General features: G+C 61.2%; 51 protein-coding genes and 1 pseudogene (1 of these 52 running past the window's edge). 22 read left to right on the top strand and 30 right to left on the bottom strand.

Features of this window, described 5'->3' with window-relative positions; translation table 11 throughout:
• Together A6U98_RS17910 and A6U98_RS17915 are read left to right on the top strand one after the other, a co-directional pair.
• Positions 1–1,022, top strand: the 3' portion of a protein-coding gene (locus A6U98_RS17910) for a lytic murein transglycosylase (protein ID WP_064652263.1). 196 nt of this gene lie to the left of the window's left edge; only the last 1,022 of its 1,218 coding nucleotides appear in the window; the start codon falls outside the window, past its left edge; its stop codon occupies positions 1,020–1,022.
• Positions 1,023–1,258: 236 nt separating this feature from the next.
• Positions 1,259–2,164 carry a DMT family transporter gene (locus A6U98_RS17915; RefSeq protein WP_064651818.1) on the top strand — a complete coding sequence of 302 codons (906 nt, stop codon included), beginning with the start codon at positions 1,259–1,261 and terminating at the stop codon, positions 2,162–2,164.
• 480 nt (positions 2,165–2,644) lie between these two features.
• Here the strand turns inward: A6U98_RS17915 and metF are convergent, their stop codons facing one another.
• From metF to A6U98_RS17935, 4 genes are all read right to left on the bottom strand, one after another.
• Positions 2,645–3,547, bottom strand: coding sequence for a methylenetetrahydrofolate reductase [NAD(P)H] (metF, locus tag A6U98_RS17920; RefSeq protein ID WP_064651819.1), 903 nt, complete (start codon positions 3,545–3,547; stop codon positions 2,645–2,647).
• 1 nt (position 3,548) lies between these two features.
• Complete coding sequence (locus A6U98_RS17925) at positions 3,549–4,574, bottom strand: metalloregulator ArsR/SmtB family transcription factor (RefSeq protein ID WP_064651820.1); 1,026 nt, start codon at positions 4,572–4,574, stop codon at positions 3,549–3,551.
• 162 nt (positions 4,575–4,736) lie between these two features.
• Positions 4,737–6,386 (bottom strand): energy-dependent translational throttle protein EttA, encoded by a 1,650-nt coding sequence (gene ettA, locus A6U98_RS17930; RefSeq protein ID WP_064651821.1) that lies wholly within the window; start codon positions 6,384–6,386, stop codon positions 4,737–4,739.
• A gap of 98 nt (positions 6,387–6,484) precedes the next feature.
• The gene (locus tag A6U98_RS17935) at positions 6,485–7,225 is read right to left on the bottom strand and encodes a ribonuclease (RefSeq protein ID WP_064651822.1); all 741 of its coding nucleotides are present in this window, start codon (positions 7,223–7,225) and stop codon (positions 6,485–6,487) included.
• Positions 7,226–7,382: 157 nt separating this feature from the next.
• Between A6U98_RS17935 and A6U98_RS17940 the strand changes: the two genes are divergently transcribed.
• From A6U98_RS17940 to A6U98_RS17955, 4 genes are all read left to right on the top strand, one after another.
• Positions 7,383–8,312 carry an alpha/beta hydrolase gene (locus A6U98_RS17940; protein WP_064651823.1) on the top strand — a complete coding sequence of 310 codons (930 nt, stop codon included), beginning with the start codon at positions 7,383–7,385 and terminating at the stop codon, positions 8,310–8,312.
• 33 nt (positions 8,313–8,345) lie between these two features.
• Positions 8,346–9,302 carry a DMT family transporter gene (locus A6U98_RS17945; RefSeq protein WP_064651824.1) on the top strand — a complete coding sequence of 319 codons (957 nt, stop codon included), beginning with the start codon at positions 8,346–8,348 and terminating at the stop codon, positions 9,300–9,302.
• Between the two features lie 77 nt (positions 9,303–9,379).
• A complete protein-coding gene (locus tag A6U98_RS17950; RefSeq protein WP_064651825.1) occupies positions 9,380–10,582 on the top strand; it encodes a CaiB/BaiF CoA-transferase family protein in 1,203 nt (400 codons plus the stop codon).
• Between the two features lie 13 nt (positions 10,583–10,595).
• Complete coding sequence (locus tag A6U98_RS17955; protein WP_064651826.1) at positions 10,596–12,254, top strand: thiamine pyrophosphate-binding protein; 1,659 nt, start codon at positions 10,596–10,598, stop codon at positions 12,252–12,254.
• Positions 12,255–12,293: 39 nt separating this feature from the next.
• Here the strand turns inward: A6U98_RS17955 and A6U98_RS17960 are convergent, their stop codons facing one another.
• The 3 genes from A6U98_RS17960 to A6U98_RS17970 form a co-directional block, all read right to left on the bottom strand.
• The gene (locus A6U98_RS17960) at positions 12,294–12,638 is read right to left on the bottom strand and encodes a RidA family protein (protein WP_003541466.1); all 345 of its coding nucleotides are present in this window, start codon (positions 12,636–12,638) and stop codon (positions 12,294–12,296) included.
• Between the two features lie 72 nt (positions 12,639–12,710).
• Entirely contained in the window at positions 12,711–13,049 is a 339-nt protein-coding gene (locus A6U98_RS17965; RefSeq protein ID WP_064651827.1) for a TIGR01244 family sulfur transferase, read from the bottom strand.
• A gap of 71 nt (positions 13,050–13,120) precedes the next feature.
• Positions 13,121–13,960, bottom strand: coding sequence for an aldose 1-epimerase family protein (locus tag A6U98_RS17970; protein ID WP_064651828.1), 840 nt, complete (start codon positions 13,958–13,960; stop codon positions 13,121–13,123).
• Positions 13,961–14,320: 360 nt separating this feature from the next.
• On the opposite strand from A6U98_RS17970, the gene A6U98_RS17975 reads away from it, so the two are divergent.
• From A6U98_RS17975 to A6U98_RS17990, 4 genes are all read left to right on the top strand, one after another.
• Positions 14,321–15,721: a L,D-transpeptidase gene (locus A6U98_RS17975; RefSeq protein ID WP_064651829.1), complete on the top strand. Its 1,401-nt coding sequence runs from the start codon at positions 14,321–14,323 to the stop codon at positions 15,719–15,721.
• Between the two features lie 236 nt (positions 15,722–15,957).
• Complete coding sequence (locus A6U98_RS17980) at positions 15,958–16,926, top strand: aliphatic sulfonate ABC transporter substrate-binding protein (RefSeq protein ID WP_064651830.1); 969 nt, start codon at positions 15,958–15,960, stop codon at positions 16,924–16,926.
• Positions 16,927–16,947: 21 nt separating this feature from the next.
• Entirely contained in the window at positions 16,948–17,787 is an 840-nt protein-coding gene (locus A6U98_RS17985; protein WP_064651831.1) for an ABC transporter permease, read from the top strand.
• Between the two features lies 1 nt (position 17,788).
• Entirely contained in the window at positions 17,789–18,544 is a 756-nt protein-coding gene (locus tag A6U98_RS17990) for an ABC transporter ATP-binding protein (protein WP_064651832.1), read from the top strand.
• 56 nt (positions 18,545–18,600) lie between these two features.
• Here the strand turns inward: A6U98_RS17990 and A6U98_RS17995 are convergent, their stop codons facing one another.
• From A6U98_RS17995 to A6U98_RS18020, 6 genes are all read right to left on the bottom strand, one after another.
• The gene (locus tag A6U98_RS17995) at positions 18,601–19,299 is read right to left on the bottom strand and encodes a ParA family protein (RefSeq protein ID WP_064651833.1); all 699 of its coding nucleotides are present in this window, start codon (positions 19,297–19,299) and stop codon (positions 18,601–18,603) included.
• A gap of 230 nt (positions 19,300–19,529) precedes the next feature.
• Positions 19,530–20,681 (bottom strand): iron-containing alcohol dehydrogenase, encoded by a 1,152-nt coding sequence (locus A6U98_RS18000; RefSeq protein ID WP_064651834.1) that lies wholly within the window; start codon positions 20,679–20,681, stop codon positions 19,530–19,532.
• Positions 20,678–22,063, bottom strand: a complete 1,386-nt coding sequence (locus A6U98_RS18005; protein WP_064651835.1) for an aldehyde dehydrogenase family protein — start codon at positions 22,061–22,063, stop codon at positions 20,678–20,680. Before A6U98_RS18005 ends, A6U98_RS18000 begins: the two co-directional genes overlap by 4 nt.
• A 238-nt stretch (positions 22,064–22,301) precedes the next feature.
• The gene (locus A6U98_RS18010; protein WP_064651836.1) at positions 22,302–23,666 is read right to left on the bottom strand and encodes a glutamine synthetase family protein; all 1,365 of its coding nucleotides are present in this window, start codon (positions 23,664–23,666) and stop codon (positions 22,302–22,304) included.
• A gap of 147 nt (positions 23,667–23,813) precedes the next feature.
• Positions 23,814–25,370, bottom strand: coding sequence for an amino acid permease (locus A6U98_RS18015; RefSeq protein WP_064651837.1), 1,557 nt, complete (start codon positions 25,368–25,370; stop codon positions 23,814–23,816).
• 120 nt (positions 25,371–25,490) lie between these two features.
• The gene (locus tag A6U98_RS18020) at positions 25,491–26,261 is read right to left on the bottom strand and encodes an N-formylglutamate amidohydrolase (RefSeq protein WP_064651838.1); all 771 of its coding nucleotides are present in this window, start codon (positions 26,259–26,261) and stop codon (positions 25,491–25,493) included.
• A gap of 179 nt (positions 26,262–26,440) precedes the next feature.
• Here A6U98_RS18020 and A6U98_RS18025 point away from each other — a divergent pair, with 179 nt between their 5' ends.
• The 6 genes from A6U98_RS18025 to A6U98_RS18050 all read left to right on the top strand — a co-directional run bounded on the left by A6U98_RS18025 (position 26,441) and on the right by A6U98_RS18050 (position 31,933).
• Positions 26,441–27,313: a MurR/RpiR family transcriptional regulator gene (locus tag A6U98_RS18025; protein WP_017961343.1), complete on the top strand. Its 873-nt coding sequence runs from the start codon at positions 26,441–26,443 to the stop codon at positions 27,311–27,313.
• A 191-nt stretch (positions 27,314–27,504) separates the two neighbouring features.
• Positions 27,505–28,608 carry an ABC transporter substrate-binding protein gene (locus A6U98_RS18030; protein WP_064651839.1) on the top strand — a complete coding sequence of 368 codons (1,104 nt, stop codon included), beginning with the start codon at positions 27,505–27,507 and terminating at the stop codon, positions 28,606–28,608.
• A 71-nt stretch (positions 28,609–28,679) separates the two neighbouring features.
• Positions 28,680–29,573 carry an ABC transporter permease subunit gene (locus A6U98_RS18035; RefSeq protein ID WP_064652265.1) on the top strand — a complete coding sequence of 298 codons (894 nt, stop codon included), beginning with the start codon at positions 28,680–28,682 and terminating at the stop codon, positions 29,571–29,573.
• The gene (locus tag A6U98_RS18040; RefSeq protein WP_064651840.1) at positions 29,570–30,358 is read left to right on the top strand and encodes an ABC transporter permease; all 789 of its coding nucleotides are present in this window, start codon (positions 29,570–29,572) and stop codon (positions 30,356–30,358) included. The genes A6U98_RS18035 and A6U98_RS18040 overlap by 4 nt, the downstream gene beginning before the upstream one ends.
• Positions 30,359–30,370: 12 nt before the next feature.
• Positions 30,371–31,432, top strand: a complete 1,062-nt coding sequence (locus A6U98_RS18045; protein ID WP_064651841.1) for an ABC transporter ATP-binding protein — start codon at positions 30,371–30,373, stop codon at positions 31,430–31,432.
• Positions 31,433–31,627: 195 nt separating this feature from the next.
• Positions 31,628–31,933, top strand: a complete 306-nt coding sequence (locus A6U98_RS18050; protein WP_064651842.1) for an NIPSNAP family protein — start codon at positions 31,628–31,630, stop codon at positions 31,931–31,933.
• 72 nt (positions 31,934–32,005) lie between these two features.
• Here A6U98_RS18050 and A6U98_RS18055 read toward each other — a convergent pair whose 3' ends face one another.
• From A6U98_RS18055 to A6U98_RS18075, 5 genes are all read right to left on the bottom strand, one after another.
• A complete protein-coding gene (locus tag A6U98_RS18055; RefSeq protein WP_064651843.1) occupies positions 32,006–33,007 on the bottom strand; it encodes an ABC transporter ATP-binding protein in 1,002 nt (333 codons plus the stop codon).
• Positions 33,008–33,017: 10 nt separating this feature from the next.
• Positions 33,018–34,076 (bottom strand): Gfo/Idh/MocA family oxidoreductase, encoded by a 1,059-nt coding sequence (locus A6U98_RS18060; RefSeq protein WP_082933928.1) that lies wholly within the window; start codon positions 34,074–34,076, stop codon positions 33,018–33,020.
• Positions 34,073–34,912: a carbohydrate ABC transporter permease gene (locus A6U98_RS18065; RefSeq protein ID WP_064651844.1), complete on the bottom strand. Its 840-nt coding sequence runs from the start codon at positions 34,910–34,912 to the stop codon at positions 34,073–34,075. Before A6U98_RS18065 ends, A6U98_RS18060 begins: the two co-directional genes overlap by 4 nt.
• Positions 34,913–34,921: 9 nt before the next feature.
• On the bottom strand, positions 34,922–35,869 hold the full coding sequence (locus A6U98_RS18070) for a sugar ABC transporter permease (protein WP_064651845.1): 948 nt from the start codon (positions 35,867–35,869) through the stop codon (positions 34,922–34,924).
• 218 nt (positions 35,870–36,087) lie between these two features.
• Positions 36,088–37,347 (bottom strand): ABC transporter substrate-binding protein, encoded by a 1,260-nt coding sequence (locus tag A6U98_RS18075; RefSeq protein WP_064651846.1) that lies wholly within the window; start codon positions 37,345–37,347, stop codon positions 36,088–36,090.
• Between the two features lie 525 nt (positions 37,348–37,872).
• Between A6U98_RS18075 and A6U98_RS18080 the strand changes: the two genes are divergently transcribed.
• Complete coding sequence (locus A6U98_RS18080) at positions 37,873–38,757, top strand: N-acetylglucosamine kinase (protein WP_064651847.1); 885 nt, start codon at positions 37,873–37,875, stop codon at positions 38,755–38,757.
• Positions 38,754–39,518, top strand: a complete 765-nt coding sequence (locus A6U98_RS18085) for a GntR family transcriptional regulator (RefSeq protein ID WP_018242914.1) — start codon at positions 38,754–38,756, stop codon at positions 39,516–39,518. Before A6U98_RS18080 ends, A6U98_RS18085 begins: the two co-directional genes overlap by 4 nt.
• A 135-nt stretch (positions 39,519–39,653) precedes the next feature.
• Here the strand turns inward: A6U98_RS18085 and metH are convergent, their stop codons facing one another.
• Complete coding sequence (metH, locus tag A6U98_RS18090) at positions 39,654–43,427, bottom strand: methionine synthase (RefSeq protein WP_064651848.1); 3,774 nt, start codon at positions 43,425–43,427, stop codon at positions 39,654–39,656.
• Positions 43,428–43,699: 272 nt separating this feature from the next.
• Between metH and A6U98_RS18095 the strand changes: the two genes are divergently transcribed.
• A complete protein-coding gene (locus A6U98_RS18095) occupies positions 43,700–44,959 on the top strand; it encodes an AGE family epimerase/isomerase (protein ID WP_064651849.1) in 1,260 nt (419 codons plus the stop codon).
• 72 nt (positions 44,960–45,031) lie between these two features.
• Here A6U98_RS18095 and A6U98_RS18100 read toward each other — a convergent pair whose 3' ends face one another.
• The 8 genes and pseudogenes from A6U98_RS18100 to A6U98_RS18135 all read right to left on the bottom strand — a co-directional run bounded on the left by A6U98_RS18100 (position 45,032) and on the right by A6U98_RS18135 (position 51,516).
• Complete coding sequence (locus tag A6U98_RS18100) at positions 45,032–45,418, bottom strand: hypothetical protein (RefSeq protein WP_064651850.1); 387 nt, start codon at positions 45,416–45,418, stop codon at positions 45,032–45,034.
• A gap of 1 nt (position 45,419) precedes the next feature.
• Positions 45,420–45,908: a heme-degrading domain-containing protein gene (locus A6U98_RS18105; RefSeq protein ID WP_064651851.1), complete on the bottom strand. Its 489-nt coding sequence runs from the start codon at positions 45,906–45,908 to the stop codon at positions 45,420–45,422.
• A gap of 312 nt (positions 45,909–46,220) precedes the next feature.
• Positions 46,221–46,319, bottom strand: a pseudogene (locus A6U98_RS38130) (flavin reductase family protein); the annotation flags it as partial.
• Positions 46,320–46,323: 4 nt separating this feature from the next.
• The gene (locus A6U98_RS18115; protein ID WP_064651853.1) at positions 46,324–47,067 is read right to left on the bottom strand and encodes an aspartate/glutamate racemase family protein; all 744 of its coding nucleotides are present in this window, start codon (positions 47,065–47,067) and stop codon (positions 46,324–46,326) included.
• 1 nt (position 47,068) lies between these two features.
• Positions 47,069–47,890: an ABC transporter permease gene (locus A6U98_RS18120; protein ID WP_064651854.1), complete on the bottom strand. Its 822-nt coding sequence runs from the start codon at positions 47,888–47,890 to the stop codon at positions 47,069–47,071.
• A 1-nt stretch (position 47,891) separates the two neighbouring features.
• A complete protein-coding gene (locus A6U98_RS18125; RefSeq protein ID WP_027664196.1) occupies positions 47,892–48,806 on the bottom strand; it encodes an ABC transporter permease in 915 nt (304 codons plus the stop codon).
• A gap of 270 nt (positions 48,807–49,076) precedes the next feature.
• Entirely contained in the window at positions 49,077–50,375 is a 1,299-nt protein-coding gene (locus A6U98_RS18130; RefSeq protein ID WP_064651855.1) for a PotD/PotF family extracellular solute-binding protein, read from the bottom strand.
• A 52-nt stretch (positions 50,376–50,427) separates the two neighbouring features.
• Positions 50,428–51,516, bottom strand: coding sequence for an ABC transporter ATP-binding protein (locus tag A6U98_RS18135; RefSeq protein WP_064651856.1), 1,089 nt, complete (start codon positions 51,514–51,516; stop codon positions 50,428–50,430).
• A gap of 266 nt (positions 51,517–51,782) precedes the next feature.
• Between A6U98_RS18135 and A6U98_RS18140 the strand changes: the two genes are divergently transcribed.
• The gene (locus tag A6U98_RS18140) at positions 51,783–52,493 is read left to right on the top strand and encodes a GntR family transcriptional regulator (protein WP_064651857.1); all 711 of its coding nucleotides are present in this window, start codon (positions 51,783–51,785) and stop codon (positions 52,491–52,493) included.
• Positions 52,494–52,556: 63 nt separating this feature from the next.
• On the opposite strand, the gene A6U98_RS18145 is transcribed toward A6U98_RS18140, so the two are convergent.
• Together A6U98_RS18145 and A6U98_RS18150 are read right to left on the bottom strand one after the other, a co-directional pair.
• Entirely contained in the window at positions 52,557–52,970 is a 414-nt protein-coding gene (locus tag A6U98_RS18145; RefSeq protein WP_064651858.1) for a DUF4174 domain-containing protein, read from the bottom strand.
• A 171-nt stretch (positions 52,971–53,141) separates the two neighbouring features.
• The gene (locus tag A6U98_RS18150; protein WP_025395374.1) at positions 53,142–53,525 is read right to left on the bottom strand and encodes a hypothetical protein; all 384 of its coding nucleotides are present in this window, start codon (positions 53,523–53,525) and stop codon (positions 53,142–53,144) included.
• Positions 53,526–53,885: 360 nt separating this feature from the next.
• On the opposite strand from A6U98_RS18150, the gene A6U98_RS18155 reads away from it, so the two are divergent.
• Entirely contained in the window at positions 53,886–54,092 is a 207-nt protein-coding gene (locus tag A6U98_RS18155) for a hypothetical protein (protein ID WP_003541544.1), read from the top strand.
• Between the two features lie 21 nt (positions 54,093–54,113).
• On the top strand, positions 54,114–54,353 hold the full coding sequence (locus A6U98_RS18160) for a DUF2934 domain-containing protein (protein ID WP_064651859.1): 240 nt from the start codon (positions 54,114–54,116) through the stop codon (positions 54,351–54,353).
• 125 nt (positions 54,354–54,478) lie between these two features.
• On the opposite strand, the gene A6U98_RS18165 is transcribed toward A6U98_RS18160, so the two are convergent.
• Entirely contained in the window at positions 54,479–56,404 is a 1,926-nt protein-coding gene (locus A6U98_RS18165) for a DUF5054 domain-containing protein (protein ID WP_064652268.1), read from the bottom strand.
• Positions 56,405–56,509 lie beyond the last annotated feature (105 nt).

Below are 56,509 nucleotides of genomic sequence, written 5' to 3' on the forward strand. Positions count from 1 at the left end.
TCGCCGGTGCCGATATCGACCCCAAGGTCCTGAGCCGGGATCGCGCCCAAGGCGTCTTCAAGCAGACCTTCCTCGAATTCTCCCAGCGCACCGTCAGCCAGGCCCGCCTCGACATCGGCCGGCAGAAGATGAAGCAATATGCCGACGTCTTTGCCCGCGCCGAGCAGGAATTCGGCGTCCCCCCGGGCGTCATCACCGCCTTCTGGGCGATGGAAACCGATTTCGGCGCCGTCCAGGGCGATTTCAACACCCGCAACGCCCTGGTGACACTGTCGCATGATTGCCGCCGCCCGGAACTCTTCCGTCCTCAGCTCATCGCCCTTATCGAGATGGTCCAGCATGGCGACCTCGACCCCGCCACCAATACCGGCGCCTGGGCCGGCGAGATCGGCCAGGTGCAGATGTTGCCGCGCGACATCATCGCCTATGGCATGGATGGTGACGGCGACGGCCACATCCGCCTGAAACAGAGCAGCCCGGACGCGATCCTGACGGCGGCGAAATTCATCCAGCACCTCGGCTTCGAGCGCGGCCAGCCCTGGCTGCAGGAAGTGACCGTGCCCGACAACCTGCCCTTTGAGAAATCCGGCCTTGGCGGCACGATGAAGGCCGCCGAATGGTTCGCACTCGGCGTCAAGCCGCGCGACGGCAATACAGCTTTCGGCGATCTCGAAGGCGACCTCGTGCTGCCGCAGGGCCGCATGGGGCCGGCTTTCATCGCCTATCCCAATTTCAAGATCTATCTCGAATGGAACAAGTCGTTCATCTACACGACCTCGGCCGCCTATTTCGGGACGCGCCTTTCGGGAGCCGAACCCTATCTCAAGGGCGTGCCGGAACAGGGGCTTGCCAGCGACCAGATGAAGGCGCTGCAAACCAAACTGCAGTCGCTCGGCCATGATGTCGGCGAGATCGATGGCATCCTCGGCTCCGGCACGCGTGTCGCGATCCAGAAGGAACAGCAGCGCCTCGGCATGCCGGCCGACGGCTGGGCGACGCCTGCCCTTCTCAACGCCCTCTGATCCTAAAGCATGTCGCGCAAAAGTGTGCTGCGGTTTTGCGACGACGGCATGCGTAAAAACAAGCAGCTAAAGCGCGACGAGCGAATCCGAAAGATCGCGACGCGCTTTAGCTGACACCCTGCTGCCGCCCGCTTCGCAAGAAACGGGTGGCGCCGTTCGCCGCCTGCGCTAAAGCATCAAGCCGAAAACCGTTGACGGCTTTCGGCAAACAAACAGCTTGCGGTGGAGGAATCGACGTGGACAGCAGGATGAATGCCTGGACCTGGGGCTTGCTGGTCCTGCTCGGCCTGATCTGGGGCGGCTCCTTCTTCTTTGCCCGCATCGCCGTCCAGCACGTGCCGCCGCTGACCCTCGTCTTCCTCAGACTGCTGCTCGCAGCGTTGGCGTTGCATGTCTATATCGCCGGCCGTTTCGATTTCTATGCGATCTTCAAGGCCCGCTGGCGCGAATTCCTGATCCTCGGGCTCATCAATAATGCCCTGCCGCATGCGCTGATCTTCTTCGGCCAGACCCGCATCGGCGCCGGTCTTGCGGCGATCCTGAATGCGACGACACCGATCTGGACCGTGCTCATCGCCAACTACTTCACCTCAGACGAAAAACTGTCGCCGGCAAAGATCGCCGGCTGCCTTGTCGGACTGGCCGGAACGATCGTGCTGATCGGCCCCGGGATGTCGGCCGGTGGCGAAGCCCCACTCTGGGCGCTGCTTCTTCCCGTGCTTGCCGCGATCTCCTATGGTTTCGCCGCCACTTATGGAAAGCGCTTCAAGAATGTTCCCGCCCCTGTCACCGCAGCCGGACAATTGACCGCCTCTTCGCTGATTGCGCTGCCGCTGTCGCTGCTGGCCGATCGTCCCTGGGCGCTTGCCGCACCGCCGCTCGATGCCCTACTCGCCATCCTGGCACTGGCGCTGCTGTCGACCGCCTTCGGCTACATCCTCTATTTCCGGATCATGGCGGCGGCCGGCGCCACCAATGCCTCGCTCGTCACCCTGCTGGTACCGCCGAGCGCCATCGTTCTCGGCGTACTCTTCCTCGGGGAAAGGCTCGCAGTGAGCGAGTTTGCCGGCATGGCGCTAATCGGTTTCGGCCTCGTCATTCTCGACGGCCGCGCCTATCGCCTGCTGGCCAAGACCGCCTGAAACCGGTTGCGAATTCCACATGTTTTCAACCGGTTGCGATCCCGCCATGTTTTGGGCGCATAGGTAAATGCGCAATCGCCCGATTTAACGGCATGTTAAAATCTGTGAACAAAAATTTGTTGGAAATTAATAAATAATTTCAAACGCTTGTCGAAACCCTATTCGACTTATCCACTGAACCCTTCTGCAGCGCAGCATAAGATCTGCTTCCCAACCGACATATTTCAGACATATTATTGGCCGGTTAACGCGAGGAGACAGACATGGGACTCACGCAATCCTTGAATGTTCTGTTGGTCAGTGCAGCGTTTGCTTTCGTCTTGTCCATGCTCTTCATCTGAGCTGGCCGACGAAAGTGTAATGACTGATAGTGCCTACACTCCTGAATAGCTGATCAATCCGCCAACGAAAAAGCGCATGTCCCGCCCGACATGCGCTTTTCACTTTTACAGCGCCGCGCGTCTTTCAGACGCGCAAAGATCAGGCGGCTGCGCCCGCACTTTTTGTTTGCTGGCGGGAGAGGCCGAGATTGTCGAGCACGGCGGAAACCAGCGGCGCGCGGTTCATCGTATAGAGATGGAAGTCGTGGATGCCGCGCCTGACGAGATCTTCGATCTGTTCGGCAGCGACTTCGGCGGCGACCTTCGCCCGCTCCTCGGGCTTGTCGTCGAAGCCCGCAAAGCGCTCGTCGAGGAAGGCGGGGATAACAGTGCCGCAAGCCCCGGCGAAACGCTTCAGCTGCGTCAGGTTCTGGATCGGCATGATGCCGGGCACCACAGGGATCGAGATACCGGCACCGCGCACCCGTTCCAGGTAGCGCTCGAAATTGTCGTTGTCGAAGAAGAACTGCGTCAGTGCCCGGTCGGCGCCATTGTGGGCCTTGCGCTTCAGCATGTCGATATCGGCGGCCGTATCGCGGCTTTCCGGGTGTTTTTCCGGATAGGCGGAGACCGAAATCTCGAAATCGCCGATTTCCTTCAGGCCAGCCACCAGCTCTGCCGCATTGGCATATCCCCCGGGATGCGGCTGGTAGGGCGCGCCGGCACCACCGGGCGCATCGCCGCGCAGCGCCACGAAATGCGTCACGCCAGCTTCGCGGAACGTGTCGACCACCTGATGCGTCTCTTCCTTCGTCGCGCCGACGCAGGTGAGATGCGAGGCGGTGGCAAGCGGCGTCTGCGACAGGAACCGCGTGACCGTGGTCAGCGTCGGCGCTCTAGTGGTGCCGCCGGCGCCATAAGTCACCGAGACGAAGTCCGGGTCCCAGTCCTGCAGTTCGCTGACTGTATGCCAGAGCTGCCCTTCCATCTCCTCCGATTTCGGCGGGAAGAATTCGAAGGAGACCCTGATGTTGCGGCCGCGCGCATCGCTTTTCAAAACCATGTCATACCCTCCCGGCAAATGTAGGTTCGGCGCCTTCGCTCGTCTGCGAAGCCATGAGGCGCCTCGGATCACGCGCGAGCCAGACGGTGACCGTCAACCCCTGCCCGCTTTGCTGACCCGGATGAAGATCGACGACCTGCTCGACGTCGAGCCCGGTCTTGCGCAACCAGTCGGACATCGCCTGGTGCGAAAAACCGAGACGGACATGCGCATGCTCGTCGCGGAGATATTCGAGCGTGTGCGGCGCAAGGTCGATGACCACGAGCCGGCCGCCCGGCCGGAGCATGCGCGCCGCTTCCGCGATCGCAACCTCCGGCTGATCGAAGAAATGCAGCACCTGATGGATCGTCACCAGATCGAAATCCTGTCCCTCGAAAGGCAGGTTCAGGATATCGGCGTGGCGCACGGTGGCCTTGGTGATGCGGGACTTGTCGAGATTGGCGCGTGCCACGCTCAGCATGTCGCGGCTGGCATCAACGCCGGTCGCCCGTCGGTAGAGCCCGGACAGGAGTTCGAGGATGCGGCCGGTGCCGGTACCGAGATCGAGCAGCGAGTCGATCGGTTGGCTGCCGAGCAGCCGGATGACGGCGGCGTCGACCTCCTCATCGGCCGCATGCAGGCGGCGAAGCTCGTCCCACTCGGCCGCGTTGCGGCTGAAATAGGCCTGTGCCCGCTCGGCGCGCTGGCGCTTGACCTGCGAGAGCCGCTCGCCGTCACGAAGGATGGTCGGATCGTTCTCGGAAACATGCTTCAGCAACGCCCGCACCAGCATGGCTGCCTTACCGTCCTGCTTGAGGCGGAAATAGGCCCAGGCGCCCTCCTGGTAGCGTTCGATCAGTTCGGCCTCGCCAAGCAGCTTCAGGTGGCGCGAGATGCGGGGCTGGGATTGGCCGAGAATTTCGGTAAGATCGGTCACCGTCAGATCGCCGCCGTCAAGAAGGGCCAGAAGACGCAGGCGCGTGGGCTCGCCAGCCGCCTTCAAGACGTCCACCAGCGCATCCAGTCCAAGCTTCAAGGGTTCGCTCATCTTCGATCCAATCAAGATATAAAGATATCTTTATGTGATTTGAAAAGCGGTGGCAAGCGAGAATTCGCTCTCTCCACGAAATTGCCTGCTCAAATTGCGACAGAGCCAGACATGAAAAAGCCCCGGCCGAACCGGGGCTTCCGCAAGTAAAAATGAGTGAAATCAGCGTGTCAGGCGCTTGTGAGCCTGGCTGCCCGGGTTGAGGGCGTCGGGGCCGAGACGGCGAACCTTGTCCTGTTCATAATCCTCGAAGTTGCCTTCGAACCATTCGACATGGCCGTCGCCTTCGAAAGCGAGGATATGCGTCGCCAGACGGTCGAGGAACATGCGATCATGGCTGATGATGATGGCGCAGCCAGCGAAGTTCTCCAGCGCGTTTTCCAAGGCGCCCAGCGTTTCCGTATCGAGGTCGTTGGTCGGTTCGTCGAGCAGCAGAACGTTGCCGCCGGCCTTCAGCATCTTGGCAAGGTGAACGCGGTTGCGCTGACCACCAGAGAGATTGCCGACCTTCTGCTGCTGATCGCCGCCCTTGAAGTTGAAGGCGCCGCAATAGGCACGGGAGTTCATGTCGAACTTGCCGAGCTTGATGATTTCGGCGCCACCGGAGATTTCCTCCCAGACCGTCTTGTCGGCCGCAAGGGTGTCACGGCTCTGGTCGACATAACCGAGATGCACGGTCTCGCCGACGCGGATCGAACCGCCATCCGGCGTTTCCTGGCCGGTGATCATCCTGAATAGCGTCGTCTTACCGGCGCCGTTCGGGCCGATGATGCCGACGATGCCGCCCGGCGGCAGCTTGATCGACAGGTCGTTGATCAGCGTGCGGCCCTCGAAGCCCTTGGTGATGCCGTCCATCTCGATGACCACCTGGCCGAGGCGCTCGCTGACCGGGATGATGATCTGCGCGTCGCCGGGACGCTGCTTCTCGGCGGCATCCACCAGTTGCTCGTAGGACTTGATGCGCGCCTTGGATTTGGCCTGACGGGCCTTCGGGCTGGACGCGATCCATTCCTGTTCACGGCTGATCGCCTTCTGGCGCGATGCGTCTTCGCGGCTTTCCTGCAGCATGCGCTTGGCTTTCGCTTGCAGGTAGGCCGAATAGTTGCCTTCGTAGGGAATGCCACGGCCGCGGTCGAGTTCGAGGATCCATCCGGTGACGTTGTCCAGGAAGTAGCGATCGTGGGTAATCATCATCACGGCGCCCGGATAGTCGCGTAGATGTTTTTCGAGCCAGGCGATGGTTTCGGCGTCCAGGTGGTTGGTCGGTTCGTCGAGCAGCAGCAGATCCGGCTGCGAAAGCAGCAGGCGGCAGAGCGCGACACGGCGGCGCTCACCGCCGGAAAGACTGGTGACGTCGGCGTCGCGCGGCGGGCAGCGCAAGGCTTCCATCGCCATCTCGACCTGGCTTTCCAGATCCCACAGGTTCTGGCTGTCGATGACGTCCTGAAGCTTGGCGCCCTCTTCCGCCGTCTCGTCGGAATAGTTCATCATCAATTCATTGTAGCGATCGAGGACAGCCGTCTTCGAGGCAACGCCTTCCATGACGTTCTCGAACACCGTCTTGTTGGGATCGAGATGCGGCTCCTGCTCCAGATAGCCGACCGTCGCACCTTCGGCGAGCCAGGCCTCGCCGGTATACTCCTTGTCCTGGCCTGCGATGATGCGCAGCACGGTGGATTTACCCGCACCGTTCGGACCAAGAATACCGATCTTGGCATCCGGGTAGAACGAAAGGTGGATATTCTCCAGGATCTTCTTGTTGCCATAGGCCTTGTTGAGGCCGGACATATGATAGATGAACTGACGTGCCATGCTGCGCTGCTCCGGGCGGGAAACTTCGATTGTGCCGCTATGTAGGCGAAACAGCGCCTGCGGGCAACGTCGAAACCCGGTTTACTCAGGATTTCCGGTCAAAAGCCCGCAGCATCGACGACGCCCTCGTCACAACCGAACGACGTTTTTCCAGCACCCTGGATCAGATCGGCGAGGCCGGCACTTTTCGCCGATGCCGTCCCGGCGGCTTCCGAAAGCCCGATCGTCAGCTCGCTGATCATCCTGACATTGCCGGCCCGCCGGCAGCTCATCTTGACGCGGTCGCCGGCACCCGGCCCGAAGCTCTTGTCGAAAGCCGCCTTGATCGCTTCGGCCTTGACCGGCTTGCCGATATTGGCAGCGAAAAGATCGCGCACGGCCGACGCGTTGAGTGCGCCGACGAGATGCATACCGACGCCGAAATAGTCGTCGGCGCTCATCTTCGTGCAGGTGCCATGCTTCACCCATTCATGCCGTTCCAGGCCGGATTGCGTGCCGGGCATCGCCTTGGCAAGCGCCGTCTTCGTCTCGGCCGCCAGCGTGACCTCCGGCAGCTTGTTCCAGTCGCCATCCTTGTCGGCGGCCTTCTGCTCGGCGCTCACGCCGCAATAATCCTGCCGCATCGGCCAAAGTCCGTGCAACGAAAAGTTCGTCGCGTCAGGGCGCTCGCCGGTCTGGCTCGCGCATTCAGCCTTCTTCTGGTTTGTCTGGCAAAAAGCCGGCTGCCAGCTTGCCGCCAGAATGAAGCGGGTGCGCCCGCCGGCCTCCTGCGCCACGCCGGCGCCGGCAACAACCATCGACACGGCAAACGTCAAGGTACGCAACTGCATGCTGCTCATTTCAACCCCCAAAAAGAACAATACAGGAACAAATAAGCATCAAAATCAAAAGGCCGCAACCCTGAATCGCAACAAGACCGCAAATTGTTATCAGATAATCAAATGCCCATGTTGCAATTACCCGGCGATCTGGTCTGTTGCCGCCGGGAGGACCCACATGTTTTCTGAAACGCAAAGGCTCGCCGTGCCGGGGGCGTCGCTGGCCTATCACCACGCTGAGGCCATCACCCTTCCACGCGGCATCCTGTTGATATCCCATGGCTTGGCCGAACATTCGAAACGATACCGCGTCTTTGCCGAGACGATGGCGGCACGCGGTTATCATGTCTATGCCCATGATCATCGAGGCCACGGCGAGACGACGGCACCCGATGCGCCGATCGGCCGCTTTGCCCGGCGCGGTGGGGTCGAAAGGGTGATCGGCGACGTCATCGCCATGCGCGGCCATGCGGCCTCTCGCCATCCCGGCCTGCCGGTGATCCTCTTCGGCCATTCGATGGGCGGCCTCATCGCCCTCAATGCAGCCGTCACGGCTCCGGCCGACTTCGATGCCGTCGCCGTCTGGAATTCGAATTTCGCCGTCGGCCTTGCCGGCCGCGCCGCCCAGGCGATCCTGCTTGCCGAGCGCATGCTGAAGGGCTCCGACGTGCCGAGCGGCCTGTTGCCGAAGCTCACCTTCGGCACCTGGGGCAAATCCATTCCCGGCCGCCGCACCGAGTTCGATTGGCTGTCGCATCGTCCTGATGAAGTCGACAAGTATGTCGCCGATCCACTCTGCGGCTTCGACGCCTCAGTCTCTCTCTGGCTCGATCTCTTCGAGCTGACCTTCCGCGCGCCGCAGAAAATTCATCTTGATCGGCTGCCGCGGGATATGCCGATCCATCTGGTCGGCGGTGGAGAGGACCCGGCGACGGAGCGGGGAAAAGCCGTGCTCTGGCTGTCAAACCATTTGAAAGGTCGGGGCTTCTCCCGTATCAGCACTCAGATATATCAGGACATGCGACACGAAACGCTGAATGAGACCGGCGCGGATGCGGCGATCGCAGCCTTCGCCGAGTGGTGCGACAGGGCCGTCGCAAGATCCTGAGCGAGCAATATCCTGAGTGACAGGGATTTCATCATGAACAGCACCTCCACCCGCCCGGCTTCGTCCGCCTCCGATGTGACGATGGGGCTTGTGCTGATGGTTCTCTCGGTGCTGGTCTCGCCGCTCATCGATATCTTCGCCAAGCTTGCGATCACGACCGTTCCATCCGGGGAGATCACCGCCGGTCGCTTCTTCGTACAGGCGCTCTGCATGCTGCCGATCGTCGTATGGCGGCGCAGCTTCGCCAGCTTCTCCTGGCGACAGAGCCTGTTCCATGCCATCCGCGGTGCGATCATCACCGTCTCGATGATCTCCTTCGTCACGACACTGAAATATATGGCGGTCGCCGACGCGATCGCGATCTTCTTCGTCGAGCCGATCATGGTGACGATCCTCGGTGGCATCTTCCTCAAGGAGACGATCGGCTGGCGGCGCTACACCGCCTGCTGCGTCGGCTTCTTCGGGGCGATGCTGATCATCCAGCCGAGTTTCGAAGAGGTCGGCTACATCGCGCTTCTACCTGTCGTCAGCGCTCTTTGCATCGCCATCTTCGTGCTGATGACTCGCGCCCTCTCGCACAGGGAAGACCCCTGGTCGATGCAGTTCCAGATGAGCATCTGGGGCTTGCTCTTCTGTGCCCTCCTGCTTCTACTGGGTCAGGGAACCGGCTCCGACCTCTTCGATCCGGTCATGCCGGAAGGCCGCGCCTGGTTCTATGTCGCCGGCGTCGGCGCCATGGCCGCAATCACCGGCATCCTCGGCGTCTACGCCTATCGCGCAGCACCGGCCTCGACGCTGGCGCCGCTGCAATATTTCGAGATCGTCTCGGCGACAATCTTCGCCTGGCTGGTCTTCGGCGACTTTCCGGATGCGGTCAAATGGCTCGGCATTGCCATCATCGTGGCATCAGGCGTCTACATCCTCTGGCGCGAGCGCCGCTTTGCTTCAAAGCCTGTATCCGATACATCTGAGGTGACGCTGGCGCCTTAAAACTAGAATGCGAGCATAATGTCATCCGAAAACCGCTCACACTTTTCGGCATCATGCTCTGAACCTGCCGGAGGAACATGACGGAGACCGTGACGAAAAAACCGCCGCTGGCCGGCATCCGGGTGATCGAGCTTGCCCGCGTGCTCGCCGGCCCTTGGGCGGGACAGATGCTCGCCGATCTCGGTGCCGACGTCATCAAGGTCGAAAATCCCGACGGCGGCGACGATACGCGTCAATGGGGGCCACCCTTCGTCGAGGGCACCGACGGCGAAAATCTCTCGGCCGCCTATTACCACGCCGCCAATCGCGGCAAGCGCTCCGTCACCGCCGATCTGAAGAGCGCCGAAGGCCAGGATCTCGTCCGCCGCCTCGTGTCCACCGCCGATGTGGTGATCGAGAATTTCAAGCTCGGCGGCCTCGTCAAATACGGGCTCGATTATGACAGCCTGCGCAAGGTCAATCCGAAGCTCGTCTATTGCTCGATCACCGGCTTCGGCCAAAACGGCCCTTATGCCAGCCTCGCCGGTTACGATTACATCGTCCAAGGCATGTCCGGCTTCATGTCGATTACCGGGGAGCCGGGCGGCCAACCGATGAAGGCAGGCGTCGCCATCGCCGATATCTTCACCGGCATCTATGCCGTCTCGGCGATCGAAGCCGCTCTGATCCATGCCCTGAAGACCGGCGAAGGCCAGTTGGTCGACATGGCCCTGCTCGATGTGCAATCGGCCGTGCTCGCCAATCAGAACATGAATTACCTGGTCTCCGGCGAGGCGCCGACCCGCCTCGGCAATGCCCATCCCAATATCTCGCCCTATGAGGTCGTGCCGACGGCGGATGGTTATCTCATTCTCGCGGTTGGAAACGACGGCCAGTTCCGCCGCCTCTGCGCCATCCTCGGCCTGGAGACCATCGCCGGCGACGAGCGTTTCGCCACCAACAAGGCCCGCGTCGGCAATCGCGGCGAAGTGCGGCGCCTCGTCTCCACCGAAACGTTGAAATGGCAGAAAGCGGATCTGCTGAAGGCCTGTGAAGAGAACGCAGTTCCATCAGGCGCCATCAACACGATCGAGGAAATGTTCGCCCATCCGCAGATACAGGCCCGCGGCCTGCGCATCGACCTTGCGGATGCCGCCGGAACGGTGATCCCGGGGGTCAGAACGCCCGTGGTGCTGTCGGAGACGCCGCTGCATTATATCAGGCCGAGCCCCCGTCTCGGCGAACACCAGGCAGAAATTCTGGCGGAACTCGCCGAGTGTGAGAGGAAGGCATCGTCATGAAGAAGGCATCGTCATGAAGAAGACGGGCGGGGAACTGATCGTCGAGGCGCTGAAGGCGAACGGCGTCAAGCGTCTCTCCTGTGTGCCCGGCGAGAGCTTCCTCGCCGTGCTCGACGCATTGCGCGACAGCGATATCGACGTCCTCGTCTGCCGCCAGGAGGGCGGAGCGGCGATGATGGCGGATTGCTGGGGCAGGCTGACCGGCGAACCCGGCATCTGCATGGTGACCCGTGGCCCCGGGGCCACCAACGCCTCCGCCGGCCTGCATATCGCCAAGCAGGACTCGATCCCGATGATCCTGTTCATCGGCCAGGTACAGCGGGAAGCGCGTGAGCGCGAGGCTTTCCAGGAGGTCGAGTTCCGCCGCGCCTTCACCGAATTCGCCAAATGGGTGGGCGAGATCGACGATGCTGCCCGTATTCCCGAGTTCGTCACCCGCGCCTTTGCGGTCGCAACCTCCGGCCGGCCTGGCCCTGTCGTGCTGACGCTGCCGGAGGACATGCTGCGCGATGAGGTCGAGGCACCCCGCGCCAGGCACTATGCCAACGTCGAGGCCCATCCTGGCCGCCGCCAGATCGACGATTTCTATCTCCGCTTGCTGAAGGCCGAGCGGCCAATGGTAATCCTTGGCGGCACACGCTGGGATGACGACGCCGTCGCCGATTTTCAGAGCTTCGCCGAGCGTTTCCAGCTCCCCGTCGGATGCTCCTTCCGCCGGCAGATGCTGTTTGATCATCTCCATCCCTCTTATGCCGGCGATGTCGGCATCGGCATCAATCCGGCATTGGCAAAAGAGATCAAGGAGAGCGACCTGCTGATCTTGCTCGGCAGTCGCATGTCGGAAATGCCGTCCTCGTCCTATACGCTGATCGATATCCCCTACCCCCAGCAATCGCTGGTGCACATCTATCCCGACCCTTCCGAGCTCGGCCGCGTCTATCGCCCGGATCTTGCCATCTGCGCCGCACCTGCCGATTTCGTCGCCGCGCTCGCCGACCTGGAAGCGCCGGGCGAACCGCACTGGACCGAGCGCACCGCACGCCTGCACCAGGCCTATCTCGCCTGGTCGACGCCGCCATCGACAGGTCCGGGCGCCGTCCATATGGGGCCGATCATGGAATGGCTGGAGGCCAATACCGGGCCGGAGACGATCTTCACCAATGGTGCGGGCAACTATGCCACCTGGGTGCATCGCTTCCATCGTTTCCGCCGCTTCAACACCCAGGCCGCCCCCACCTCCGGCTCGATGGGTTACGGCCTGCCGGCGGCGGTGGCCGCCAAGCGGCTCTTTCCCGAGCGCGAGGTTATCTGCTTTGCCGGCGACGGTTGCTTCCTGATGCACGGACAGGAATTCGCCACCGCCATCCGCTACGGCCTGCCGATCATCGCAGTCGTCGTCAACAATGGCATCTACGGCACGATCCGCATGCATCAGGAGCGGGAGTATCCCGGCCGCGTCAGCAGCACCGATCTGACCAATCCCGACTTCGCAGCCCTTGCCCGCGCCTATGGCGGCCACGGCGAGACGGTGGAGACGACGGCGGATTTCGCCCCGGCCTTCGAGCGGGCACGCGCCAGCGGCAAACCCTCAATCATTGAAATCAAGCTCGATCCCGAAGCGATTACGCCGACGCGCACGCTCTCGGAAATCGCGCAAACAAAAAGCCGGTGAGAAAACTCACCGGCCTTGAAGGATAGGGACGCTGCGACTTCAGTCGAGTGCGGCCGTGATGATGAACTCGACCTTGTATTTCGGCGCAGCGAGCTTGGCTTCGCTGGTGGCGCGGGCCGGCGGATTGGCCGGATCGATCCAGCCTTCCCAGACGGCGTTCATCTCGGCGAAATCGGCGATGTCGGCGAGGTAGATGATCGTCTGCAGGATCTTCGACTTGCTGCTGCCTGATGCAGCCAGCAGGCGGTCGACTTCGGCAAGCGAGGACTTGCATTGATCGGTGACGCTTTCGCCCTCGCCGACCTGGCCTGCGAGATAGACTGTATTGCCGTGAATGACGGCGCCGCTCATGCGCGAGCCGACGTCGATACGCTTGATGCTCATCATAGTCTCCTGAGTGAATGGAAGGTGGTGGCGCTGAGGTTCAACGCCGGAAATGGCGCCCGGAGCGGGCGCTCAATTGCGAATATGGTGGGTCTTCTGGTAGATCGCCGTCGAGCGCGCGCCGGAACGGCAATAGCCGAGCATCGGCCGCGGGAATTCGTCGAGTGCGTCGACCATGCCCTGCACGGCTTCCTCGGTCACGCCCATCGGCCCAACAGGCACATGGGCGATATTCAGGCCGAGCTCCTTGGCGCGCGCCTCGATGACGGAGAACGACGTCTGGTCGGGACTTTCGTGGTCGGGGCGGTGGCAGACGATCGATTTGAACCCCAGCGCCTTTATCTCGTCGAGCTCCTCGAGCGTGATTTGGCCCGAAACCGAATATTCATTGTCAATCTGGCGAATATCCATCGTCTTGTCTCCTCAAAAATCGTGGGCTGAAGGTCTACGACGGAGGTCTGCCAGCGTCAACAACACTTCGCTCACAGGAAGGCAAAGGTCAGCGCATAGCTGCGGCTCTCGCCGGGCGCCAGCATGTTGAACTCACCAGCTGCCTCAAGCTCGTCGCGCGATATCCAGCGATGCGAAACCGGCTCGATGCCGATGATGTGGGCCGGCGCCTTCTGGTTCCGCCAGACCTGTAGATGGGGCAGTGTGTCGGCGCGGAAACGCACCCGCAGTGTCCTGCCGCCAATCGCGGCGATCGGTCCGAGGCGGATCTCCGCGAACCCCTCCTCCGTCGCCGGCGCCGCGACGCAGAAGATGCCGCCCGGCTCCTCACCGAACGTCCAGGGCAAACCACCATTTTCCAACATCCGGCCTTCGAGCCGCGTGCCGTCGTCCAACCATTTGCCGCCGGTGTTCATGTGGTACATGAGGAAGGTCGGCACCATCCGATCGCTTGTATTGACGACCCGGTCCTCAAGCCGCACCTCGCCGGTCGCCCCATCGATCCGCCACAGCCGCTCGATGCGCTGCGGCAGTCCCTCGACGGTGGTAATGTCGATATCGGCGCGGCATTCCGCATTGCCGTTCTCGAACTTCGTCCACAGCACCTTTGCCGCATGGCCGGAGGCCGATCCGTGGAGCGGATAGACCTTGCCGTCGTCGCGGCCGGGGATCGGTTGGCGGTGGCGGATATGATCCGGCCCGCAGGTGAACAGGAAGCCCTCGAGCGAGTGATCGATTCGCGGATCGCCGTCATCGGGAATGGCGCGTTTCGGCGCGATGTCGACGCCTTCGACGATGCACCCGCCGATATCCAGCACCGATGTTTCGTCCAGCATCAGGCGCGGCCCGCTTGCGGCGGCAAATTCGATCATCACGGTCTCCTTGGGGAATTGTCGGCCCCTTAGAGCGCCGAGCGTCCTTTCGGACACACAAAGGACGCTCTAACACTTTGAATTAACGCATCATGCTTTCCGAAAATCGGAATCGATTTTCGCAAAGAAGGATGCGCTAGCGTTAGGTTTCGGGCCGCCATTCGTCAATCGGCGTCGCCCGCATCTTGCGTTTTTGCGGCAACCGTGGATTTTGCGGAACTCACACAAGGACGCAAACGTTTATGAGCAAAAGGAAATCTTAGTGATTTTCATATTTTGTTCAGCACGCTTTCATAAATTCCACACTAGCGTCAAAATTCGCAGGTGTGTGTCTGCCAGTCACTGTTCGAGGTATGATACGTGAATCGCTTTTTGAAGTCGGCATTTTGCCTCGCGGCCGTCCTGGCTGCTCTTACGGCTACAGCGCCGGAGGCAGGCGCGCAGCAGTTCCGCGATCGCCGCCAGAGCGATATCGTGCTTGTGACGCCGAGCGGCGAAATCCTCGACTATGTTCCAGCTGGCTACATTTACGCCCGCGACCGTAGCGGCAATCGCGTGTTGATCGACGACTATGGCAACGTCGTCGCCACCGAGATGCGCGCCCGCGGCTACTATCCGCCGCGGCCCGGCCCCCGCGAGGTCTATAACGACCAGTATGGCAACGACCCCTATTATTCCGACAACAATCCCGATGGCGATACACGTTATTCCGAGCGCGGCGCCGTCACCGGCGGCATACCGCGCGATGCCGCGATCGAGCGCCGGCCGCTCGGCGACCAGCCCTATGCCGAGGATAACAGCATCGGCAATCCGCAGCCCAGCGACGACTATGCCTCGATCGACCCCGACCAGCAGATTCCGCCCGCCGACCAACCGAAGGCCGCGCCCGATGAGCCCGTCATTACGCTGAAGAACAAGTCGAAGCCCGAGATCGTCGCGTTGCAGGTCTTCCTCGATCGCGCCGGCATCTCTCCGGGGGTCATCGACGGCCATATGGGCTCGAACGTCACCAAGGGGATCTATGCCTATGACCAGATGACCGGGTCGAAGCTCGATCCGAACGACACCGATGCCATTCTGGAAGAGCTGCGCATGAACGGCGGCCTGCCCGTCGTCAGTTACACGATCACGCCGGCCGATGCCGCTGGCCCCTTCGTTGCTGAGATCCCGGAGGATTATTCGCACAAGGCCCTGTTGCCGTCGCTCGCCTATACCTCGACCACCGAAATGCTGGCCGAACGCTTCCACATGGATGAGGCCTTTCTCAAGGAGATGAATCCCGGCGCCGATTTCAGCGTTCCCGGCACCGTCATCAAGGTCGTCAATCCGGGTGAGCCGAAAAGCGGTGAAGTCGCCCGCATCATCGCCGACAAGGGCCGCAAGCAGGTCTTCGCCTATGACGGCGCCGGCAATCTCCTCGCCGCCTATCCGGCATCGATCGGCTCCTCCGACACCCCCTCTCCGTCGGGCTTGGTCAATGTCGAGCGTGTCGCCCTCAACCCCGGCTACACCTACAATCCGAAGATCAATTTCCAGCAGGGCGCCAACGACAAGATCCTCAACATCCCGCCCGGCCCGAACGGCCCCGTCGGTACCGTCTGGATGGCGCTTTCCAAGCCGACCTACGGTATTCACGGCACGCCCGAGCCCTCGAAGATCGGCCGCACCCAGAGCCACGGCTGCATCCGCCTGACCAACTGGGATGCGACAGAGCTTGCCAAGATGGTCAAGCCGGGAGTGACGGTCGAATTCGTCGACTGAACATACCATAGCATCTTCAGGCGGAATGACCGCAAAACGAACGGACAATAATGGCACGCGACTGGATCGACCAACACGCGGCGGGATCGGTGCTGCCCCGCACCTTGACACAACAATCTAGCGCGGGCCGCGACGGCAGTTCAAAATTGCTCTCCCATACCAAAGTTTGGAACCCGAAAGCGCGCCAAAAGCTATTAAATCTGTAGATTTCAACTCCTAACATTTTTGGAGGTCGTATGAAATCGCTTGTTCGATTGGCTTTAAGCGTTTTGGCGGGTTTGGTCGCAGTCGGCGCCGCGCAGGCTGCCGACGTCTCGGAAATTCGCGTGGACTGGGCGACCTACAACCCGGTCAGCCTCATTCTGAAGGATGAAGGCATCCTGGAAAAGGAATTCGAAAAAGATGGGATCAAGATAACCTGGGTCCAGTCCGCAGGCTCCAACAAAGCCCTGGAATTCCTGAATGCCGGCTCCCTCGACTTTGGCTCGACGGCGGGTGCGGCTGCATTGATCGGCCGCGTCAACGGCAACCCGATCAAATCCATCTATGTGTATTCGCGTCCAGAATGGACTGCGCTCGTAACACGCAAGGATACCGGCATCACCAAGGTCCAGGACCTCAAGGGCAAGTCCATCGCCGTGACGCGCGGCACCGACCCGCACATTTTCCTGGTGCGCGCCCTCGCCGATGCTGGCCTGACTGAAAAGGACGTTTCGCTTGTTCTGCTACAGCACGCGGACGGCCGCCTTGCCCTGAAGCGGGGCGACGTCGACGCTTGGGCCGGCCTCGATCCGATCATGGCCTCCGCCGAGATTGAAGATGGCGATGTGCTGTTCTATCGCAAGCCGGAAAACAACAGCTGGGGCGTGCTTAACGTGCGCGAAGAGTTTGCTATCGCGCATCCTGATCTCGTCAAACGCGTGCTTGCTTCCTACGAGAAGGCGCGCATTGAAGCTCTGAAAGATCCGACCAAGCTCAAAGCCGCCCTCGTTGCCGCCACCAAGCTGCCCGACACGGTGATAGAGCGCCAGCTGGAGCGCACGAACCTCACCTATTCCGTGATCGGCGATGCACAGCGCGAGACGATCGAGGCAGCGGGTATCGCTTTGCAAAAGGCCGACGTCATCAAGGCGGATGTCGATGTCGTCAAGACCGTATCGTCGCTGGTCGATCCCAGCTACGCCTCGGCCGCTCTCGGCCAGTGAAGCGGTAGAAAGAACGTTTCCATGTCCTTGGTGCACATCGCGCTGTCATGGCACAATGCGGAAACAGGAAGGGAGACCCGGCAGCGCCGGGTTTCGCCTTTCGATCGCCCGATTGTCGGAATCGTGTTTCCAGTTGTGTTGTTTGCCGCCTGGGAAATCCTTGTTCGTGCGGGAATAGTCGGAGGTCGTTTGATGCCCCCGCCCTCGAAAATTCTCTATACGGTCTATGCGCTGGCGGCCTCCGGCGACCTGGCAACGCATGTCGGCGCGACGTTGCGCAGAGTGGCGATCGGCTTCGCCTTCGGGTCACTGGCGGGGACCGCTCTTGGGGCGCTGACCGGGTACTCCAAACCGCTCGCACGTCTGCTGGATCCGACCCTGCAGGCTCTGAGAGCCATTCCCTCCATTGCCTGGGTGCCGCTGTTCATCCTGTGGTTCGGTATTTTCGAGGCCTCCAAAGTCGCTCTGATTGCCGTTGGCGTCTTCTTCCCGGTCTATCTAGGAGTCTATGGCGCCGTCGTCGGCGTCGACAGGCGCATCGTAGAGGTCGGTCGCGTCTTTCGGCTTTCGGGCTTCGAGCTCATTCGCCTGATCCTGCTGCCGGCGGTCCTACCGGACTTTATCCTTGCCCTGCGCGCAGGCCTGGGCCTCGGTTGGATGTTCGTCGTTGCGGCGGAATTCATGGGCGCATCCGAAGGCCTGGGATATCTTCTGGTGGATGGTCAGCAACTCGGAAAGCCGGATCAGATCCTGGCGGCTATTTTGATCTTCGCCGTTGTCGGCAAGGCGACCGATAGCCTGCTTCTAATTGCGAGCGCGCCGTTCCTGCGCTGGCGCGACACCCACGCGAGCGGGATTTGACATGCTTGACATCCGCTCCCTATCGAAGATCTATCCCAACGGAACACATGCTCTGCAAGACTTCTCCCTCAGTATCGGCAAGGGAGAGTTGGTCGCGGTCATCGGAGGATCGGGTTGCGGCAAAAGCACCCTTCTGAGACTGTTGTCGGGCCTCGAAGCCCCTACACAGGGCGAAATCAGCTTGGAGGGGCGGCTGCTGACAGAGCCGGACTCGCTCGTGAATATCGTCTTCCAGGAGCCCCGGCTCTTTCCATGGCTGACAGTCGCGGACAATATCGGTTTCGGCCTGCGCCATCTGGCAAGCAGCGAACGGGATGAGCAGGTATCGTCGGCCCTGGAGAAGATTGGCCTTCGCGGCCACGAGAAGCGCTGGATAAAGGAGCTGTCCGGCGGGCAGGCGCAACGCGTGGCCTTGGCGCGAGCACTCGTGACGAAGCCGGCCGTTCTCCTCTTGGACGAGCCCTTCTCCGCACTCGATGCGATGACGCGTGTCGAACTCCAGGATCATCTGATCGATCTATGGCGCGTGAATGCCACGACGATGCTGCTCGTCACGCACGATATCGAAGAGGCAGCCCTTTTGGCGGATCGCGTCGTCGTGATGCGCCCCTGGCCGGGACGCATTCTAGAGGTGGTCGATATAGGCCTGCCGCGACAACGCAATCGCATGTCGGACGAATTGGCCGAAGTCAAAAGGCGTCTTTCCGACCTTCTGGCTCATTCTCTCAATGATGGCAGCCGCACGGCAAGCGCCTGAAAAACGAAATGCGTCGCGGACCGAACCGGACGCACTTCGTTCGAGGATGCGGGAACTCAGGCTGCCGTCGCCATGCGGGCGGAGGCCACCAGCCTCACCGGCAGCTTGCGCATTATTTCCTCGGCAAAACAGGTAGCGTTTTCCCGCGCCTTGTCGAGATTGCTGACGCGCGTGGGATCGATCGTGTGCAGCGTGCCGCCACAGTCGAAAATGTCGCGGAAGGCGGAGCGTTCGATAATAGCCGTATCGAGCACTGGCACATGCCGCTCGCTGAGCAGCGACTTGACGACTTGCAGCGCCCGCGTCGTCACCATCGAGTTGACGCGGGTGAGCACCACCGAATGGCCGATCTTGATACCCGCCTTCTCATCCAGATACTGCAGCAGTTCGAGCACCTGCGCGCCACCGCGCGCATCCATCGCACAGCCCTGAATGGGGATCAGCACATGGTCGGAAAGGCCGACGGCGGTGGCAAGCAGCGGATTGCGCGCACCCGGCAGGTCGACGATGAAATAGTCGGTATTGTGCTTGTTCTCGCTGATATGCACCGGCAGCGACGCAGTTGTGACGAAATCGATCACCGAAAGATTGGCCACATGACCTGATATTTCGTGCCAGCGCGAAATCCAGTGCTGCGGATCAGCGTCGAGAATGGTGACGCGATAGCCTTTGCGGGCAAGCTCGGTCGCGAGCAGCAGAACAGCGGTCGTTTTGCCGGCGCCGCCCTTGGTATTTGCGAATGTGATGACAGGCATGTTCGGTCCTCGGAAGGAAATGGTGCGAGCCGATATCGCTCTTTTACGCACCCTCGGAGCATCGTGCGGTTAATCCATCCTTTCTAATCATGGTTAACAAATTGGAAACACGCGCGGCGAAATTGCAGCCGGTATTTTTCACATCCCTAAAACTTGGGATATCGCGGCAACGAAAAAAGCCCGGAAAACCGAGGTTTTCCAGGCCAGTCAGAAGGTCCGCTCTTATATTGTCAGAAGCAATCCCTGAAAAGGACCTTGGTATTTTCGAGCGTCATTGCAACCGGGTTGCCGCCTGCACTCGGATCTTCGATCGCCATGGCCGACAATTCGTCGATGCGGTCGGCGGCGATTCCCATCGCCGACAGCGTCTCCGGCACACCGAGTTCGGAGCGGAGCTTCAGCACGTAATCGTAGAACCCGTCGAAACCGCCTGAAATGCCGAGGTAGGCCGCGGCACGGCCGATCTTCTCCTCGATCGCCTTGCGGTTGAAGCGCAGCACCGCCGGCATCACCACCGCATTGGTCATGCCGTGATGGGTGTTGTAGACGGCTCCGATCGGATGCGAGAGCGCATGGATGGCGCCAAGCCCCTTCTGGAAGGCGACGGCGCCCATGGCGGCGGCGGCCATCATGTTGGCGCGGGCTTCGAGATCGGTGCCTTCCCTGTAGGCGCGTGGCAGGAATTCCTTGACGAGACGCATGCCTTCCAGCGCGATGCCGGCCGACATCGGGTGATAGAAGGGCGAGGAATAGGCCTCCAGGCAATGAGCGAAGGCATCCATGCCGGTGCCGGCCGTAATGATCTTCGGCATGCCGACCGTCAGTTCCGGATCTGAAATGACGACGCCAGGCAGGAACTTCGGATGAAAGATGATCTTCTTCACATGGGTTTCGGAATTGGTGATGACGCTGGCGCGCCCGACTTCCGAACCAGTGCCTGCCGTCGTCGGCACCGCGACAATCGGGGCGATGCCCTCGAGGCTCGCACGCGTCCACCAGTCGCCGATGTCTTCAAAGTCCCAGACCGGCCGCGTCTGGCCGGCCATGAAGGCGACGCACTTGCCGAGATCGAGGCCGGAGCCGCCACCGAAAGCAACGACGCCGTCATGGCCGCCGTCCTTGAAGGCCCTGACGCCGGCGTCGAGGTTCTTCTCGTTCGGGTTCGGATCGACATCGGCAAAGATCGCCCGGCCGAGACCGGCATCTTCGAGGATATCGAGCGCAGTCTTGGTGATCGCCATCGAGGCAAGGCCGCGGTCGGTGACGAGCAGCGGCTTCTTGATGCCGAGGCTCTTGCAGGCGTCGGCCAGTTCGGTGATGCGGCCCCGGCCGAGCTTGACCGATGTCGGGTAGCTCCAGTTTGCGGTGATGTTGCTGCTCATGCTGTGACTTTCTTCAGATGGAAGGATTTCGGACGCGTCAGATTTTGGAAGCCGATGATCGACAGCGAGCCGCCGCGGCCGGTCTCCTTGACGCCGGTCCAGCAAAGTGCCGGGTCGAGATAGTCCGCGCGGTTCATGAAAACGGTGCCGGTTTCGATCTCGCGGCCGAGCCGCCCTGCCCGCTCGACATCCCTGGTCCAGAGCGAGGCCGTCAGCCCGTAGTGGCTGTCGTTCATTAAAGCGAGTGCCTCCTCATCGCTCTTCACCTTCATGATGCCGACCGCCGGACCGAAAGTCTCTTCGCGCATGAAGGCCATGGAGTGGTCGACGTCGACGAGAATCTGCGGTGCAAGATAGGCGCCGCCGTCATCCTGGGGGAAAAGCTTGGGATCGACAAGCGCTTTGGCGCCCTTGGAAACCGCATCGGCGATCTGCTCGCGCACCACCTTGGCGAAGCGCTTATGCGCCATCGGCCCGAGCGAGGTATCGGGATCGAGAGGATTGCCGAGCTTGTAGTTCGACACCCAGGCAACCGACTTCTCGACGAAGGCGTCATAGAGCGATTCATGGACGTAGATGCGCTCGATGCCGCAGCAGCACTGGCCGGAATTGTAGGTCGCGCCGTCCATCAGCGTGTCGACGGCCGCCTCGAGATCGGCGTCCTCCATGACATAACCCGGATCCTTGCCGCCGAGTTCGAGGCCAAGTCCGGTGAAGGTGCCGGCAGCCGCCCGCTCCATCGACCGCCCGCCTTCGACCGATCCGGTGAAGTTGACGAAATTGAAGCTGCCGGCGGCAATCAGCGCTGATGTCGTTTCATGGTCGAGGAAGACGTTCTGGAACACATCCTCGGGAACGCCGGCCTCGATGAAGGCCTGCACCAGCCGCTCACCGACCAGCAGTGTCTGCGACGCATGTTTCAGCACCACGGTATTGCCGGCCATCAGCGCCGGCGCGATCGTATTGATCGCCGTCATATAGGGATAGTTCCACGGCGCGACGACGAAGACAACGCCATGTGCCTCGCGCTCGATGCGCCGTTCGAAACGCTCGCTCTCCTCGACCACGACAGGCGCCAGCGCATCCGCCGCGATCGAAGCGACATAGTTGGAGCGCTCGTTGAAACCCTTGTATTCGCCGCCATACTTGACCGGCCGGCCCATCTGCCAGGCAAGCTCCGGCACGACGACGTCGGACATCTCGTTCAGCCGCGCAGCACCCTTCAACACCAGTTGCACACGCTCTTCGAGCGGCCGTTTCGCCCAGGCTTTCTGCGCCTTGCGGGCGCGCGCCACCACGTCCTTGGCGGCATCGAGAGAAAGGGCTACGCGTTCGGCATAGACCGACCCGTCAACCGGTGAAATGCATTGGATCATTGCCATGATCTATTCCTGTCCTCTTACTATTCAAAATTTGGGTGGGCGACAGCCCCGCATCCGCCTGCCGGCGCCTTCTCCCCGTAAACGGGGCGAAGGGGATATGCCGCACCGGCTTTCCCCAACATCGACGCTGCGTTTGGCACGTCCCCTCTCCCCATTTTTACGGGGGTCCGTAGGACGGGTCGAGACCAGTGGCTCGACCCCGGCAAGGTTAGGGTGAGGGCAACCCGCAAAACGCCTATTAAGCTCTTTCGAAACCGCGCGCCACTTCCCAGTCGGTGATGCGGCGATCGTATTCTTCCTGCTCCCATTCGGCAGCGCGGGTGTAATGGTCGATCACGTCATCGCCGAAGGCTTTGCGCAGCATTGCCGATTCCGTCATTTCCGTCGTGGCCGCGCGCAGCGTGCGCGGGATCTCACGAACGCCCTTGCCGCCATAGGCGTCGCCGACGAAGGGGGCTTCGAGTTCCAACTTGTTCTCGATGCCGTCAATGCCCGCGGCAAGCAGCGCGGCGAAGGCAAGATAGGGGTTGAGATCGGAGCCGCCGACGCGGCACTCGATACGGATTCCCTTGGTCTCCTCGCCGCAGAGCCGGTAGCCGGCGGTGCGGTTGTCCTTGCTCCAGATCGCCTTGGTCGGCGCAAACGTGCCGGCCATGAAGCGCTTGTAGGAGTTGATGTAGGGCGCCAGGAAATAGGTGATCTCGCTCGCATGGGCGAGAAGCCCGGCGACGTAATTGTGCATCAGCGGCGACATGCCGTATTTGCCGGTATGGTCGAAGAACAGCGGCTTTTCCTCCAGGCTCCAAAGCGACTGATGGATATGCGAAGAACTTCCGGCTGCATTGTAATTCCACTTGGCCAGGAATGTGATGGCCTTGCCCTTCGACCAGGCGATCTCCTTGCAGCCGTTCTTGATGATCGCGTGCCGGTCGGCCATAGCAAGCGCATCGGCGTAGCGCACGTTGATCTCCTCCTGGCCGGCCGAAGCTTCGCCCTTGGAGTTCTCGACCGGAATGCCGGCGCCCTGCAGCCCGGTGCGGATCGCCCGCATCACCTCTTCTTCCTTGGTGGTCTGGAAGATGTGGTAATCCTCGTTATAGGCGCTGACGAGCTTGAGATTGCGGTAGCCCGAAGCCTGCGCCGCCTCGTAGGTCTGGTCGAACAGGAAGAATTCGAGCTCGGAGGCCATATACGCCTTCATGCCCATATCCTCGAGCCGCTTTACCTGCTTCTTCAGGATCGCGCGCGGCGAGTGGGCGACCTCCTCGTGCGTATGATGGTCAAGCATATCGCAGAGCACCAGCGCGGTACCTTCCAGCCAGGGAATGCGACGCAGCGTCGCAAGATCCGGCTTCATCGTGTAGTCACCGTATCCCTTCTCCCAGCTCGTCGCCTTGTAGCCGGAGACGGTCTCCATCTCCATGTCGGTGGCGATCAGGTAGTTGCAGCTGTGCGTTTCCTTCCAGGCGCTCTCGACGAAATATTCCGCCTGGAAACGCTTGCCCATCAGCCGGCCCTGCATATCCACCTGGCAGGCCAGAACCGTGTCGATGCGCCCTTCGGCAACATCCTTCCTGAGGTCGTCGATTGTGTAGCTGCTCATGATTGATCCGCCTGAATTGGGATTGAAAAAATCGGGGCAACGAAATCGCATGCGCTCGGCCGGGCTTTGCAGCCTGATGCCTTTTCGTTGAACCGGTGATGGGGCCGCAGGATGCGGCCCCGCCATTTGAGAGGGAAGCCTCGATGCTTACTTTTCGCCGCTCTCGCCGACGGCTGCTTCGGCGGCCGCGATATCGGCCTGGCGCTTTGCCACTTCGGCGCCGATCGGTGGCCCCTTGAAGCGCCGGCTTTCGAAACCGAACCAAACGATTGCCGTCAGAACCAGGAAACCAACGGTGATGTAGAGCGCCCATTCGTTCGGCGGCTGAATGCCGAGAATGAAGATCAGGATCATCGCGATGACGGTCAGCACGGCAAAGAGCTTGAAGACGCCTTCGCCGAGGTTCCACGGCCCCATCTTGTCCCACTTCGACGTGCCCCAGGCGAACAGGCCGAGCGTGATCGGGATCGCGAAGGAGAAGAACAGGAAGATGACGGTGCACGAGACGACGATCGTATAGACTGGCGTGTCGCCGATCGAAACGAGCGAGGAACCCCAGACGAACAGAACCGACAGAATCGAGCCGGTCCAGATCGCAGCCACCGGCGTGCGGTATTGCGGGCTGACCTTCGACAAGGCCTTCGATGCCGGCAGACCACCATCACGCGAGAAGGCGAAGATCATGCGCGAGACCGAGGTGACGGTGGCAAGACCGCACAGCCACTGGCTGACCAGGATCGCGAGGTAGAGAATATCCTTGACGATCGGGTTGACCTGGCTGTCCATCGCCCAGAAGAACACGTTCCAGCCCTGCTTTGCCGCATCGTCCATGTTCGGCAGCATCAGAACGAAGGCGCACAGCATGATGTAGCCGAAAAGAGCCGACCACAGGACGGAGGAGACCATGCCGCGCGGAACCGATTCGGCAGCCTTGACAGTCTCTTCCGATGTATGCGCCGAGGCGTCATAGCCGGTGATGGTGTAGATCGGCAGCAGCAAGCCGAGAAGGAAGACCCAGGCGCCCGAGGTGGAAGGCCAGACGTTGCCCCCGACTTCGCCGGAATAGTTGGCAAAAGTGAAGAGACGGCCGATCTCGTAGGAGGGCGCTGCGATGAGGCAGACGGCCGACAGCGCGATAGCGGTCGCGAAGATGAGATAACCCGAGAAATCGGTCAGCTTCGCGGTCAGTCCGATGCCCATGTGGTTCACGAGCGCCTGCGCGCCGGTGATGACCACGAGGAAGATGATGCGCACCGCTATCGTGTCGGTCAGTCCGAAATAGCTGGTGCCGAACGACCCCATGAAGAAATAATAGGTGCCGACATTGATGGCGCCGAGCACTGTGACGAGACCGAGCAGGTTGAACCAGGCGGTCACCCAGCCGGTGAAACGGTTTCCGAGGATCGAGCTCCAGTGATAGAGGCCGCCGGCCGTCGGATAGGCCGAGCTGATCTGCGCCATGCCGATGGCGAAGACGAGCGAGATGAAGCAGCCGACCGGCCAGCCGATGCCGATGGCGGCGCCGCCGGCGCCCGAGGTCGCCTGCGCCAGCGAGTTGATGCCACCGGAGAGAATGCAGATGATGGAGAATGATACGGCGAAGTTCGAGAACGAACTCATGCGTCGTTCGAGTTCCTGGGCATAACCCATGGAATGCAGGATGTGCACATCCTGCTTCTTGTCCAGTTCGGTATAATCCGACATGACTTCCCCCTGTTCACGACCGGCCGCGGGATTGCGGGCCGGTTCAGTGCCAATTGTCCGCGGCATTTTCGCCGTGCGGACGTCCGCAGTTAAACTGCTCCCTCGGGTCTTCTTGTTATGTCAGGCGTCCAGGCTTTGCTGGAGCAGCCCTTTCAGATAGTCGGCCATGACCCCTTGGCCGGTATCGTCTGCGATGAGGTCGTTACGGACCTCGATCATCACGTTGCGCAAGCCGTTCGAAAGCCCGTGCAGGATCAGCGTGTGGGTCACGCCGTCCTCAGGGCCGTAAGGCTCGTTGCGTTCCGTTCTGTAAAGCGGCGCCTCGGCCGCAACCTCCAGCATGCGGTCGGCGAGCCGGCTGTCCTCATCATGCAATATGCCGAGTTCGACGGCGCGTTCGCGACCGTGATAGATAGGCGTGAAGCTGTGCATCGTCACGATGATGCTGTCCTGCCCCCTCGCCCGGCGATCGCGGATCAGCCCGCGAATGGCGTCGTGGAAAGGCACGTAGAGCGAGTCGGTTCGCGCGAGCCGTTCTTCGGGGCTCAAATCCTTGTTGCCTGGAATGGCGTAGATCTCGCTGGTCTCCGGCATGGCGCCGGGTGAACTGGGCGGCCGGTTGCAGTCGTAGATAAGCCGGGAGAACCGCTGGTAAACGAGCGTCGCGTCAAGCCCTGCCGATAGGATGCGGGCGACCGCCAGCGCGCCCGGGTCCCAGGCAATGTGGCTGGAGAGCGCTTCGTTGGGCAGGCCGAGATCGCCGAAAACGACCGGAAGCGCATTCGAAGCGTGCTCGCAGACCAGAAGCACCGGACTCCGGCCGTGGATGCGCTCGATCCCGACGCAGTCACCGTCCGCTTCACTGAGGATTTTCGGCCGGGCCAGCACCAAAGGCGCCACTCCTTATCCCTTAACAAATTCTTGATGAAGAAAAGAATTCTTCAGGTTTCAACTGGTGTCAAGCATCCACTGAAAATTTCTTTTCATGACAGTGGTTGACATGGATTATGACAGCGTTGTTAACTTTGAGTGGGAAAGTGGCGCCAGACCATCCCGGGGAGCATAGTTACGTGACAGTTGCGTCGAAGACGGTTTCGGACGTCATACACTCGCATTTGGGGGTGTTGACGCGCGCCGAGAAGCAGTTGGCCGAAAGCCTTCTCGACAATTATCCGGTATCCGGCCTCGGCAGCATTACCACGATTGCCGAGAATGCCGGCGTCTCGACGCCGACCGTCGTGCGTATGGTGCAGAAACTCGGCTTCAAGGGTTATCCGGACTTTCAAGCGCATCTGCATCAGGAAGTCGAGGCGACGATCTCGAACCCGATCGCCAAGCACGACCGCTGGGCGCAGAACGCACCAGGCACCCATATTCTCAACCGTTTCGCCGATGCCATCATGGGCAATCTGCGCCAGACGCTGACCGATCTCGACACCGCGACGTTCGACAGCGTTGCCGCGCTGCTGTCCGACCGCAAGCGCGGCCTTTATTTCGTTGGCGGCCGCATCACCGGCGCGCTTGCCGAATATTTCTTCACCCATATGCAGGTGATCCGGCCGGCAACGACGCTGCTATCGTCGAATTCCAGCAGCTGGCCGCAATATGTCCTCAACATGAATGCCGGCGACATCCTGATCATCTTCGACATCCGCCGCTATGAGCAGGAGATGGTGAGCCTTGCGACCGCCGCCCGCAAACGCGGCGCCGAAATCATCGTCTTCACCGACCAGTGGGGTTCGCCGGCCGCCAAGCTCGCCAGGCATGCCTTCCGCGTCCGGATCGAGGCGCCGTCGGCTTGGGATTCCTCCGTCGTCACCCTTTTCATCGTCGAAGCGCTGATCGAGGCCGTTCAGAATTCGACCTGGGACGAGACGAAGGAGCGCATGAAGACACTGGAAGGCCTGTTCGAGCAGACCAGGCTTTTCCGTAAACCGGGTTAGGAGGACAAGACTAAAACAGAAGAAAAACAATGGCGGATTTTTCGCGGAAACAGACGGCGTTGTCGCAAATAAAACATTTGTCGCAACCCCCGCTATTCACAGCAGAATTAACGTCATCGAACTGTCACACAAGCTTCATGTAATCTCATTAACAGCATCGCCAGACACTGAAAACCCGAAGGAGAACAACAGTGATCTCTAACATTTCTCGACTTCTGTCGCTTTCTACTGCGATGATCGTGGCCTCGACCGCGATTGCCTCCGCCGAGCCGAGCGCTGAACTTATCGCCGCCGCCAAAAAAGAAGGCAGCCTGACGACGATCGCTCTGCCGCACAGCTGGTGCGGCTATGGCGACGTTATTGCCGGCTTCAAGGCCAAGTACGGCCTCGAGGTCAACGAACTGAACCCGGACGCAAGTTCGGGCGACGAAATCGAAGCCATCAAGGCCAACAAGGGCAACACCGGCCCGCAGGCTCCTGACGTCATCGACGTCGGCCTCTCTTTCGGCCCGTCCGCCAAGAAAGACGGCCTGATCCAGCCTTATAAGGTCTCCACCTGGGATTCCATTCCTGACAGCGCCAAGGATGCTGAAGGCTATTGGTTTGGCGACTATTACGGCGTTCTCGCGCTCCTGGTGAACAAGGATCTCGTGAAGGAATCGCCGGCTGACTGGGCCGACCTGAAGAAGAGCGATTATGCAAACAGCGTCGCCCTTGCAGGCGATCCGCGCAGCGCCAACCAGGCTGTCCAGGGCGTCTATGCCGCTGGTCTTTCCGCATCCGGCGGCGACGCGGCCAAGGCAGGCGAAGAAGGCCTGAAGTTCTTCGCCGAACTGAACAAGAGCGGCAATTTCGTGCCGGTCGTCGGCAAGGCTGCTCCCTTCGCGCAGGGCTCCACGCCGATCGTCATCGCCTGGGACTACAACGCCCTCTCGTGGGGCGAAGGCCTGAAGGGCAATCCTCCGTTCGAGGTCGTCGTTCCGAAGACCGGCGTCGTTGCCGGCGTCTACGTTCAGGCGATTTCCGCCTTCGCTCCGCACCCGAACGCTGCCAAGCTCTGGATGGAATACCTCTACTCCGACGAAGGTCAGCTCGGCTGGCTGAAGGGCTATTGCCACCCGATCCGCTTCAACGATCTTGCCAAGAACAACAAGATCCCGAAGGAACTGCTCGACAAGCTGCCGCCGGCGGCAGCCTACGAAAAGGCTGTCTTCCCGACGCTGGAAGAGCAGGCCGCCGGCAAGGAAACCATCACCAAGAACTGGGATTCCGTCGTCGGCGCCAACGTTCAGTAAACTTTGATCCTGCCTCCCCGCCGCAAGGCGGGGAGGTTTTCTCACTCCGACGCCCCAGGATGAGCTTTTCCATGAGCACCGTTTCAACGCCGATGGCGAGCAGTGCCCCCTTGATCAACAAAGACCGCGTGATCGACTGGCTGGGCATCGCACCCTTCATTATTTTCTCCCTGCTATTCCTGATCATCCCCACGCTTTATCTCGTGGTGGGCGCGTTCCTAACGCCCGAGGGCGATTTCACGCTGAAGAATATCGGCGATCTTTTTACGCCATCGATCATGAGCGCTTACTGGATCAGTATCCGCGTCTCGGTCGCCTCCGCCCTCGGCGGCGCATTGATCGGGTTTTTCCTTGCCTGGGCCGTCGTGCTCGGCGGCCTGCCCGCCTCCGTACGCTCGACACTGCTGACCTTCTCCGGCGTCGCCTCGAATTTCGCCGGCGTGCCGCTCGCCTTCGCCTTCCTCGCAACGCTCGGCCGCACCGGTCTTGTGACGATCTTCCTGCGCGAATGGTTCGGCTTCAATCTCTACGGCACCGGTTTCAACCTGCTGTCCTTCTTCGGCCTCACCATCACCTATATGTATTTCCAGATCCCACTGATGGTGCTGATCCTGACGCCCGCCCTCGACGGCATGAAGAAGGAATGGCGCGAAGCCTCGCAGATTCTCGGCGCCACCAACCGCCAATACTGGACGATGGTCGCGCTGCCGATCCTCTGGCCGAGCCTGCTCGGCACCACGCTGCTGCTCTTCGCCAATGCCTTCGGCGCCATCGCCACAGCCTTTGCGCTGACCGGCAGCTCGCTGAACATCGTGCCGATCCTGCTTTATGCGCAGATCCGCGGCGACGTTCTGCATAATGCCAACCTCGGTTACGCCATCGCGCTCGGCATGATCGTCATCACCGGCGTCTCCAACGTCCTTTATCTCCTGCTGCGCATGCGCGCCGAACGGTGGCAGAAATGAAAGCTCAACGTCTCGGAGCCTGGATCGCGATCATTCTCGGCGCGTCCTACTTTATCATCCCGCTGATCGGCACAATCGAGTTTTCGCTGCGCATGCGCCGCGGCGAATACAGCTTCGACGCCTATCAATCGGTCTTCTCAGACATTCAGTTCCGCGAGACCTTCGGCTATTCCATGCTGATGGCGCTACTCACCATCGTCTTCGGCATGCTGCTCGTCGTGCCAACGGCCTATTGGGTGCGGCTGCGGCTGCCGCAGATGCGCCCCGTCGTCGAATTCATCACGCTGCTGCCGCTTGTCATTCCGGCAATCGTGATCGTCTTTGGTTACCTCAGGATGTACAATTCGTCGTCCTACCTGCCGCTGACGGGTTCGACGACCGGCACCAACATCCTGCTGGTCTTCTCCTATATCACCCTGTCCCTGCCCTACATGTACCGCGCCGTCGATACCGCCATGCGCGCCATCGATGTCCGCACGCTGACGGAAGCGGCCGAAAGCCTCGGCGCCCGATGGACGACCATCATGTTCAAGTGCATTTTCCCGAACGTCATGAGCGGCGTGCTCTCAGGCGCTTTCATCACGCTCGCAATCGTCATGGGCGAATTCACCTTTGCCGCACTGCTTAACCGTCCGGCCTTCGGTCCCTACCTGCAGCTCGTCGGCGCCAACAAGGCCTATGAGCCTTCGGCGCTCGCCGTCATCGCCTTCTCGATCACCTGGCTCAGCATGGGCCTACTCAACCTCGTTTCCCGCGTCGGCAAAGCCCGCCCGGCAAAGGCTTAAGGTATCTGGTTCATGTCCTTTCTCACACTGACCAACATTCAGAAATCCTTCGGCCCGGTGCAGGTCGTCAAGAACTTCAACATGACGATCGAAAAGGGTGAGTTTATCTCCTTTCTCGGCCCGTCAGGCTGCGGCAAGACGACCGTCCTGCGCATGATCGCCGGCTTCGAAACGCCGACCGGCGGCACGCTGACCATCAATGGCAAGGATCAGAGCTCGCTGAAGCCGAACCAGCGGAATATCGGCATGGTCTTCCAGGCCTACGCGCTGTTCCCCAACATGACCGTGCACGACAATGTCGCCTTCGGCCTCAAGGTCGCCGGCGCGCCGAAGCCTGAGATCGACGCCCGCGTCAAGGAAATGCTCGGCCTGATCAAGCTCGATCATCTGGCCGACCGCTTCCCCTATCAACTATCGGGCGGCCAGCAGCAGCGTGTCGCCCTTGCCCGCGCGCTTGCCGTCAAGCCGCAGGTGCTGTTGCTCGACGAGCCGCTCTCCGCGCTCGACGCCAAGATCCGCGTATCGCTGCGCGAGGAAATCCGCCAGATCCAGCAGCAGCTCGGCATCACCACGGTCTTCGTCACTCATGATCAGGAAGAAGCCCTGTCGATCTCCGACCGCATCGTCGTCATGAATGCCGGCAAGGCCGACCAGATCGGTTCGCCCTTCGAGATCTACAACACGCCGGCGACGCGCTTCGTCGCCTCCTTCGTCGGCACGCTGAACCTCATCGAAGCCACGGTCGTCGATCCCGACACCAACCGCATCCAGATCGGCGATCAGGGTATCACGCTGAAGCAGTCGGTCGCCGCTCACAAGGCTGGCGAAACCATCTCGCTGGCGCTGCGTCCGGAAGCTGGCTCGCTCTCCGACAGCGTCAAGAGCGACACGGCGCTGACCGGTCAGGTCGTTTCGGCGCACTTCCTGGGATCAGTCATCCGCACCCGCATGAATGTTGGCGGCAACGTCATCTCCTTCGACATGTTCAACAGCCCGGGCACCACCCCGCCGCAGGCCGGCGAAACGGTAACCCTGCGCTTCATGGCAGCCGACCTGCTGATCATCCGCGACTGATTTCGACAATACTGCTGAGGCAAAAGGCGCCGCGAAACGGCGCCTTTTTCATTTCAGCTCGTCCGACCCGTCAGCAATCGTGATGCAGCCATCACCACAAGGCACTTGAACTCTCAGAGGTCGGTGCCAGAAGTTAAGCAAGCAACAGAGCCGGGTAGCCCTCCGCCTGGCATTTTAAGAAAATGGGATATGTCAATGATTACCTGCCACCTGCGTTATGTGATCGATCCGTACAAGCTTGCCGAATTCGAGGAATATGCCCGGCTCTGGATTCCGATCGTCAACAGGATGGGTGGCATCCATCACGGTTATTTCCTGCCGTCCGAAGGCGCCAACAATATTGCCGTTGCCTTGTTTTCTTTCCCGAGCCTTGCCGCCTACGAGGATTATCGCACACGCATGGCAAGCGATCCGGAATGTCAGGCGGCTTTCGATCTCGACAAACGCAACCGCAGTATCGTCAGCTATGAACGCAGCTTCATGCGGCCTGTGCTCGGCTGATCAACCCGCGCACGCAGACTGGACATGAAAAAGCCCCGCACACTGGCGGGGCTTTTGCATTCTGTCATCCGCTCAGCGGATCGCCTGGTCATCCACATCGAAGCGGTGCACATGCGCCTGGTCCGGGGTCGCATAGACGATCTCGTCCGGCTCATACTGGTGCTCGCCGAAAAGACGCGCCGTCAACAGGCCGCATTGATCAGATTCCAGATAGATGATCGTGTCGGCGCCGAGATGCTCGACATGCACGACCTTCGCAGCCCAAGTCCCCTGTTCGCGCGACAACGTCAGGTGTTCGGGACGCACGCCGATCGTCTTGGCGCTGTGATCGCCGACCTTCTCGGCCGCGATAAAATTCATCTGCGGCGAGCCGATGAAGCCGGCAACGAAGACATTGGCCGGTCGTTTGTAGAGTTCCATCGGCGAACCGATCTGCTCGATCGCCCCGGCATTCAAGACGACGATCTTGTCGGCAAGCGTCATCGCCTCGACCTGGTCGTGGGTGACATAGATCATCGTCGCCTTCAGGCTGCGGTGCAGCCGGGCAATTTCGAGGCGGGTCTGGACGCGTAGCGCCGCATCGAGGTTCGACAGCGGTTCGTCGAACAGGAAGAGCTCCGGTTCGCGCACGATGGCACGGCCGATGGCGACGCGCTGGCGTTGGCCGCCGGAGAGCTCGGCCGGCCGCCGCGCCAGATAGGGTTCCAGCGAGAGCATGCCGGATGCCTTGCCGACACGCTTGTCGATCTCGTCCTTGGCGGTGCCGGCCTGCTTGAGACCGAGCCCCATATTGTCCTTGACCGTCAGATGCGGATAAAGCGCGTAGGATTGGAACACCATGGCGATGCCGCGCTTGGCCGGCGGCGTCAGCGTCTCATCGCGGCCATTGATGATGACGGCGCCTGACGTGACATCTTCGAGGCCAGCGATGCTGCGCAGCAGCGTCGACTTCCCACAGCCCGACGGCCCGACGAAGATGACGAATTCGCCGTCCTTGACCTCGAGGTCGATGCCTTTCAGCACTTCATGCGTGCCATAGGTCTTGCGGATGGATTTGAGTTGAAGCGATCCCACGGGTCTTTCCTTATAATCTGACCGGCTGGCCGGTGCGCACGCTCTCGTCGGCGGCAAGGCAGATGCGCAGCGATGCCACCGCATCCGCCATATGGCGGTCGAGGTCCAGATCCTCGCGGATCGCCCTCAGCATGAAGGCCTGTTCCAGGTCGCAGAGCGCCTGATGACCCGGCTCGCCTTCCATTGTCATGTCCTGGTCAGGCCGGATGAACTTGCCGTCCGGGCCGGTTTCGGCCGTGTGCAAGCGGATCACCGAGGTCTTTGTGTGCGTATCGATATCGTCGGACTTGGCGTTCGGATCCATGACGATCGACACCGCGCCTTTTGGCGACATCACATCCTTCACGAAGAAGGCGGTCTCCGAGATCATCGGCCCCCAGCCGGCCTCGTACCAGCCGACCGAACCATCCTCAAACAGCACCTGCAGGTGACCGTAATTATACATGTCGGCGGCGATCTCTTCCGACATGCGCAGCCCCATGCCACGCACCTCGACGGCCTTGGCGTCGGTGATCTGGCACATGACGTCGACATAATGCACGCCGCAATCGACGATCGGCGACGTCGTGCGCATCAGCGACTTGTGCGTCGCCCAGGTCGGGCCGCTGGACTGCTGATTGAGGTTCATGCGGAAGACATAAGGCGGACCGAGCTTGCGCGCCTCCTCGATCAGCTTCATCCAGGAGGGGTGATGGCGCAGGATGTAACCGATCACCAGCTTGCGCCCCGCCTTCCTGGCGGCCGCGACGACGCGCTCGGCGTCTGCGACGGTGGTTGCCAGCGGCTTTTCCACGAAAACATCGCAGCCCGCCTCGAAGGCGGCGACCGCATAATCGGCATGGCTGTCGGAATAGGTGTTGATCGAGCAGAGGTCCGGCTTCAGCTCGGCCAGCGCCGTAGTGAAATCGGGATGGATCGTGTAGCCCTGCAGCTCGGCCGCCAGCTCCGGCGTCGAGCGGTTGACGAGACCGACGATCTCGAAGCCGGGATTGTTGTGATAGGCGAGCGCATGGCTGCGGCCCATATTGCCGAGGCCGGCAACGAGGACGCGGATCGGTTTTTCGGTCACTTGACGGCTCCTGACGTGATGCCGCGGATCAGCTGCCGCGAGAAGATGACGTAGAGGACGAGGATCGGCAGGATCGCCAGTGACAGCGCCGCCAGCACCGCATTCCAATTGGTGACGAACTGGCCGATGAAGATCTGCGAGCCGAGCGTCACCGTCTTGGTGGCCTCGGAGGGTGCGAGGATTAGCGGGAACCAGAGATCGTTCCAGATCGGGATCATCGTGAATACCGCGACCGTTGCCATCGCCGGGCGCACCAGCGGCAGCACCAGGCGGAAGAAGATCGCATATTCGGAAAGCCCGTCGATGCGCCCGGCATTCTTCAGATCGTCCGAAACCGTGCGCATGAATTCCGACAGGATGAAGATCGCCAGAGGTATGCCCTGCGCGGTATAGACGAGGATCAGCGCCGTCAGCGTATTGACGAGGCCGGCCGCCACCATGCCCTGCAGGATCGCCACCGTGCCGAGACGGATCGGGATCATGATGCCGATCGCCATGTAGAGCCCGAGCAGCATATTGCCGCGGAAACGGTACTCGGAAAGCGCAAAGGCGGCCATGGCGCCGAAGAGCAACACCAGCAGGATCGAGACGATCGTGATGATGAAGCTGTTCTGGAAATAGGTGGCGAAATCGCCCTGCCCGAGCACCGTCTGATAGCCGACCAGACTGAAGGTCGATGGTGTCGGGATCATCAGCGGCTCGCGGAAGATCGAAGCACGATCCTTGAACGAGTTGATGATGGTCAGAAACACCGGAAACAGCGCGACCAGCGTATAGGCGCTCAGCGCCAGGTGCACGAGGCCGGTGCGGATGGGAGATGTGCGTGCCTTGGACATGCGCGCTCCTCAGAACTGGTAGCGACGCATGCGCCGCTGGATGACGAAGAGATAAAGCGAGACGCCGGCGAGGATGATGAGGAACATCACCGTGGCGATCGTCGCGCCCATCGAGCGGTCGCCGAGCTGCAGCTGGAAACCGAAGAAGGTGCGGTAAAGCAGCGTGCCGAGAATGTCGGTCGACATATCAGGCCCGGCGAGCGCCCCCTGCACGGTATAGATCAGATCGAAGGCGTTGAAATTGCCGACGAAGGTCAGGATCGAGATGATGCCGATCGCCGGCAGGATGAGCGGCAGCTTGATTTTCCAGAATTGCGCCCAGCCGGTGATGCCGTCGCATTCGGCCGCCTCGATCACTTCCTCCGGAATGCTCAGAAGGGCCGCATAGATCAGCATCATCGGAATGCCGATATATTGCCAGTTGGAGATCAGCGATACCGCAATCAGCGCCGGGCCGGACTGCCCCAGCCAGGGCGCGAACAGGAATTTCAAACCAATGAGATCGAGCATCCATGGGGCGACACCCCAGATCGGCGAAAGGATCAGCTTCCAGATGAAGCCGACGATGACGAAGGATAAGAGCGTCGGCAGGAACATCGCCGTGCGGTAAAAGGCGACGCCGCGCAGCTTCGGCACCGAAAGCAGGGCGGCAAGCGCCACGCCGATCGGGTTCTGCACGCACATGTGGATGGCAAAGAAGATCAGGTTGTTGACCAGCGCATTCCAGAAATCGCGCGCCCAGCGCGGATCGCCGAACAGCACCTTGAAATTTGCCAGTCCAACGAAGGCCGGCTGTCCGTCGACCGTATTGTAAAGCGAAAGCCTGAGCGTTTCGATGAGCGGCAGCACCATGACGGCGGAATAGACGATCAGGGCCGGCAGCATGAAGACGAAGATGTGCCAGCGCACCGGGCGCTTGATCGGGACGATATCGACCGTGTTGTCGGTTTCGCTCATGGCTTTTGCCTGTTCTTGTCGACTGGCCACAAGGCGTAGCGCAGATGGAAAACATTGCGCCTCACCCCTACCCTCTCTCCGGCTGCGAGGAGAAGGAACTGCCCTGCCTTGATGCCATGTCGGGCTGGGAGGTCGCTGCGAGTCTCCTTCTCCCTGAAGCGGGGAGAAGTTGGCCGGCTGGCCGAATGAGGGGCGGCCGACGCCGCCCCTCGATCACATCACTTGGCCGGCTTGAACCAGCTGTCGAGGCCCCTCTGGAGCTTTTCGGCAGCAACCGCAGGCGTATCCGTGCCGTTGATCACATTGGCCGATTCGACCCAGGTCTCGTTTTCGAGGTTCGGCGTGCCGCGCGACAGAATCTGATAAGTCGAGCGCACCGTCGACTTGTACGGGCCGCGCCAGGAAACGAATTCCTGAGCGAGCGGATCGGACATCTTGACCGGGTTGGAGTTCAGGCTGAAGAAGCCCGGCAGCGCGTTGGCGTAGATATCGGCGAACTCCGGCGAAGCCACCCAGCTGAGGAACTTCTTGGCTTCCTCGGCATGTGTGCTCTTCGCGTTCAGGGCGACACCGATATCCGGATGGTCGGAGATGTAGCCCGTGTCGCCGGCCTTCGGAACCGGCGGCGGGAAGGCGCCCATCTTGAACTGTGCCTGGCTGTTGAACAGCGAGATTTCCCACGAGCCGGCCGGATAGATCGCGGCGCGACCGAGCGTGAACAGGTTCTGGCTGTCGGAGTAGGTCTGGGCTTCGAAGCCGTCGCCGAGATAGGGCTTCCACTTGGCAAGCTCTTCATAGGGCTTGACCCAGTCTGCATCCGTCAGCTTCTGCTTGCCGGCGATCAGAGCGGCGCGGCCGTCCTCACCCTTCCAGTAGTTCGGGCCGATATTCTGGTAGCCCATGGTAGCGGCTTCCCAGAGGTCCTTCGTGCCCATGGCGAGCGGAATGTAGGTGCCGTCGGCCTTAATCTTGTCGAGCGCTGCGTAGAACTCGTCCTGGGTCTTCGGCACCGAAATGCCGAGCTTGTCGAAGGCATCCTTGTTGTAGATGAAGCCGTGGATGACGGAAGCCATCGGCACGCAGAAGGTCGACTTGCCGTCGTCGGTGCTCCAGGCAGCCTTGGCGACCGGCGAGAAGTTCTCCATGCCAGGCAGGCTGGTGATATCGACGAGCTGCTTCTTGTTGAAGAGTTCGAGCGAGGCGTCGAACGGACGGCAGGTGATGATATCGCCTGCGGAGCCGGCATCGAGCTTGGCGTTCAGCGAGGCGTTGTATTCGGTCGGCGCGGTCGGCGAGAAGACGATCTTGATGCCCGGGTTCTTGGCTTCGAAAGCCGGGATGATCTTTTCCTGCCAGATCTGCAGGTCGTCGTTACGCCAGCTTTCGACCGTCAGGGTGACGTCGGCGGCGTGGACGAAACCCGCTGAACTCAGCAGACTGGAGGCAAGCAGCAGGCTTTTCAGAGCAGTGTTTTTCATTTCCCTCTCCTGTTTTAAGCGCCGCGAGGCGCTGTTTTCGATCTGAAACAAGCAATTGCGTGTTTGAGGCAACACCCAACGCCCCTTGGAGGACCGCCAGCAATGCCGGTCCCGAAAGCTCGACGGACACGAAGGCGGATCGCCCGCGGCCGGACTGCGCGCCTTCCCGGCGGCTGCACGGGGGGCGGCGAAATGATGGGAAAAGCCGATGGATGCCCGAATTCGCCACCAGCTTGATGGGCCGGGGGTCGTTCTCTCGATCATCCTCGAAGCGGTTCCGGCTTGGTTTAACTGCCGGTTTTCGTGGGCTTCGAAGTGCTGTTCCCTTTTGCCGAATTAATGCCAAAAAAATACCAATTGTCCAGCCGAATTTAACTTTTCGGTCGGAGAAAATTCATTAAAAAATTTAATATAGTAAAATCAACAAGATAAAAAGATTGATTTTCCCCCTCATTCCCACTTGGTAAATGGTATTTTTTTGGTATTGTATTAAAAAACATGGGGAACGGCATATTCGGAGGCCCGATGACGGAGCTTGCAATCGGCATAGACGGCGGCGGAACGAGCTGCCGAGCCGCGGTCGCGGACAGGAACGGCAATATCATCGGCCGCGGCAAATCAGGCCCTGCCAACATCCTGTCGGATCTCGAAAACTCGCGTCTTAATATCGTTGAATCCGCCCGGCAGGCGCTGCGCGATGCCGGGCTTGCTGCCGAAACCATTTCCTCCGTCGCAGCCGTCGTCGGCGTCGCCGGCGCCAATGTCGGGGATTACGGCAGGCGAATCGAAACGGCCCTGCCCTTCGCCGAAGGCCGCGTCGTCACCGATGCGCTGATCGCCCTGCAGGGTGCACTCGGCGATGCCGACGGCGTCGTTGGCGCCTTTGGCACTGGTTCGGTCTATAATGCCCGCAAGGACGGCCGGATGAACGGCATCGGCGGCTGGGGCTTCGTTGTCGGCGACCAGGCAAGCGGCGCTCGCCTCGGCCGCGATCTCCTCGAACGATCGCTGCTCGCCCATGACAGAGTGCGCCCGGCATCGCCGATCACCGAAGCGATCATGGCCGAATACGGCAATGATCCCGAGCGCATCGTCGAATTCGCCCATACGGCAAGACCGAAGGATTTTGCCCGCTACGCGCCGATCGTCTTCGAACATGCGGCCGGAGGCGATGCGGTGGCGGTCGGCATCGTCACGGATGCGGCAACGGCAATCGGCGAAAGTCTCGAAGCGCTGCTCTGGCCCGAATGCCCGTCGATCTGCCTGCTCGGCGGTCTCGCCGAAGCCTATGAACCCTGGCTTTCCGAACGCCACAAGCCCCTGCTTGCCAGACCGAAGGGCGATGCCCTGCAGGGCGCGGTGGAACTTGCGGTGAAGCTCCTGAACAACAGGCAGAGAGGTGCGGCATGAGCGACGACCTCGCGACCATCCTGTCCCTGGAGCGCCTGCAGGCAGCCGGCACCGGCCCGCTCTACGTCAAGCTGCGCCGCATGCTCGAAGAGGCCGTGCGCACCGGCACGCTCGGCCACGGCGATGCGCTGCCGCCGGAACGCGACATCGCCGAATTCGCCGCCGTCAGCCGCGTCACCGTGCGCAAGGCGATCGACGATCTTGTCGCCGACGGCCTGCTGGTGCGCCGCCACGGTTCCGGCACCTTCGTAGCCAAACCGGTCTCCAAGGTCGAGCAACGCCTGTCGCAGCTCACCTCCTTCACTGAGGATATGGCGCGCCGCGGCATGTCCTCCCGCTCCGAATGGCTGCACAAGGGCATCCACACGCCCTCGCCCGACGAGATGATGATTCTTGGCCTCGGCACCGACGTCAAGGTTTCCCGCCTTTCCCGCCTGCGCATTGCCGACGACCAGCCACTGGCGATCGAAAATGCCAGCGTTTCCGGCGAATTCCTGCCCGATCCCTCAGCCGTCACCAATTCACTCTATGCTGAACTCGAACGCCTCCAGGTCCGCCCGGTGCGCGCGGTGCAGCGCATCTCCGCGACCAATATGAAGGAAGCCGACGCCCAGCTTCTCGGCGTCTCCGTCGGTGCGGCCGGCCTGTCGATCGAGCGTATCTCCTATCTCGGCTCCGGCCGCGCGGTGGAATTCACCCGCTCGCTCTATCGCGGCGACGCCTATGATTTCGTCGCGGAACTGACGATCGCGGTGACTTGAATCGCAAAGCCGACATCATCGGCTCAAAAAACGTAATCTTCTTGATTTTCAAAAGCATGAAGCCGGAAAGTGAATCACTTTCCGGCTTCATCGTTTCTTGAATCACTTTATCAGCGGACGACGCCAAACGGCTGACTACGCCGCATCCTCGATCTCGGTTTCGGTCTTGCGCGGCACGTAGTTCAGCACCGGTCCGAGCCAGCGCTCGACTTCGGAAACCTGCATGCCCTTGCGGGCCGCATAGTCTTCCACCTGATCGCGTTCCACCTTGGCGACGCCGAAATAATAGGAGCCGGGATGGCCGATATAGAGGCCGGAGACCGAGGAGCCCGGCCACATCGCATAGCTTTCCGTCAGCTTCACGCCGGCCGCCTTTTCAGCATCCAGCAGCTTGAACAGCGTTGCCTTTTCGGTGTGGTCAGGCTGGGCGGGATAACCGGGCGCCGGGCGAATGCCGGCATAGGCTTCGGTGATGAGATCCTCCTTGCTGAGCGTCTCGTCCTTGGCATAGCCCCAGTATTCGCGTCGCACCTGCTCATGCATGCGCTCGGCAAAAGCTTCGGCGAAGCGGTCGGCCAGCGCCTTGACGAGGATCGAGGAATAATCGTCGTTCGCCCGCTCGAAACGTTCGGCGATGGCGATTTCCTCGATACCAGCAGTCACCACGAACCCGCCGACATAATCCTGAACACCGCTCGAAACCGGCGCCACGAAATCGGAAAGCGCCACGTTCGGCCGCCCGTCCCGCTTCGAAAGCTGCTGGCGCAGCGTGTAGAAAGTCTCAAGCTCGTGCTTCCGGCTCTCGTCCGTGAACAGCCGGATATCGTCGCCGACGGCGCCGGCCGGCCAGAAGCCGATGACGGCGCGCGGGCGGAACCACTTCTCGTCGATGATCTTCTTCAGCATCGCCTGCGCATCGGCCCAGAGCGCGCGGGCTGCCTCGCCCTGCTTCTCGTCTTCGAGAATGGCAGGATAACGGCCGCGCAATTCCCAGGTCTGGAAGAACGGCGTCCAGTCGATGTATTTGGCAAGCTCGGCCAGATCGTAATCCTCGAACACCCGCGTGCCGAAGAATTGCGGCTTCACCGGCTGGTGGGCAGACCAGTCGATCTTGTGGGCATTCTCGCGAGCCCGGGGCAACGGCAGGCGCACCTTTTCGGCCTCGCTGCGCGCATGGGCGGCCGCCACCTTGGCATATTCGGCTCTTATATCATCGACATAGCTCTGCCGCGTTTCCGGCGAAAGCAGTGCGGAGACGACGCCGACGGCGCGGCTCGCATCGGTGACGTAGACCGTCTGCCCCTTGTTGTAGCCCGGATGGATCTTCACGGCCGTATGCACGCGGCTGGTCGTCGCCCCGCCGATCAACAGCGGGATCTCGAAGCCCTGGCGTTCCATCTCGGCTGCAACATGCACCATCTCGTCGAGCGACGGTGTGATCAAGCCGGAGAGGCCGATGACGTCGACCTTCTCAGCAATGGCCGTCTCGAGAATCTTCGTCGCCGGCACCATGACGCCGAGGTCGACGATCTCGTAATTGTTGCAGGCAAGCACGACGCCGACGATGTTCTTGCCGATATCGTGCACGTCGCCCTTGACCGTCGCCATCAGGATTTTGCCGGCCGTCTTGCGCTGATCGCCGCCGTTGAGGCGCTTTTCCTCTTCCATGTAGGGCAGCAGCACGGCAACCGCCTGTTTCATCACGCGCGCCGACTTCACCACCTGCGGCAGGAACATCTTGCCCGAGCCGAACAGATCGCCGACGACGTTCATGCCGGCCATCAGCGGCCCTTCGATGACGTGCAGCGGCCGCGCCGCCTGCAGGCGCGCCTCTTCGGTATCGGCCTCGATATATTCGGTGATGCCGTTGACCAGCGCATGCTCGAGACGTTTCTCGACGCTCCATTCGCGCCAGGAAAGATCCTGGACCCGGCCTTCGCGTGCAGCGCCGCCACGGAAACGCTCGGCCACTTCGAGCAGCCGCTCGGTGCCGTCAGGACGGCGGTTCAGCACCACGTCCTCGCAGGCTTCGCGCAGCTCGGGATCGATATTGTCGTAGACGGCAAGCTGGCCGGCATTGACGATGCCCATGTCCATGCCCGCCTGGATGGCGTGGTAGAGGAACACGGCGTGCATCGCTTCGCGCACCGGCTCATTGCCGCGGAAAGAGAAGGACAGGTTGGAGACACCGCCCGAAATATGCACGAGTGGCATGCGCTCGCGGATCGTCCGCGTCGCTTCGATGAAGTCGACGCCGTAATTATTGTGCTCTTCGATGCCGGTCGCGACCGCGAAGATGTTCGGGTCGAAGATGATGTCCTCGGGCGGGTAGCCGATCTTCTCGGTCAGCAGCTTGTAGGCCCGCGTGCAGATATCCACCTTGCGCTCGTAGCTGTCCGCTTGCCCCGTCTCGTCGAAGGCCATGACGACGACGGCGGCACCATAATTGTGCAGCAGCCGCGCCTGGGCAAGGAAGTTCTCCTCGCCTTCCTTCAGCGAGATCGAGTTGACGATCGGCTTGCCCTGGACGCGCTTCAGGCCGGATTCGATGATCGAGAACTTCGACGAGTCGATCATCACAGGCACACGGGCGATGTCAGGCTCGGCGGCGATCAGGTTAAGGAACTCGACCATCGCCTTTTCGGAATCGATCAGGCCTTCGTCCATGTTGATGTCGATCACCTGGGCGCCGTTCTCGACCTGGTCGCGGGCGACATCGAGCGCTGCGGTGAAATCGCCGTTGGTGATCAGTTTGCGGAAGCGGGCCGAGCCGGTGACGTTGGTGCGCTCGCCGACATTGACGAAGGGAATGTCCTTGGTCAGTTCGAAGGGTTCGAGACCCGACAGCGACATGAAAGGGCGATGCTCGGGGATCGGCCGCGGCTTGTATTTCGCGACGGTCTCGGCGATCGCCTTGATATGTTCAGGCGTCGAGCCGCAGCAGCCGCCGACGATATTGACGAGGCCTTCGCGGGCGAAGCCGTCGATCTGCGCCGCCATCAGCTCCGGCGTTTCGTCATACTGGCCGAACTCGTTCGGCAGGCCGGCATTCGGATAGGCGCAGATGAAGGTGTCGGCGACACCCGATAGCTCCTGCAGATGTGGGCGCATCGCATTGGCGCCGAGCGCGCAGTTGAGCCCGATCGTGAAGGGATTGGCATGGCGCACGGAATTCCAGAAGGCCGATGGCGTCTGGCCGGACAGCGTGCGGCCGGAAAGATCGGTGATCGTGCCCGAGATCATCACCGGCAGGCGCACGCCCTTGGCCTCGAAGCGCTCCTCGCAGGCGAAGATCGCAGCCTTGGCGTTCAACGTGTCGAAGATCGTCTCGATGAGGATGATGTCGGCGCCGCCGTCGATCAGCCCGTCGATCTGCTCGCCATAGGCGGAACGCAGATCGTCGAAGGTGACGGCGCGGAAACCCGGATTGTTGACGTCAGGCGAGATCGAGGCGGTGCGGTTGGTCGGGCCGATGGCGCCGGCGACGAAACGGCGGCGGCCGTCCTCGCGCTCGGCGCGCTGTGCTGCCCGGCGCACGATTTCGGCACCTTCCTTGTTGAGATCATAGACTGCACCTTCCATCTCGTAATCGGCCTGCGCGATGCGGGTCGAGGAGAAGGTGTTGGTCTCGAGAATATCGGCGCCGGCCTTGGCGTATCTGTAATGGATCTCTTCGATCGCGTCCGGCTGGGTCAGGATCAGAAGGTCGTTATTGCCCTTCTGGTGACAGGCGCAGCCGATGAAGCGCGTTCCGCGGAACTGGTCTTCGTCATAGCCGAGCCCCTGGATTTGTGTGCCCATGGCGCCGTCGAGAACAAGGATGCGCTCGCTCGCCGCTTGTCTCAAAGCTGCGAACACTTCACTGCCGTCACGTTTGCCCGTTTCCGGACCAAAGAGATTGTCAAACACGGGAGGGCTCCTTGACGTCATAAGACCAGACTTCCAAATCACATAAAGATATCTTTATGTCAATATATGCCTGTCGATTTCGTGCTTTGCAAATCTACAGCGCCGCGCGTCTCTTAAGACGCGCAAAGGACGCTGTAGCAGTTTGAATCTTCGCATCGTGCTTTCCGAAAATCGATCCCGATTTTCGGGCCGATGCGATAGCCGGATGACAGACTCGCACGACGCCTATATAGGCGTTTACAACGCTTTGTGCACGAAATCGGAGGAGCATCATGGCACCCGCAACCGGCAACGCCGTGCTTGGAAACTGGACGACCCGCGCCTATCATCGCGACTGGCTGCTGACCCAGGCGAACGGTCTGTTCGATTTCTTCCAGCACAATTCGGTCAACCCCAAGGGCGGCTTCTACGATCTCGACGACGAAGGCGGGCCTCTTGACGCCGAGGGCCAGGTTCGCGGCATCCATATCGCCGCGCGCGCCGTGCATTGCTTCTCGATCGGCGCCCTGCTCGGTCGTCCCGGCGCTGCCGATGTCGTCGACCACGGCATGGACTATATCTGGAACCATCATCGCGACCGAAAAAACGGCGGCTATTTCTGGTCGCTCAACAATGACGGTCCCGTCGATTCCAACAAGCAGGGCTACGGCCATGCTTTTGTGCTGCTCGCCGCCTCAGCCGCAAAGACGATCGACCATCCGCTTGCCGACGGCATGCTTGATGATATCACCGAGATCCTCAACACGAAGTTTTGGGAAGCGAAGCACGGTGCGATCGCCGAGGAATTCACCGCCGACTGGCAGCCGCTCGATGGCGGCGCCTATCGCGGCCAGAACTCCAATATGCATCTGACCGAAGCGCTGATGGCGGCCTTCGAAGCCACCGGCGACCGGGACTATCTGACCAAGGCCGAAAGCATCGCCGAACTCGTCATCCACCGCGTCGCCGGTTCGGTCGACTGGCGCGTCGCCGAGCATTTCGACGCCGAATGGAATCTCGACAAGACGTATTATCATCCGAACGAAATGTTCCGCCCGGCCGGCACGACGCCCGGCCACTGGCTGGAATGGGCCCGCCTCATCCTGCAGCTCTGGGCGCTCGGCGGCAAACGCATTGAATGGATGCCGGACGCGGCCAAGGCGCTCTTTGCGCAATCCATGGCGCTCGGCTGGGACAACGACAAGGGCGGCTTCTTCTATACGCTCGATTGGGACGACAAGCCCGCCAAGCGCAACAAGCTCTGGTGGCCGGCTTGCGAAGGTGCGGCCGCTGCACATTTCCTCAACGAGCACCTGCCGAGCGATTTCCATGAAGAGAGCTACCGCAAGATCTGGAACGTGATCGAACGCGCCTTCATCGACCACAAGAACGGCGGCTGGCACGAGGAGCTGACGGAGGATCTCGTTCCCTCGCACTCGCTCTTCCCCGGCAAGGGCGATATCTATCACGCCCTGCAGGCATGCCTCATCCCGCTCTTCCCGGCAACGGGCAGCCTGACAAAGGGCATCACTGAGGCCGGCGGCAAGCTCTGAGGCGAAAGCCCCAGCAGCGCGGTACCGATTAGTTGCGGCAGGACGTCGGCAGACCAGAGATACCGAGTCCTGTCAACGCGCCTGCGCCAGATCTAGACCGATATAGTATTGCAGATGGATATTGTGCTCGCGGTTCACCGCCTGAATCAGCCGCTCCACGTCTCCAATCGGCGAATGCAAAATCTCCAACAAGAGCGCACGAAAATCCGCTTGCGATATCTCCCCGGCCATGCCGGTGATCGTGCGCTGAAGCTTGGTGTGAAGAACCCAATGCAGGACCGCCCGGCGATAGGCGTCATCGAGCAGCACAGCCAGATCGCCAGCCTCGATCTCATATTCGAAAGACAGGCTGACATGGCCGGAATCGACAGGAAGCGAATAGATCAGCCTCCCCTCGACATCGTCGACATGCGGCTCGTAGCCATCACCCATGCGGCGCTTGCCGGAAATTGCAGCCATCTCAGGCGAGCCGCAGCGTATCCAGATCTTTGGCGAGCATCAGCGCCAGCGCCTCGACCGCGAGATTGTGGTCGTCACGCTGCGGCAGTCCTGAGACGGTGACGGCGCCGATGCAGCCGGTACCCTTGACGTTGATCGGGAAACTGCCGCCATGCGGCGCATAGTCGGCGCCGGAAAGCCCATTATCCTCGACCGTCTTGCCGTCCTTCTGCAGCTTCAGGCCGGAGGCATAGCTGCTGCGGAAATAACGCAGCACCATGTTGCGCTTGCGGCGGACCCAGTTGACATTGTCGGGCGTCACGCCCGGGAGGGCCGCATAGAAAACGGGCATCGAATGCAAAGTCACGTCGATCGCGATGCCGAGGCCGCGCTCGGTGGCGAGTTCCTGCAGGAGCTTGCCGAGCTGCCATGCCGTCGTCAGGTCGAAGGCGTCAAAGCTCAACACTTTCTCCTGCTCCGCGATCCGGCCGAGATCGTCCTCGATTGTCATGGGTAAAGCGCTCCTCTGCGGCGATGATCCGTGCAGACCATTTGCGCGGGAGCCGAAAAAGTAAAGCAAAAACTTGGGCATATCCCTGGAGCAGTTCCAGCAAATGTGCGCAGCGGTTTTACGTCCGGAATTGCGCGAAGACAAAGAAATAGGGCATTTTCGTCACTCGAAGAAACGGAAATGCTCTATGTCAGAGTTTCGGCGTCAGCATCTCGAAACGGTCGCGGATGGTGGCGCAGGTATCGCCGCCAAGCCTCGCAATGGCATCGACCGCGGCCGGATCGACGTGCAGCCTCTCCGGATCGACCACCCCGTCGTCACCAGGGCGATCGGGCGCGGGATGATGGTGCCGATCATCAGCTTGTAGCGTTCGCGCTCGGTGAGCTGTTTGAAATCGAAGGAAACGGATATCGGTTCAGCCGACCTTCATAACCGGCGAAAAACCGCTCATCGCCCCGGTGAAGGGCTTTGGCAGCGGCGAGGCGTAGGAGCCGCGCTTGCTGGTGGAAAGCCCGAGCGACACCAGGGCTTCGGCCTGCTTGACGGCGGCGGCGACGCCATCGACGACAGGCACGCCGTAGATCTCCTGCAGCTCACGCGCCAGATCGGTCATGCCGGCACAGCCGAGTACGATCGCCTCGGCGCCGTCTTCTGAAAGAGCCCGCTCGATCTCGGCCCTCAGCTTGCCGATCGCGCCCGAGGCCTGATCTTCCAGCTCGAGCACCGGGATGTCGGAAGCGCGCACCTTGGCGCGGTCGCCCATGCCGTAGCGGCGCACCAGATTGTCGATCAGCACCCGCGATCGCTCCAGCGTCGTCACTACGGTGAAGCGCTGCGCCAGAAAGCCCGCCGTCACCACGGCGGATTCGCAAAGCCCGAGGATCGGCACATCGGCAAAGGTTCGCGCCGCTTCGAGCCCGGTATCGTCGAAGCAAGCGATCACAGCCGCGTCATAGCCCGCCGGCTGCCGGTCTCTGAGTTCGGCGAGGAGACCGGGGATCGCCAGCGCGCCGTCGTAATGTCCCTCGATGGAAACCGGCCCCATGCGCGAGGTGGCCGCGATTATCTCCGTGCCTGACGCTGCGACCGCACGCGCGGCGGTCGCGGCCTTCTCGGTCATGGAGGCCGTGGTGTTCGGATTGACGATGAGGATGCGCATGTCAGTTTATCTTTGCCTGCCGCCGGCTGAGCATCGTCATGATGCCGAGTGCGACGAGGATGATGGTGAAGGAAAACAGCGTCGTCACCGTACCGAGCGCATAGAGCACCGGCGTCGTGACGTTGGTGGTCATGCCGTAGATTTCGAGCGGCAGCGTGTTGTAGGTGCCTGATGTCATCAGCGTGCGGGCGAACTCGTCGTAGGAGAGCGTGAAGCCGAACAGGCCGACGCCGACGAGGCTCGGCGCGATCATCGGCAGCACGACATGGCGGAAGGTCTGCCAGGAGCTGGCGCCAAGGTCGCGCGCCGCCTCTTCATAGGCCGGCGAAAAGCGGTTGAAGACGGCAAACATGATCAGCACGCCGAAGGGCAGCGTCCAGGTCAGATGCGCACCGAAGGCCGACGAATACCAGGCGGGCTTCAGCCCTCCCTCCTGGAAGACGACGCCGATGCCGAGCGAGATGATGATCGACGGCACGACGAGGCTGGCGACCGTGGCATAGAACAGCGCCGTCGAACCTGGGAAACGGCGCCGGAATGCAAGGCCGGCGAGCAGCGACACGACGACGGTCACCACCATCACCATCAGCCCGAGGGTGAAGGAGCGGCGGAACGAGGCGCCGAAATCGCCGACCGCCTGCTTCTCGAACAGATTGAAGAACCAGTGCGTGGAAACGCCGTTCATCGGGAAAGTCAGGCCGCCATCCGGCCCCTGGAAGGAGAGGATCAGGATCGCCGAGAGCGGGCCGTAGAGGAACAGCACGAAGATGATGAAGAAGAGCGCCAGCATGTAGAATTCCAGGCCGCGTTTTTCGTGGTTCATCTCAAAGCTCCTTGCGGATATCGACGACGCGCAGGATGGCCGCGACCATCAGCAGCACCACGGCAAGCAGCACCACGGCATTGGCGGCAGCGGCCGGATATTGCAGCAGCGACATCTGGTTCTTCATCATCAGCGCCACCGAAGCGCTCTGGCCGCCGGACATCACCTGCACCGTCGAAAAGTCAGCCATGACGAGCGTGACGACGAAGATCGTGCCGATCGCCATGCCGGGTTTGGCGAGCGGGATGACGACATTCCAAAGCACCTGCCAGCCCGACGCGCCGGCATCGCGCGCCGCCTCGAACAGCGACCGGTCGATACGCATCAGCGTATTGAAGATCGGCGTCACCATGAACAGCGTATAGAGATGCACCATGGCGAGCACGACGGCGAAATCGGAATAGAGCAGCCATTCGATCGGCTGCGGGATGATGCCCATCTTGATCAGCGTCGAATTGACCAGGCCGTTGCGCCCGAGCACCGGGATCCACGAGATCATGCGGATGATGTTCGAGGTCATGAACGGCACGGTGCAGACAAGGAAGAGGATCATCTGCGTCGACGTCTTGCGGATGTGGAAGGCCAGGAAATAGGCGACCCAGAAACCGATGACGAGCGTCAGCGCCCAGACGATCGCGGTGAATTTCAGCGTGTTGAGATAGATCTTCCACGTCACCCACGAACCGAGCGTGTCGGTGTAGTTCATCGTCAGGAAATCGGGATAGAGACCGGCAAAGTCGTAGTCCCAGAAGCTCACGACCGCGATCATGGCGATCGGCAGCAGGAAGAACAAGCCGAGAATGACGAACAGCGGCGTCGCCTGGAGATAGGAGATCGCCGATGGGGAAAGCTTCAGTCCGCGCCCGCCGCGCGCGCCTTGGCCGTCCTCCTCCGTTTCCGCTGCGATGGTCGCCATATCCGGTTCTCCGTTCTCATTAAGTCAGGTGGGACGAGAGTGCGCGTAGCCCCCTCATCCGCCTGCCGGCACCTTCTCCCCGCTGGGGAGAAGAGAATCGCGGCAACGTCTCCGCCGCCGCAAACCTTGCCCTCTTTTTAGCTGCCGAGCGGCAAGCTCCCCCTTCTCCCCAGCGGGGAGAAGATGCCCGAAGGGCAGATGAGGGGGCGGAGCGAAGCGACGTCTTAAGCGTTAGCGAAAGACAGTGGCTCTCCGCCCTCTCTCCGCAGATCAGGCTGCGATAAACTCGTTCCAGCGGCGGACCATGTAGCGGTCTTCGTCCATGACGGAGTTCCAGCAGGCGACCGCACCCATGCGGGCTTCGAAGGAGCCGCCGTCGCGTACCGCACCGGCCTTCTCCATGACCTTGCCCTCGGGCGACATGATGTCGCCGGTTGCAGCCTTGCCCTCGATCCAGTAGCCCCATTCGTCGGCCGACATGAATTCCTTGGCGGTGTCCATGCAGGCGGAATAGTAGCCCTGGCGGTTGAGATAGCCGCCGACCCAGCCCGACGTGTACCAGTTGATATATTCATAGGCGGCATCGAGCTGCGCCCCCTTGAGGTGAGAGGCAAGGCCGAGGCCGCCGCCCCATGCGCGATAACCTTCCTTGAGCGGCTGGTACTTGCAGGCGATGCCCTTCGAACGGACGGCGGCAACGGCCGGCGACCACATGGACTGGATGACGACTTCGCCCGACGCCATCAGGTTCACCGACTCGTCGAAGCTCTTCCAGAAGGCGCGGAACTGGCCGTCGCCCTTGGCCTTGATCAGGAATTCGATCGTCTTGTCGATCTCTTCCTTCGTCATGTTGCCCTTGTCGGCATATTTGATGTTGCCCATGGCTTCCATGATCATCGCTGCATCCATGATGCCGATCGACGGAATGTTGAGGATCGAGGTCTTGCCCTTGAACTTCGGATCCATGATGTCGGCCCAGCTGGTGATGTCGCGGCCTACGAGATCGGGGCGGATGCCGAGCGTATCGGCGTTGTAGATGGTCGGAACCATCGTCATCCACTGCGTCGGCTCCTTGGCGAACTTCTTGGAGTCCTGCGCTTCGACGAAACCGACCGTGTGCGGCGCCGTGCCCTGGGCGATGACGCTCTCCGGCTTCAGCTTGCCGTTGATGAACAGCGGTACGATCTTGTCGTAATATTTCAGCTTCTTGACGTCCATCGGCTGCATGACGCCGGTCGGGAACACCTTCTTGGCGATCCAGTATTCGATGTCGGCAATGTCGTAGCTGTCAGGCTGGGTGACGGCGCGCTGGGCGGCGGCGTCGGAATCGGTTGCCGTCATCTCCAGCGTGATGCCGAGATCGGCCTTGCACTTCTCGGCGATGGCATTGATGTTCGAAACGCCGGTGCCGAACTGGCGAAGCGTGATGTTCGTCTGCGCCCAGATGGTGGGAAAGCCGGTGATGGCGCCGGAGCCGGCGATGGCGCCGACGGCGGCAGCACCCGTCTTCAGCAGCGTGCGGCGGGAAAGCCCCTTCTCCGCCTTGGTCGATGTCGTTTCAGTCGTCATGTCAGTTCCCCTTTTCTTGGATAGAAGGTTCAGTGTTCTTGATGGTGATGGCTCACGCGGAAAAGCGGCCGAGAAGCACGGCATCTTCGAGCGCCCAGCTGAGCGAGACGGTGTCGCCAACGGCGACCGGCCGGGCGAAGTAGTCGCCGTCGTCGGCAATGACGGTGAAATCGTCGCTGCCCGCACCGATAACGGTGATCTTCACGGAAGAGCCGCGATATTCGATGTTGGAGACGATGCCGTCGAAGCCGAGCGTCCATTCGGTCGCCACCTGCAGGCGGACGCGGTCGGTGCGGATGCCAATGTCGACCGGCTCGCCGACTTCCCTGCCCGTCCCGCGCACGGAAAAGCTCTGCCCCTCCGGCACGGTCATGACGAGCACGCCGTTCTCGCTCGATGTCACCCGGCCGGACAGAACATTGTGGTCGCCCATGAAGCGCGCGACGAAGGCAGTCGCCGGCCGCTCGAAGACCTCGCGCGGAGCCGCCGCCTGTTCGATCCGGCCGTCATTCATGATGACGATGACGTCGGCGAGCGCCATCGCCTCTTCCTGGCTGTGGGTGACGTGCACGAAGGTGATGCCGAGCGACTTCTGCAACTTCTTGAGTTCGGCGCGCATGCGGATCTTCAGGAAAGGATCGAGCGCCGAAAGCGGCTCGTCAAGCAGCAGCGCTTCCGGATCGGTGATCAGCGCGCGCGCCAGCGCCACGCGCTGCTGCTGGCCGCCGGAAAGCTGGGCCGGACGCCTGACGGCATAGGCCTCCATCTGCATCAGCTTCAGCATCTCGAGCGCCTTGGCCCGCCGTTCCTGCCTGTCGACGCCCTTCATCTTCAGGCTGAAGGCGACGTTGTCGATCAAATCGAGATGCGGGAAGAGCGCATAGGACTGGAACATCATCGCCGTGCCGCGCCTGGCCGGCGGAAAATCGGTGACGACGACATTGCCGAGCCTGATGTCGCCCGACGAGATGCTCTCATGGCCGGCGATCATCCGCAGCGTCGAAGTCTTGCCGCAGCCCGACGGGCCGAGGAAGCAGCAATAGGAACCGGCCGGGATCTTCAGGCTGATCGCATGGACCGCCGTCGTTGCGCCATAGACCTTCGAAACGGATACTATATCGATCTCTGCCGCTTTCGACATCATGCCTTCCCCTGTTTGGAAAAGACGATGCATCTGCCGTGCCAAACTCCGTTGCTCACAGGAAGCCATTGCGAAATAACGATTTTATCAACAGCGCAATTGAGAGCGCAAATTATAGGCGCAACTCGATCTGCACATGATTTAGGCTATCGTGCGCAATTTGTGCAAAATATCGTATACAATCTTGCCATCGTTTCGGGCGCAAATTGTGTTTAACTTTGCCGCGAAGCCGGATATGGTTTGCCGACCATCAGGAAATAAATTTCATGAAATCCGCCGCCAAGGCTCAGCAGGCCGACGACTCCGCCGAAACCGGCGCGCAACAGATCCGCGACGCCATTCGCGAAGCGATCGTCGAGCGCCGGCTCTCGCCCGGCACCAAGCTTTCCGAAAACGATGTCGGCAATCTCTTCAACGTCAGCCGCACGCTTGCCCGCGCCGCCCTGCAGGCGCTCTCCTATGAGGGCCTCGTCAGCGTCGAGAAGAACCGCGGCGCCTTCGTCGCCTATCCCTCGCCCGAGGAAGCTCGCCAGATCTTTTCTGCCCGCCGCCTGGTCGAACCCGGCATATTGCGCGAGGCCGCGGCGCGGATCACGCCTGATGACATCGCGCATCTGAGACAGCTTCTGCTGGAAGAAGGTCGCCTGATGAGCGAGCGCGGCCAGACTGCGCGCCGCGCCGAAATCAAGGCGTCGGGCGATTTTCATCTGACGCTGGCGCTCATATCAGGCAATTCGATCATGCAGCGCTTCATGGAAGAGCTCGTCGCCCGCTCGTCGCTGGTGATTGCGCTCTACGGGCAATCGACCGCATCGAGCTGCGGTCATTCCGAACACGGTGACATCATCTCGGCGATCGAAGCCAACGAACTCGACCGCGCCTGCCAACTGATGCTGCACCACATCACCCATATCGAGGCTGATCTCGACCTGCGCGAACGCAAGAGCCTGGGTCTCAAGGAAGCCTTCGAACTCTGAACATGCAAAAGATGCGGGCGCGGATGATTCACCGCGCCCCGCTTCAAACGGAATCTCGTAACGCTACCAGGGCGTCTTCTTCGGCAGCAACTCAAAAGCCGCGAAGATATCCTCGGCGCTCATCGGCTCGCTCGAGCGCAGCTTCACGGTTCCGTCGCGGCCGATCAGGATCAGCCCGAACTCGCCGGATGGCGGTCCCTGCAGCCGATCGCGAATATCATCGGCATCGAGGTCCCAGTCATCGTCGAACAGCGCAAACGCGCCGCCGCCGGCAATGCTGAACACCTCGACGTCTTCCTCGATCAAGCGCATATGCGCCTTGCGCAGCCATTCGTCCTGGATGAGCGCGCGGTCATCTTGCGCATCGGCGAAGATGATCAGCACCCGTTTCCTATCGCGAAACTGCTCGAGCGATTGCGGAAGGTCAGGCTCACGCCTGGGTGTGCCGATGATTTCATGAACGATGGATTTTAGCATGGTCTCATTCCTCGCCCGCAGTAATTTAGTTCTACAGGGTCCTTTCCGCGTCTCGAAAGACGCGCGGCGCTGTAGTGGCGGGCTGTGCCTGCCGGATTAAACGGCTGGGAATAAGCGAGGTTCCGCCAAAAAGCGGAAAGGATCGCAGCCATAGCCGCGATCCTCACTTTGTCAGTCGCGGCCCTGGTCTTCGGACGCGTGGGCCGAAACGGCGACGAGATCCGCAGCCCCAGTGACGTGAAGGCGCTTGCGCACCAGAACGCGCATGACACGCGCCGCCGTCGAGAAAGTCATCTGGTCGAGCGGGCCTTCACCCTCCCACGGCTTGGTCAGCCGTTCGGTGACGGCGCCGACGATGTTCATCGGCACGATGTCGGTGCATTCGCGCATGGCTTCGAAAACGAAGCTGATGGGGATGACCCGTCCTTCGTGGGTCACGATCGGTTCGGTCAATTCGCTGTCCCATTCCTCGAAGGCATAAAGAGCTTCGCGAAACAGCTGCTGGAGGTTGAACGGCGCGTGGCCGTCATGAAGTGGCGGCAGTGCATTCATCATGTCTGTCTCCTCTTGATGGGTTGAAGCCAAAGTCCTCCGGTATCGGTCGCGCCAACGCGGGGAACGGAACGTTTTGCTGCCCCTGCGAACCGAATAACACTATTGATTCTATAGAGTAACGCGCCGGGGTAAAGCCCATTTATCCGCCGCCGCGGAAGCGAATTCCATAACACGCTGATATTCCTGCATGTTTTAGACGAAATTTTCTCCGCCCACACCAGTCTTAAAAATTTATGCCACCGGCCTGAGATCGCTCCGGAATGGCACGGCGAGGCGAAAAAACCCTGAAAATTCACGGAACTTTTGTCTCTGTAATTTGTTTTGTTCTCAGATTCGCAAAACAGTCTGGGGTTATCACCAATGACGCAAATCCGTGAACCGGAGCGCCGAAGCAGAATCCTGCGCGGCCGCCCCTATAGCCTTGATGAATTCGCCTCCAAATATGGCCTGCGAGGCGAGCAGGCAGAAAGCCTGTTCACCCGTTTCGGACCCTCCTCGATCGAACTCGACCTGCTGATGGCAGCCAAGCGCCGGCCGCCGGTTCTGCAGGATAGAATTGCCGAATAACAGTTTTATGAGCGGATAGATATGAGCGACAGACGCCACGAATGGATCAGCAAGAGAGCTTACGCGATTTGGGAAGAACAGGGCCGGCCTAGTGGCCGCGACGACGAGCACTGGCGCCAGGCAGTTGCCGAACGCGACGCGCTGGAGCGCACGCAAGCCTCTTCCGATGGCCGCGAGGTGCTGGTGAAGTTTCGCCCGAAACCGCAGCGGCCCGAAGCGCCATGCACCGGCTGGTTCACCCGAACCGCTGGCATCGGCTGAACCCTTTCTCACATCGGACCGGGCCGCTTGATCCGTACAGGATGAAGCGGCCCAATCGCGGCGCGATCCTGTGGACGGCTCAATCCCGCGGGACCGAGCGGCTCAATTGCTGGGGCTCGCGTGACTCAGTCGAACCTGAGCCGGAAGCGCGCCTGAAAATCTCCCTGCCACCACATCGGGAAATTGGTTCCCCACTTGTTGTTGTGCAGATTGAAGCGGATGCCGGCGGAAAAATCCGGCAGCGTCCTGCAAAACGTCATGAAATCCGAGCCTTGCGGCGCAACCAGCGGCGCATCGAAGGTTTCGATGGTCAGCGGACCATCTGCAAGATCACCGCGTGCTGCTGTCACCGCCTGCAAGTGTCCGCCGCCGCTTGTCGCAATATCCCCCGATAGGTGCCAGAGGCCCATCTTGCGGAAATTCCAGACCCCGGCCCCATCAGGCGTGAAGGAAAGGAAGCTTGCCTCCGGCATACGGTTGGCCGGCTTGTCGTGCAATGTCAGGCTGAGGTTCAGGCGATCGCCCCCAGCGGTGAAATGCAGCATCACCTGCGGCGGCGCGCCATATTTCTGCACGGCCTCGGCCGGCATCGACAGAAGAATGCCCGCCCCTTGCGTTGCTTCCAGCGCCGGCAGAAAGACCTTCGAAAGTGCTGCCCCCGACCGGGCAAGCCCCGGCTTGTCGTGATCGAGCACCGCCCATTCCTGGCGATGGGTCAGGTAGGTCTCCATGTGCCTGATAACGTCGCCGGCATCGTAGCTGTCATATCGATAGGCGATCAGCGAGCCCTCGCGGCCGGAGATAGTCCGCCCGGCGGGAGAGGTGATTTCGGCCACATCCCCGCTCGCACCGTCGAGCGCGATCGACCAGCCACCGGTCTGCAAACGGAGCTCCCGCCCACCGCCCTTGATGACGGCAGGCGTGGTGAGTTCGGCGAGCACGACCTGGGCCGCCTTCCGGTCCGTCTCGTCGAGCTCCGAAACCGCCTGGTCGAGATAGGCGCGCTGCTCGTCCCATGAGGCTTCGGTATAGGCGAAGCGATAATCGGATCGGCGTGCGGCCTCGACATCGGCCCGCGACCACGCCTTATCGTCGCGCAGATAGGATTTGATATCGACGCCGCAGGTATGCTCGGCCACCATCGCCAGTCCGCGCCCGAAGGCGAGGCGCCGCGCGTCGAGCCCATCTGCCGCGAAACGGTCGTAGAGCCGCTGCAGCGCGAGGAACCGCGCCGTCTTCACCGGATCGCTGCCGCTGCCATGGATCCAGCTGTCGCCGAGTTCCAGCTCGACAACAGGGAAGCGCTCACGCGCGCTCCAGAGAATGGCGCCGTAATCCTCGAGCGTCGCCGCGCGGATGATCGCATCCGGCTCACGGGCGCGTAATTCGCGATAGGCCTCGGCCGTCTGGGGCACGCTCTGCGGCCCCATATTGTCGTTGGTATGGGCAAAGCTCAGCCCGTCCTCGAAACCGTCGGGGAAACAGGTCTCGCCATAGGAGCGCTGGTACATGACGACCACCTCCTCGCCGCCGGGCGCCTGCCAGCGGAAGATGTCGGGCACATCGGGCGGCGGTGAGGCCGTATTGACGCCGAGATGCAGGAAGCGGATGCCGGCCTCGGAAAGCAGCGGCACCATGCCGAGCGTATGGCCGGGCACATCGGTCATCTTCGCCGCGATCGTCGTCTTGCCGAAACGCCGGTCGAGCTCCTGCGAATAGGAAAGCCCGGCCCGAAAGAGATCCGGCGACATCAGCTCCGTATGCGTGGTGAACGGCAGGCCGTGCCAGCGGATCAACCCGCGCTCGATCGCCTGCTCCAACGCTGCCACCTCTCCCGCCGAGCGCGAATTCAGATGGTCCCAGATCAGCCAGGCGCCCGTCGTCCAGATAAATTTCGGCTCGTCGGGATTTTCGGCATGAAAATGCCTGGCCGTTTCGATCGCCTGCGGAATGAAGCGCTCGTGATATTGCCGGCGGACTTTCTCGGCATGGTCGGTAAAGCCGATATCGAGATGGGTCTTGAAGACCAGATGCACGCGCTTTTCAGTCATTCCATTCCACGCATCGGTGATGACAGTCGAAACATTCTGCAGCCAGTGGCGGCACAAGTGAGGAGTGTAACCGTTTCCACAAACAGCATTGCTCCTGCCACAAAT

Origin of the sequence: Rhizobium sp. WYCCWR10014 (genome assembly GCF_001657485.1) — a bacterium.
Classification (GTDB): Bacteria; Pseudomonadota; Alphaproteobacteria; order Rhizobiales; family Rhizobiaceae; genus Rhizobium.

What these genes read in the sequence shown, in the direction of transcription:
- metF (WP_064651819.1), bottom strand. Translation starts at nt 3,547, where the DNA reads ATGGTTTTGAAAAGCGATGCGCGCGGCCGCAACATCAGGGTCTCCTTC.
- A6U98_RS17925 (WP_064651820.1), bottom strand. Translation starts at nt 4,574, where the DNA reads ATGAGCGAACCCTTGAAGCTTGGACTGGATGCGCTGGTGGACGTCTTG.
- ettA (WP_064651821.1), bottom strand. Translation starts at nt 6,386, where the DNA reads ATGGCACGTCAGTTCATCTATCATATGTCCGGCCTCAACAAGGCCTAT.
- A6U98_RS17935 (WP_064651822.1), bottom strand. Translation starts at nt 7,225, where the DNA reads ATGAGCAGCATGCAGTTGCGTACCTTGACGTTTGCCGTGTCGATGGTT.
- A6U98_RS17940 (WP_064651823.1), top strand. Translation starts at nt 7,383, where the DNA reads ATGTTTTCTGAAACGCAAAGGCTCGCCGTGCCGGGGGCGTCGCTGGCC.
- A6U98_RS17945 (WP_064651824.1), top strand. Translation starts at nt 8,346, where the DNA reads ATGAACAGCACCTCCACCCGCCCGGCTTCGTCCGCCTCCGATGTGACG.
- A6U98_RS17950 (WP_064651825.1), top strand. Translation starts at nt 9,380, where the DNA reads ATGACGGAGACCGTGACGAAAAAACCGCCGCTGGCCGGCATCCGGGTG.
- A6U98_RS17955 (WP_064651826.1), top strand. Translation starts at nt 10,596, where the DNA reads ATGAAGAAGACGGGCGGGGAACTGATCGTCGAGGCGCTGAAGGCGAAC.
- A6U98_RS17960 (WP_003541466.1), bottom strand. Translation starts at nt 12,638, where the DNA reads ATGAGCATCAAGCGTATCGACGTCGGCTCGCGCATGAGCGGCGCCGTC.
- A6U98_RS17965 (WP_064651827.1), bottom strand. Translation starts at nt 13,049, where the DNA reads ATGGATATTCGCCAGATTGACAATGAATATTCGGTTTCGGGCCAAATC.
- A6U98_RS17970 (WP_064651828.1), bottom strand. Translation starts at nt 13,960, where the DNA reads ATGATCGAATTTGCCGCCGCAAGCGGGCCGCGCCTGATGCTGGACGAA.
- A6U98_RS17980 (WP_064651830.1), top strand. Translation starts at nt 15,958, where the DNA reads ATGAAATCGCTTGTTCGATTGGCTTTAAGCGTTTTGGCGGGTTTGGTC.
- A6U98_RS17985 (WP_064651831.1), top strand. Translation starts at nt 16,948, where the DNA reads ATGTCCTTGGTGCACATCGCGCTGTCATGGCACAATGCGGAAACAGGA.
- A6U98_RS17990 (WP_064651832.1), top strand. Translation starts at nt 17,789, where the DNA reads ATGCTTGACATCCGCTCCCTATCGAAGATCTATCCCAACGGAACACAT.
- A6U98_RS17995 (WP_064651833.1), bottom strand. Translation starts at nt 19,299, where the DNA reads ATGCCTGTCATCACATTCGCAAATACCAAGGGCGGCGCCGGCAAAACG.
- A6U98_RS18000 (WP_064651834.1), bottom strand. Translation starts at nt 20,681, where the DNA reads ATGAGCAGCAACATCACCGCAAACTGGAGCTACCCGACATCGGTCAAG.
- A6U98_RS18005 (WP_064651835.1), bottom strand. Translation starts at nt 22,063, where the DNA reads ATGGCAATGATCCAATGCATTTCACCGGTTGACGGGTCGGTCTATGCC.
- A6U98_RS18010 (WP_064651836.1), bottom strand. Translation starts at nt 23,666, where the DNA reads ATGAGCAGCTACACAATCGACGACCTCAGGAAGGATGTTGCCGAAGGG.
- A6U98_RS18015 (WP_064651837.1), bottom strand. Translation starts at nt 25,370, where the DNA reads ATGTCGGATTATACCGAACTGGACAAGAAGCAGGATGTGCACATCCTG.
- A6U98_RS18035 (WP_064652265.1), top strand. Translation starts at nt 28,680, where the DNA reads ATGAGCACCGTTTCAACGCCGATGGCGAGCAGTGCCCCCTTGATCAAC.
- A6U98_RS18040 (WP_064651840.1), top strand. Translation starts at nt 29,570, where the DNA reads ATGAAAGCTCAACGTCTCGGAGCCTGGATCGCGATCATTCTCGGCGCG.
- A6U98_RS18045 (WP_064651841.1), top strand. Translation starts at nt 30,371, where the DNA reads ATGTCCTTTCTCACACTGACCAACATTCAGAAATCCTTCGGCCCGGTG.
- A6U98_RS18050 (WP_064651842.1), top strand. Translation starts at nt 31,628, where the DNA reads ATGATTACCTGCCACCTGCGTTATGTGATCGATCCGTACAAGCTTGCC.
- A6U98_RS18065 (WP_064651844.1), bottom strand. Translation starts at nt 34,912, where the DNA reads ATGTCCAAGGCACGCACATCTCCCATCCGCACCGGCCTCGTGCACCTG.
- A6U98_RS18070 (WP_064651845.1), bottom strand. Translation starts at nt 35,869, where the DNA reads ATGAGCGAAACCGACAACACGGTCGATATCGTCCCGATCAAGCGCCCG.
- A6U98_RS18075 (WP_064651846.1), bottom strand. Translation starts at nt 37,347, where the DNA reads ATGAAAAACACTGCTCTGAAAAGCCTGCTGCTTGCCTCCAGTCTGCTG.
- A6U98_RS18080 (WP_064651847.1), top strand. Translation starts at nt 37,873, where the DNA reads ATGACGGAGCTTGCAATCGGCATAGACGGCGGCGGAACGAGCTGCCGA.
- A6U98_RS18085 (WP_018242914.1), top strand. Translation starts at nt 38,754, where the DNA reads ATGAGCGACGACCTCGCGACCATCCTGTCCCTGGAGCGCCTGCAGGCA.
- A6U98_RS18095 (WP_064651849.1), top strand. Translation starts at nt 43,700, where the DNA reads ATGGCACCCGCAACCGGCAACGCCGTGCTTGGAAACTGGACGACCCGC.
- A6U98_RS18100 (WP_064651850.1), bottom strand. Translation starts at nt 45,418, where the DNA reads ATGGCTGCAATTTCCGGCAAGCGCCGCATGGGTGATGGCTACGAGCCG.
- A6U98_RS18105 (WP_064651851.1), bottom strand. Translation starts at nt 45,908, where the DNA reads ATGACAATCGAGGACGATCTCGGCCGGATCGCGGAGCAGGAGAAAGTG.
- A6U98_RS18115 (WP_064651853.1), bottom strand. Translation starts at nt 47,067, where the DNA reads ATGCGCATCCTCATCGTCAATCCGAACACCACGGCCTCCATGACCGAG.
- A6U98_RS18120 (WP_064651854.1), bottom strand. Translation starts at nt 47,890, where the DNA reads ATGAACCACGAAAAACGCGGCCTGGAATTCTACATGCTGGCGCTCTTC.
- A6U98_RS18125 (WP_027664196.1), bottom strand. Translation starts at nt 48,806, where the DNA reads ATGGCGACCATCGCAGCGGAAACGGAGGAGGACGGCCAAGGCGCGCGC.
- A6U98_RS18130 (WP_064651855.1), bottom strand. Translation starts at nt 50,375, where the DNA reads ATGACGACTGAAACGACATCGACCAAGGCGGAGAAGGGGCTTTCCCGC.
- A6U98_RS18135 (WP_064651856.1), bottom strand. Translation starts at nt 51,516, where the DNA reads ATGTCGAAAGCGGCAGAGATCGATATAGTATCCGTTTCGAAGGTCTAT.
- A6U98_RS18140 (WP_064651857.1), top strand. Translation starts at nt 51,783, where the DNA reads ATGAAATCCGCCGCCAAGGCTCAGCAGGCCGACGACTCCGCCGAAACC.
- A6U98_RS18145 (WP_064651858.1), bottom strand. Translation starts at nt 52,970, where the DNA reads ATGCTAAAATCCATCGTTCATGAAATCATCGGCACACCCAGGCGTGAG.
- A6U98_RS18150 (WP_025395374.1), bottom strand. Translation starts at nt 53,525, where the DNA reads ATGATGAATGCACTGCCGCCACTTCATGACGGCCACGCGCCGTTCAAC.
- A6U98_RS18155 (WP_003541544.1), top strand. Translation starts at nt 53,886, where the DNA reads ATGACGCAAATCCGTGAACCGGAGCGCCGAAGCAGAATCCTGCGCGGC.
- A6U98_RS18160 (WP_064651859.1), top strand. Translation starts at nt 54,114, where the DNA reads ATGAGCGACAGACGCCACGAATGGATCAGCAAGAGAGCTTACGCGATT.
- A6U98_RS18165 (WP_064652268.1), bottom strand. Translation starts at nt 56,404, where the DNA reads ATGACTGAAAAGCGCGTGCATCTGGTCTTCAAGACCCATCTCGATATC.